The organism is Microbacterium sp. SY138, from assembly GCF_039729145.1.
In the GTDB taxonomy this organism is placed as follows: Bacteria; Actinomycetota; Actinomycetes; order Actinomycetales; family Microbacteriaceae; genus Microbacterium; species Microbacterium maritypicum_A.
In genome coordinates this window covers 2779105-2833542 of record NZ_CP155793.1, presented here as the reverse complement: position 1 = coordinate 2833542, position 54438 = coordinate 2779105, and the positions used below count along the sequence as shown (strand labels likewise).

Genomic DNA, 54438 nt, shown 5'->3' with positions numbered 1-54438 from the left:
ACCGAGTCGTCGAGAACATCGCCCGCGCGATAGAGGAGGATGAGGAGACCTAAGCGGACAGCCGCGGCCACCTGTGAAGTGATACGAGTCCACTCACGGGGAGGTAGCGCCATGACTGTTCGAACTCGCTCCGAGGAGCACGACACCGGATTGGTCTCCCTGGCGATCGCGGCTGAGAGCTTGGGTGTCTCGGTCAAGACGATCCGGCGTCGAATCTCCGACGGCACTGTCCGGGGATACCGGGTCGGACGACTCATCCGCGTCGACCCGGACGAGCTGCGGCGGAGTCTCGTCGTAGAGATCCCGACGGCGGGGTGACCGCTACAACACTCGAGTGTTCGGCGAGACGACATGAGGTGCCCCGGGGCGGATCGCATTCCGCCCGGGGGCGCTCGTGTCATCCCCGAGCATTCGCAAGACATCGGACCCGCAGGTGACGACACGGGCACGACCGTCTTGAAGGAGACGGTTCGTACCGGCGCTGGCAGCGCTCGTCACCGGTCCCGGAACGGCGCCGACGAACCGTCCGAGGACTGAAGCCTCTCTCGCCGTCTGCAATGTGTCCGAGCGGAATCCCGCTTCAACGATGACGGTCGCTCCCGACAGCGCGGCGAGGATGCGTGAACGATCGAGAAACCGCTGCCGTGTGGGAGCGGATGCAGGTGGCGCCTCAGTGAACACAAGCCCCCGGTGTGCGATGCTCTCGATCAGGTCTGCGTGACCGACGGGGTACGCGCGGTCGAGGCCAGAAGCGAGAACCGCGATTGTGTTGTCTCCGTGCATGAGTGCCGCGCGGTGTGCTGATCCCTCGATTCCGTAAGCACCACCGGCGACGAGGGCTCTGTCGCTCTCCGCGAGGTCTCCGGAGAGTTCCTCGGCGACGTGAACACCATAGCCAGTTGCCGCCCGTGCACCCGTCAGCGTAGTGCGCTGGGCGAGCGGTGCGGTGAGGAGTTCAGTACGTCCCCGCGTCCAAAGCGCGTACGGGGTCCGTGCCCCGAGATCGTTGAGGGCGGTTGGCCATTCGGAATCCTCGGGGATCAGCACCCGGTAGTCGCCTCCTGAGCCCATGCGCGATGCGACGTGATCAGGGTTCGCAGTCAATCGCAAGCGATGTCGCCATACCGCGGCCTCCACCCGATCCAGACCCGCGACCGACGAGTCACGCTCGATGAGGGAGATCAGCTCGACCGCGCCGACTCTCATGAGGAGACCACCGGTCACGGTGTCGTTGGGAGCGTCGATCAGCGCGAGCACCATACGGGCAGTCCGCTCATCCTTGGCGAGGTGCGAGAGCGTGGGCATGACAGCCTCCTGGGCGTTGAGATCTCGATAGGAAGGTGAGCAGGATCAGCCCTTTTGGTTCCTGAAGAGCAGGCGTACCCTGGAAGGCGAAGCAGGTTCACAACTCTGCAGGCCCTTCGGGGCGGCCCTCCACGGGCACTCGACACACATGCTGCTTCCTCGACGGAGAACGACGTGTGACGAGAGGCCCATCATGATTCGTTCGATCTGGACGGTCAGCATCTTCATCCATGCTGTCCTGCAGCGGTGCGCACCGACGAACATCGTTCTTGGCCGCATCCGACGTCGCTGCGGACTCAAGTGGGGCGTTCTTGCGATGTTCCTCGCAGTGCCTTACTTGATCGCGGCCAGCCTGTGTTCCGCGGCGATCAGTGACGGCGCCCCAGGGTGGCTGAACCTCATCATCCTGCTGTGCCTGTGGAACGCGATGAAGTTCATCGCGGCGGGACCCGTCGCCGTGGTGCTCCTGCTCCGTGCTCGGCGTCGCGAGGCCGTCGCGAGGCGCGTGTCCGAGCGGGCGCACGCAGCCGTCGAGCTTGTCGCGGCCTGAACGCCCGACCGATCTCAGTCAGGGATCGCGCCCGTGCGTTCGTCGATGGTGGCGAAGAACGCATCCTCTGCGGCCTGGCGCGCTTGGACCTGTTCGATGACGAACTCGACGAAGTCGGCGTCTCGGTCAGCGATGACATGCTCGACGATGTCGACGGTGCGGTCTTCCCCCGGCCAGACAGTCTGCCGCGTCGGACGGTCCCGATCGAGGCGCGTGCCACTGACCGTGACCCAATCGCGTAAACGCTGGCGAGCATCCGCGAAGTCGCGATGCCAGCCCAGCGGTGCCGATCCGTCTTGTTCGGCGTCGTAGGCGCAGAGCCAGTGCAGGTGGAGCGCTGACAGCTCCCAGATCAGCTCTGGATGGCGGTGCCAAAGCGGCGGAATCACTGCCGCCGGGATACCGTACTCCAGCCGGAGCCAGTTCACCCAGCGGTTGAGCTCGAGGAGTTCTTGCTTAAGGTCGTGCGAGGTGAGCAGGTTCCAGTTGATCGGGTGCGGTGGCTCCGCAACGAGATCGGGCTCAAACGGCTCAGCGTGCTTGCTCTCGGGGCCCTCGTTGAGGGCGTTGTCGTCGTTCATGGTTACGTTCCCGTTGGATCAGCGACCGAGGGAAGGGGCGTTGCTCACGGCTGGCTGCGCTCGGGGGCCAAACGCACGACTAGGCTCGCTGGCCGCGCGGTTCCGGTCGGCACCTCGAGGTGAACGGTCGACGTCGTACCGGGTGCGTGCGGTGTCATGACCAATGCGCTTCGCGACGAACTCTTCGCTTTCGACTGTCTGGCCTTCGCGCTCGTAGCTCACAGGCCGCTGGTATCCCTCGGCGAGGAAGTTGTCGCCCTTCGCGAACTTCGCGGATGTGCGTTCGGCCGAGCGTCCGAACATGACGAGGTGGTGGTAGCTCGTCTCCAACTGTGTGAAGGTACCGTCCTCTTCGCGACGAAAGTGCTCCTGTCCGAAGCGGAAGTAGAGGCGCGGGTTCCCGCTGGTGGAGTTCGTCAGTTGCGGCTCTGAGGCGACGAAGCCCGAGACGGACTCTTGCGTGTGGATCGACATGATCAACTCCCTATCTGGTCAGGTGGCCGGGTTTGTTCGGCCACTGCATCAGGTAGGTGCGCGTTCCTCCCCGGAGCGGTCTGATTCGTCGTGGGGCCCTCCATGAGTGCTTCCACGGCCGCGCGATCGAGTCGGAGCTTCTCGCCGTCAGCGCGCTTCGGCCATGGATGCAGGTCTGTGATGATCGGTGGAGCCGATCGGAGCAAGACGGCGCCGGTGCCGAACGGGAGGGTGCGGACGCGGTCGGGCGGCAGGATCGGGACACGGCGGACGGAGCGCTGGTTGGAGCGTGAGCCGTAGTCGCTGAGGGTCACGGAGTCGGTGAACTCGTCCCGCTCGCCGATCAACGTGGAGAGGTCCTGGAGGTCGCGTGAATTGGATGCGCCGCCGAGGATGATCTTCGCGATGCTGGCGTCCCAGATCGCAGCAGCTTGGTTGTCCGACCACTTGTCTCTCGCTTGAGCGAGCGACTGAAGCACGGGCATCGTTGTGATGCCCGTGCCGCCGCCTTCAGCCATGAGTGTGGGAAGTGACGGCAGGGGCGCGAGGTTCCCGATCTCGTCGAGTGCGAGCAGGAGCGGTGGATCAAGGCGTGCGCCAGGCGAGCGCGCAGCCATCCGACGTGCGGTCTCGACGAGGTCTTCGACGAATGCAGCGACGAGCGCGGCGCTGTTTCCGGCGCCAGCTCCGGTCGCGAGCAGGTAGAGCGTGCCGTGGTTGAGGATGAACTGCTCGGGATCGAAATATTCGTCTTCGGACGGGCTGACGGCATCCAGCACTCTGGGATCGGCGAGCGCGGCAAGAGCGAGGGATACGCCCTGCCAGATGCTGTCACGCGTGCGCGGATCGGCGTCGAGCATCGCCTCCAGCGATTCGGCCCATCCCGTCGCGGCTCTCGGCGAGCCCGTCAGAATCGCGACGGCCTCGGCTGCCGCGGCAGGGTCGAGGGTCCAGCGGAACAGTTCAGTCGGGCTTCGCTGATCGAGTGCCGCGGCGTGCAGGAGCGACTGGAGGGCGATGCGTGTCTTGCCTTCCCAGAACCCTCCGCCTTCAACACCGCCGGAAGAAAGCTCGGTCGCAGCGGCGAGGCCGGTGGCGCGGATCATCGCAGTGAGCGGATCGTCGCAACCGCGGATGGGTGACCATCTCAGCCCGGCGGGGATGCCTGCGGCCAGGTGCTGGGGGTCGAAGACCGCGACAGGACCGATCCGCTGGCGCGCTTTGAGAGTCACGGTGAGGTTGTCGGGTCTGGTTGACGTCGTGACGACCGCTCCGGGCGCATCGAGGATCGCCGGGATCACGATGTGCAGACCCTTGCCAGATCGAGGTGGCCCGATCAGCAGGATAGAGTCCTCAATGCTCGCCCAGATCTGCTTACCATGCGATTGCCCGAGCAGATAGCCGACATCCTCGGGCCTGGGATGGTCAAGGGACGGGCGCAGCGCGCCAGCACGGCTGAGGAGCGCCTTGGTGGATGCGCTGGACGCGAGCTCGTGCACGCTGGCGGTGCCCTGCAGCCGACGCGGGTCAGCATTTATGTCGTTCGAGTGGCGTCGTAGCATCACCCAGGCCGACCCGAATGCAGCGGCGGTTAGCACGAGCATGAGCGCTGCGACGGCCCAGAAGAGGACCGCATTGAGCCCCGGCGCCTCGAGCGCCGCGGCGGGATCGGTAGGGTCGAACAAGACACTGAAGCCGCCACTGATCCCGACTCGCGGTTGCTCGATTCCAGCGAGCGCGGCAGCCACGGACCCGGCGCCACGAAAGACCGCGGCGACGCCGAACAACGCGACGAGCCCGATTATCAGGGCGTTGGTGAATTCGTCTCCGAGGCCCCGGCCTGGCGAATGCGGGGTACTCATGACGAGACGAACTCCGAGATGATGACGCCCGAGACCCGGCCGATGAGGACGACCTCCGACCGGTGGTCAACCAGCTGGCTCAGATCGATGACGGCACGAGCGGTCCCATTGGCCGAGCCCTCCGCGCCGGAGATCGAGAGTGCAACGGCGACGTCCTCACCGGGGACGAACCCGGATCCGCGGACCTCGAAGAGCTGGCGCATCGGACGATGCCGCGCTCGCCGCGTTGCACCAGGCGCCGGGGAATCGACGTCTGTGTGCTCGTGTCTTGTGGCGTGGATGATGTCGGTGAAGATGGAACCGTCGTGCTCTCGTACTTCGACGCGGATGGTGCGAGTGCGGTGGTCAGAGAGCGCATCGAGTAGTTCACCGAACTGCGCCCGACTCCATTCGAAGCCTGCGCGCAGAGGCGGGAAGTCGCGTCCGTCATGAGTGACGCGCATCACACCGCCTTCGTCGACGCGGATGCTGGCGAGTGGAAAATTGACGAACGCTTCGGACAGGAATCCTCCTGTGCTGCGATTGCTCATGCCACGCAGGTGCGCGAGCGGCTCCTCGCGTCGGGTCAGCCGGTCATGCGCCCGGTTGTATCGAAGAGTTCCAGCTCGGCTGGATGGAGCTGGTGCTGGCACACGAAGGATCGGTCCTTGATGCGCCACAGTCCTTGGCCGACCCCGAGGCCCGGAAGCAGCTTCTGCTCTGTGCCCGTGAGCCCGAGTGCTCTCGCGGTGCTGCCGAGCTGGTCGGATTCCTGCCGGTAAATGATCCTCGTCTCGGCATTGGCCAACAAGCTGTTTGCGAGGGCGCGCATCGCCGAGCCTTGATCGCCGACGTTCTCCAAGTCGGTCAGTTTGTGGAAGATCAGCATGTTCGCGATCCCGTAGTGGCGTGCGAGTCGCCAGTGTGCGTCCATGCGCCGTAGCAGCGCCGGGTGGGACATGAGGCGCCAGGCTTCGTCGTAGATGCACCAGCGCTGGCCTCCGCTGGGATCGAGCAGGGCGGACTCCATCCATGCGGAGGAGCAGGTCATGAGTACCGAGGTCAGCGTCGAGTTCTCCGTCACTCGCGACAGATCGAGGGAGATCATCGGCAGGGTCGGATCGAAGGCCACGGTCGAAGGGCCGTCGAATAGCCCGGCGAGGTCACCGGCGACCAGGCGTCGGAGAGCGTGACCGACAAGTCGCCCGTCCTCGGCGAGCCGTCCGTCGGGGTCGGCATGCGAGGTCGGATTGAGGATGTGTTCGACAATCATCGGCAGGACCGGGATGCCGTTGCTGCGCATGACCTCGGTCAGCGCGGTATCGATCGCAGTGTGTTCCAGCGGCGTGAGCTGTCGAGTGAGCACCGTCTCCGCGAGCGCTCCGATCAAGTCCCGGCGACGGGAAGCAACCGTGGACGCCCAGCTCACGTCGCTCATGCCTACGGGCCGGTATCCCTCGTCGAGCGGATTGAGTCGCGCGGCGAGCCCGTGCCCGAGCACGATGGCTCTTCCGCCCACTGCCTCGGCGACAGCCGTGTGCTCGCCCTTCGGATCGCCCGGCACGTAGACGCGGCGTCCGAACGGAAGTGACCTTGTGTAGAGGCTCTTGGCCAGGCTGGACTTGCCAGATCCGACAATGCCCGCGAGAACGACGTTCGGAGCGGTGATGACGCCACGGGCGTACAGCACCCACGGGTCGTAGACGAAGGATCCACCGGAGTACAAATCCTGGCCGACGAAGACTCCGTCGGGTCCGAGCCCATGTTCGGCAAGAAAAGGATAGGCACCGGCGAGGGTCGCTGACGTGTCTTGATGCCGGGGCAAGCGGAACTTTCCCGGCGATCGGAGCCGCGCGGAACCAGCCTCACCGGCGGCAGGGAGATACTTGGTGGCCCGCCGTTCGGTCAGTTCGGCGTCGTACTTCTTCCGGGCTTCCTGGCGTTCAGCGTGCTGCTGATCAGTCTGCATTTTCGCAGCGGCTAGTCGACGCTTCTTTCGCAGGCGACGTTTCTCAGAAGCCGGAGAGATCAGTACCGAGGTGTGGAGTCGCTCGGCATCATCCCGGTTCACAGTCCCAGACCCCGTTGCTGCTTGAGGGCCGTAATGCTGGCAGGTTCGAACCACGAGGACCGTTGCTGACGTGGCGTTGCAGCGCGGGCGTCGAGCCCGTGAGAGTCTTCCGGCAGCAGGTCAATCGACTCGACATGGTGGAGTCGGTAAAGAGCGACGTGGTCGAAGCTGTGGCTGTACGCAAGGTGGTAGTCACCGTCGCGCGCCTCGCGCTCGAGCGGACCGCTCGGCGGCACGCCGTAGACGTAACCGTTCTCCATCGCGGCACTGGTGGTCTCGTCGCCGAAGTCCCAGCTCTTCAAATGGTTCAATCCCGCGGCGGCACCGCCGGCGTCGATCATGTCGAGCACCTCGTCAGCTTCTTCGCCTTGCAGGAAGACGACACTGACCCACCGCTGCACTGCCGTCTTGTCGGGCGCAGGGACATCGTGCCAGGCGACACGACTTGCCGCGGATACTGCGGCGTTGAGTCGATCTTCGGCTTGGTCGACAAGAGTCGCGGCTTGGTGAAGGTCATCGGCAGCGGCCAGCGCGTCCTTCGATCCGGCCGCGTGGTCGCCGCGGCCATCGAATGCGCGAGAGCGGAAGTTGAAATGGGCGGCTGCGAGCTGATCGAGGATTTGTCGCAGTGAGCGCACGCCGGAAAGGACATCGCCGAGTACGCCGTAGACGTCTTGCAGGTTCTCGCACGTGCGCGTCGCATGCGCGAGCCCGCGCAGCGCCTCGGCTGCTTCACCGGCATCAGCGCCGGGATCATAGAACGTGGGCACGGTGACCTCCCGGGTAGTAAGCGACTCCATGGTTAGGTGCGCCAGCGATCCCGCCATATCGGACGAGGCGAATACCCAACCCGACGACTTGCTGAGGAGTCGGGCGCCTTGGTTCCCTCCATCGCGTGAGGTCACACAACGCGGCAGAGGGGCAGCGCCGCCGCGGTGAACGCCTGCGCCTGCTGGCCGACGAGGAGCCGCGTCTCGCAGGAAGCCTGAATCGCGGCCTGTTCGATTGCGGCAACCGCGGCGTCGAGCTCGTCCGCGGTCCGCGCTGAGACCGAGATGAGCCCCGTGTAGCGGAGCACGCCGTGTCCGGCGGTGAGATCGGCTTCCTGTTGCAATACGTCCTGGAACTCCGCCGTCTGCGCTGCATCCTCGATCTGGCCGATCCGCTGGCGTTGGGCTGCGTCCGAGATGTACTCGGTCTTCTTCTTCCGGATGTCGCGTGCCGCCTGATCAGAGCGCATCGGCGTGCACAGCAGCGAGAACGACCGTTGGATCCCCGTCGACAGCAGCAGCGGCGCGAGGAAGCCCGGGTAGACCATCGACCGCGGCCATTCCGAGATCCACAACACCGCGTGGAACGCCGAGTCAGTGCGAAGCCTCGACCACGACTCGTTCACAGCCACCGGTCCCGCGGTCGCGAGCGATTGCCCGAGCTCACCGTGGCGTTCGAGTGTCGCTGCGACTGCGGGGTCGTATGCGGAGCGCAGGATCACCGCGATCCCCCCGCACGAGAGCCATGAAGACGGCGAGAGGTCGGCGGAGCGCAGCGCTGCCACCAGCGTGGACATCTCTTGGCGAAGCACGGCAGCGGCACCGCGGATGCCGCCACCGGCCGTGCGGATCTGCCGCGACGCCGCCTGCATGTCGAGCGACAGAGACAGCGTGGTGGCGTGGCGTTCTCCGGCAGGCCCGGCCCGTTCGATCAGCTCGGCATACGTGGTCGACGCCCACAATGCATCCGCTGTGCCATGCGAGGCCCACCATTCGGCGAGGCCCGTCCCGGAGTCGGGCAGGGTGCGCTCCAGCACCTGCAGCATCGAGATTCGACCGGACCGGCACACGGTCGCGAGCACACGTCCCCAAGAACTGACTCGACGTTCCTGCTCACCAGGGTCGAGGAGCACGAAAGCAGGGTGCGAGACCGAAACGATCGCCGTGAGCGTTGCGGCGGTCGGGTCATGGACCATCCCGGCACCGGTGGCGGAATCATCGTACTCACGCAATCGCGACATGTCGCCAGGAAGCGCGAGCGATCCGGCAGAGCGCGGCTTCACGACGCGTCGACGATAGAGCAGCTGCCCGCCCGTGGTCTTCCACAACCACCAGAAGACGACGGGGATCCACTCGACGATCGCGCGCCCGGCGATACGGATCCATGCCACCGAGGCAGCGGCGGCCCAGACCGGAGCGGAGAAGGCAATGAGGATGCCACCTCCTGCGTAGAACGCCCACACGAGCGTGCCGATGCCGATTCCGAGGGCGATCAGCTGTGAGAGCGACAGGCCCAAGAGGACACCCCGTCGCGTCAATCGAGAGAACTTCACCGGGACGAGGTCTCCGGCTCGTCGGTCGTCGAGATCATTCGGCATGATGCGTCATTCCTTCCGGGGAGGCTGCGGTCGCGGCCGACTGGGCGGAGCGGGATCTGCGCGCGGGGCCGACGGCTGCGGTGTGGAAGGCGACCCAGGGGTCGCGGATGCTGCGGGTGCCGGAGTCCCCCGGTCTCCCGCGCTCGCCGCAACTGTCTCGGAGGTGCCACCGATGCCCTGGCCGATCTTCGGTCCAGCAGTAGCAGCGCCCTCGACGACTTCGGCGCCAATGACGACGGCTGCAGCGGGCCCGGCCGCGGCACCAGCTCCGGCACCAGCTCCAGCGCCCGCACTCGTGCCAGCCGCAGTTCCGCTGGGGGTGGCGCCAGCCGACGCCGTCGCGCTCGGTGCAGTGCGCGCGGGGGGAGTGGTGCTTGGACCGCCACCGGACCCGCCGTCGAGGACTTTCTTGACCCCATCGCCCTGCGGCTTCGACGGCACCGGGACGGGCCGGTTGATAGCGTTCTTCGCCTCCTGCTCGCTTCCCATCGCGTGGTAGAGGTCAAAGCCGAAGAACGAGATGAACCGGTAGACCATGTATGGCGCGAAGGCTGCGATGAACAGCAGTACGATGCCCGAGATTGGCTCGGTCACGGACGCGAGGTCTGCCTCGATCGGGGTGGACACCTGGGTAATCGCGATGAGGAACACGACGACGAGCACGAGCTTCGAGATGATCAGCGCGACGACGAACGCCGCCCATTTCCCGATCCATCCGCGGGTGACGTCCCACGCCGCGCCCGCGAACGCGATGGGCGCGAGCACGATGGCCACCAATAGCAGGGCTTTGCGAATCAGGAGCGAGAACCACACGATGGCGACCGCGCAGATCATGAGTCCTGAGAGGAAGATCGTGATGATCGCGCCGACGCCGGGAGCCGCGATGTTGATCGTCGTGAGGCCTGCGGTCAGGAGCGCGATCTTGTCGCCCATGGTCGCGGTTGTTTCCCCTGCGGCCTGGACGATGCCGACGCAGAGTTGGTCGACGATCTCCAGCCCGGTCGCGGTGAGCGTGACGACAACGAAGGAACCGAGTACTGCTTTGGCAGCTCCGAGCGCGGCGCGGGAAAGCGCAGCGGGTTCGCGTCGGATGAGTCCCAGGACCAGCTGGAAGCAGAAGAACAGCAGGACGATGAAGACGCCGATGCCGAAGAGCAGGTTGTAGACGTCGAGGTAGCCGGAGGATTGGACGTCGACAAGAGTGGTGCTGTCGAAGACCGTCCACATAGCTTCGATGAGCCATGCGGCAGCTTGTCCCATTGTGGCGGCGAGCCAATCGAACGGGGCAGATACCAGCGAAGCCGCGCCTTCGCCGACGGCATCGCACACGGTTGAGATGACGGGGATATCGCAGACACTCATCGCGGGGTTCCCAACGGGTTGCGACCGAGTGGCCTCAGACCTGCTGTCCGACGTTCCAGAAGAAGTTGATCAAAGTCACGGACGCGCCACAGATGACCGCAGCACCACAGGAGATGAGCACGCCGAGCTTGCCTCGTGAGGCGAGGTGCGGGTTCGACGAGTTCGACCCGAATCCCCAGACGATCGCGGCCACGATCAGCGCGAGCACGGACAGGACGAGCCCGACCGTCATCACGGCGCCGACGATCGTTCGTAGCTGCGCGATCCCGGGTAGACCGGAGTCGTTCGGAGTGATGTCGATGTCCATCGGCAGGGCGGTGGCGACGGTCGCGATGAGTTCGAACACGGTGGCTCCTCGGCATGAACACCGCCACGGGCGGTAGGCGAAAGATGGTCGAGAGCCAGGTGCGCAGCTCCTCACCACCAGTCGCATGCCGAGTCGCACGCGGGGCGATGAGGTCAGAGCTGTTCGCCGACGCTGATGAGCCAGTTCACCCAGGACACGCCCCCGCCAGCGAGCACCGCTGCACCAAGCGCGACGAAGACCCCGGCGCGCGCTTTCGCCGCAAGCGCGGGGTTGCCGGTGGACGTAACGATCGCCCAGACGATCGCGGAGATGATGATCGTGAGCACCGCGACGATCAGGATGATCGTGAGCGCAGCACCGATGGCGACTTTGAGGTCACCGATACCGCCGAGACCACTGAAGTCGGGGAACACGTTCATCACTGACCCCCTCCCATCGCCGAGCACCCGGCGCCCGCGGCGGGCTCTGGGAGATCTGCAGCGCCGTGGTCATTGAGCCACTTTGCGGCGTCGACAGCTTCGGCGTTCGTGCCACCTGGACGGACTTCGAAGTGCAGGTGCGCGCCGGTCGAGCGCCCGGAGGAGCCGACGTCGCCGATGTGTTGACCCGCAATGACCTGCTCGCCGACGATGGCGTGGATGCCGTTCTGCCACATGTGCGCGTACGCGGTCGCGACGGTGGCGCCGTCGATGCGGTGCTCGATCACAATGAGCCCGCCGTACCTGCCAGAGAGCTGGGCGACTGTGACGACTCCGTCCGCGGCCGCGAGGATCGGCGTTCCATCTGGCGCAGCGAGGTCGGTGCCGGAGTGGAAGGCGCCCTCTCCGGTAAACGGGTCGACTCGCGGGCCGAAGTTGCCCGTGAGTACCCAGGTGCCCTCCGGCAATGGAAACACGACGCGGGCCGACTCCGCAACGCTCTCGGTCGGCGCAGGAATGCTCCCGGCAAGTTGCGAGGTGGCGCTAGTGAGAGTGGTGAGGATCTTTTCGGCGACCGGCTCGTAGTTGTTGTACCGGTCGGGGTATCCGGATACTTCAACCGCTTGCGCGGCTTCGCCCTTGCTCAAGCTCTGCCAGTCGGGGATATCGAGCAGGCCACGCGGCGAGGGATAGTTCGGTCCCGTCGATCCGCCGAAGAACGCCTCAGCCTGATATTCCGGATCCATCAACTCGGCGACCGATCCCCATCCGGATTGCGGGCGCATTTGGAACAGACCGAGCGAATCGTGATCGGATCCGTTTCCATCGTTCGGATAGTCACCGGACTCCGGGTAGGTGCTCGTGTTCGCGAGCTGCCGCAGCGTTGACTCGGTGAGCGCAGCCATGAGCGCGATCTGGACGCCATCGCGGGTGACGCTATCGATCCGCGACCCAACAGAGATGATCGTGGCCGCGTGAGTGAGCTGCTGCCGATTGAGTGTGAAAGTATCTCCGTTCGCCGTCGTCACCACAAGCGAATCCGGAATGGGGCCGACGGTGAGACCCGTCGAGGCGAGGCAAGCAATGACGGCGGGGTTTGCAACCAGACCGACCGCGACCAGTCCTAGCGTCGGCGCGAGGATCACAAGCCCGATGAGTGTGATCGCGAGCTTCTTCAGCATGAGTCGGCCGTCCTATCGGAGCGGATTGTTCAGCTCGGACAGCCGCAGAACGTAGCAACTGTCACCGGGCGGGCAAGCGATGAACACCGTGAGCGCCACCTCTTGCTGAGCAGCGATCGAATCGCCGTTCCACGTGCCAGCGCGGTGACGGATGCCCTCGATCGTGTACGCGGTCGCGCCTTCGGGGAGTTGTCCGGGCCGTGCCTGCGAGAGCGCCTCGGACCAGGCATCCGGCACGTACATTGACGTGACCTCCAGACGTTGCGTCGTCGCGTACTGACCCAGCTGCACCCACGCGTTCTGCGTCGGCAGGTAGGTGGCGATGTCGGCCGCGAGCCCTGGCTGTTCGGCAGGGGTGGGATCGGCGACGTCGAGGATGACGTCGGTGTAGTCGAGCGGAACGAAACCGACGCCGGTGTCCCACGTGAACAGCGCCGTCGCGACGCTGCCCGCGAACGTCTCTGCATCTCGAGTGGGCAGGATCGTCGGAAGTCGCGGTGCCGTCGTGGCAGGTCGACGAGAATGCTCGGTGGTCGGCGCGGCGCTCGACGAGGTCGGCTCCGGCGAGTCCTCCGGCTCGGGTGATCCGGAGATGAGTCCGTAGGTGCCGACAGCGACGACGAGGACGGCCATCACCGCGACGGCGATCAGTGCGACCAAGGTGCGGCGCGAACGGCGAGCTATCTGGTGCTTCATGCCGGGCAGGTGCGCAGCCCTGACCCCTGCTCAGATCGCGCGAAGGCTCCGCGCTGTCGTCTCGGTGTCTGAGTCGGCGTCGTTTCGAAATGCTCGGAGCTGCTTAGCGACGTCGACCGTGGCATCAACGACGTGGAGGAAGAGGTCGACCTCGGCGTCGCTGAGCTGATGAGCCAGGTCGTCGACGGTGAAGTGCCGCCACCAGCCGTCGAGCTCAGTCCACGTCACGACGAACGCGCGCACGGGCCACGGGTCATCGCCGTCCGTACGGGCAGCAGGGCTTGGCGACGGGCGTCGCTTGGGCATCCGCTTGCCTTTGATGCGAGCCAGGGCTTCCTTAGCGAGTTTCGCCACGTTATCCCCACTCCCGCCGGGCTGCGCCGCAGCGACGAGTTGGCGTGCCCGTTCGTAGCTCGGGTGCACGGCTGACCCGGATCCGATGAGCTCCAGCTCGGCTGCGACGCCCTCGCGCACGGACTCGGGCTGGGTCTCATCGTCGACGAGGTGCTGCAGGTAGTTGATCTTCTCGAGCGTGGTGTGGGAGGGGCCATCTGGGATCATCGCAGCGGCCTGCTCGCGTGTGTCGCCCACAGCCTCTGACGGTGCCGCAAGATTGGCGGCACCGTGATCTCCGGGCTGGTTCACCCTGCTGAAGCGCGACGCTTCCTGGCGGCGAGCGGCATCCTCTGCCATCAGCGTCTTGATCTCTCGGTACAGAGTCGCGTTCTCCAGTTGAGTGAGCGGCTTGTGGAGCACATTGTCGTCTTGCTCAGCAAGCAGGTACCCAAGGTCTCCCGAGATGCCCGAACGCACCCACACTTTGACGTGCAGCCACCCGAGTTGCTTGATCGCGGCCAGTCGCCGTGCACCGCAGACGAGGATCCCTTCTGGCGTGACGGTTATCGGTTGCAGCAGGCCTTCCCGCTCGATTGACGCGGCAAGCGAGGCGAGGTCGCCGAGCTCCGTTCGGTGGCGTAGCCCGACCCGAATCGAGTCGACCGACCGTTCCAGTTCGATGTGCCCGTTGTCGGTGCTCATCGCCTGCCCCCGTGCGTGGGCGTGGACATCGCGATCGTCATCACCAGGTCGTCATCACTGAGCAACGCGGGCAGCGTGTCGCCGACGAGCAGACGGAACAGGATGCCGCGACCGGCGCTGGTTGACCGGTATGCAGGATGTGGATGCCCGAGCAGCACACGCAGCAGTGCCGACCACGAGTCGGCAGGCAGATCGAGCAGCGCTCGGGCGTGCTTGTCGCGGCGGAGCAGCTCGCAGGCGCTCTGTCGAGACCCGGCCCGTGCGACCGCGGCGCAGACGTACTCGATCGCTGCGCGCGCAGTGCTCTCCGGCCATCCCAAGGTCGTGAAGAGGACGATCGACAGTTCGACCGCACGGTGGGCAGTGTCGACGTCCTCGGGTGCATAGTAGGCGTCGTCGTCTTGAGCACTCGGATAGTCGTCTTGGACGTGGAACGCCGGATGGTAATCGGCCAGCGGAGTCTCCCGATCGGCAAACCGTTCCGGATCATGGAAAGCGGAGACATGAGGTCGGCGAGCTTGGTGAGTCGCACACAACAAGCCTTGCCCGCGCTCCTCGGCGATGCAGGTGATCTGAACACCGCGAGTGACGACGGCCCACGGATCGTCTGCTTCTCGTGCGGAGCGGGTTCGCATGACGTCGAATGCTGCCGACGCTGCCTCCCAGGGGTCGAGGCCGTGCTTACGTGCCAAGGCGCCGTACTTCTCGGCCGAGAACACGGCGAGATCAGCGGCAACGCGGTCGTGCGCCCAGGCGCGGGCACCCGCGTGATGCAGGCGATTGAGCAGGGCGCGCAGCCCTTCGCTCGTTCTGTAATCCTCGCGCGATTGCAGCGGTGAACTGTGATGGGTCATGGCGAAGACACCTCCTGACATGCAGGTGCGCGCCCGCTCCCCAACGGGGGTCCTGGATGCCGGTGGGTTCCCATCAGGTTGTCTCGAGTGTGTGGTTCAGGCGGCGCCGACCACGCCGCGCTCTGTCCCGCGTCGAGAGGAGCCGTGTCCGAACGCGGAGACGGGTGGGAGTCGTCGGGCTCGCTCCGCGATGCCGCGGATGCTGGTCGTCGCGGCATCGCGAGTGCGTCGATGAAGCTCGGCTTGGAAGTTGATCCCCGCTCCGGCCACACGGGAACCGCTGCGCGCCATCAGATCCGTTGGGCGCACCCACTCGACGCCACGGCCGGGGTGCGACGCCGGGTTCACCACCGCCCACCGACGGCGACTGCGCACGCTTGTCGCTTCGACGGCCTCGGGGGCTGTCGCGAGTCCGTCGTCTTCTCGATCAACGTTGCGCGGCGTTTCATTCTCGATTTCGCTCATGCCGATGCCTCCTCGGATGTGGCGGATGCGGCGTCCGTCCGTTCCTGCTCGATAGGTGCGCTGGCGAACCAGCGGCCCACCGTCGACGGGTGAACGTCAAGCTCGCGGGCGATCCGCTTGTTCGACCATCCCTCCGCCCGAAATGCCGTTGCGCGCTCCTGCGGCGAGACCGACTCGCTCGGAACTACGGTTTCTGGCGCGCGGATCAAAAGCACCGTCAGATGAGTGATCGCAAGCAAGACCACCGGTGGCACGGCCGCGACGGCCGCGGCGAGGAAGCCGGGCATGTCTGAATCGGCGGCGACGACGGCATGAAGCGAGTTTGCGGTCACTGATACTGCCGCAGCGCCCGCGAGGAGCGTCCATGGATACCAGGCGGCTCGTGAATCGGCGAGGGCGACGACGGCGACAGTCGAGACGACGATGACCCCGTCGACGATGAGCGGCCATGCCCACGCCTGCCCGTCGCCGATTCCTGAGCGCGCAGCAAGGTCCACGAGCGAGGTGAATGACAGCCAGAACGCTCCGGCGGCGATGAACACCGTGCCCGCGACGGCTGTCATGACAGCCACTCGTCGCCCCCTGATGTTCCTCATGCCAGTGCCCGTGGCTCTATGCCGCTTGATGGCCTGTGAGGTGGCGCCGACGACGCAGGAGCTAACGGCCTGGCCGGTGCGCCCTGAACACTTCGGTAGGCAGAGCGGACGGTCGTCGTCACCTCGCGCTCAGTGAGCCCGGCCTGCGCACCGGCCGCCGTGAGTGCATCGAGCGCTTCGAACGGAGAAACACTATGCTCCGCCATCCGGCAAGCCGCCCAGAAGACCCCGTGGTTACGTTCGCCTTCCTGCCTCCGAGCGACCCACTCGGCGAGACGCTGCACATCGCCCGATCGGATCGCCGAATCGCCACCGCGGGCCTGATCGCCACCGCGGGCCTGATCGCCACCGCGGGCCTGATCGGCCCTACGGGGAGGATCGAGGAAGTCGCGAAGTCGCTCCGCGTTGAACCCATGCACGCTTTCACTGGCGAGCCGAAGGACCTCATACCGCCGCGGACGCCCGTCGATCACTCGACTTGACGGCGGAACGATGATGTAACCGCCGTCGCCGCGGAAGTCGATGCCCGCTCGTGCGCACTGCCAGGACCGCTCCTCCGACCCGCTCGCCGCGGGGTAGTACAGATGCAGACCGTCCGACGGGGTTCTCACTGCAGCAGTCCAGCCATCCACGAGACCTTCAGCCCGCGCGCGATCCAGCGTCTCGTAACCATCGACGAAGCCGTGCACATCAACGTCAACGACGACGAGGCCCGATGCGGCGCCGGTCGGGATGCCGATGTTCGCGCTGGGTATCGCCGTCCACCATCGACGCACGAGCACGTGGTTGGTGCTGGCGGCGTGAAATCCTCCAGCCACCGCGGGGCGCTTCCCGCCCGCCGCGCACGGGAACACGGGGATGCCGTGAGCTGCGTAAGCGAGCGCGCTCTCAGCGGTCGAGAGCCCACGGCCCGAGCCGTCGAGTGTCCGTATGAACGCGGCGGTGTTCATCGCAGCGTCCGCGATTCGGTCAGAGCCGCACGCTCTGCGTTCGTTGAGGTCGCCAGTGCACGACTCGCGCGGTTCGAGGTGGGCACAACGATCCGCGTCGACGATCGTTCAAGTCCTGGCGGGGTACCGTCGCCGAGCATCTCGGTGTCGAGCTGGTCCAGAATCTTCATCGCAGCGGCGCGGACCCGTTCACCTGTAGCGCGCACGATCTCGGCTGGCTCCTGCCCATCGACCTGCGCAGCCCAGGTCGACACGTACGGAATCGTGTAGCCGCTGGTGTCCATGCCGTGGGCGGCACCGATCATGAGCGCGACCGACTCGGCCTCCACCTCGCCGATACCACGATGCTGTCTCGCCACATCCTGATCAGGGCCGTGCATGAGCACATGAGCGAGTTCATGAGCGAGAGTCTTCACGCGGGCCGCGGGATCCATGTTTTCTCGGACGGTCACGGTCTTCTGGGTATAGTCGGTGACGCCATTCGCGCCGTAGATCATGCCCTCGTGCGCGACGCCGAGAACGGTGAAACCGGCCGCTTCGATCTGCCGTGCGATGCCATTCCACAGCCCCGACGGAGCCTCGTCTTTCAGCAGAGCCGGCGCCGGTGTGGTCGGAAGCGCGTCGCCGGAAGTCTGGGAGGCATCCCACACGTACGCGGGGCGAACACCGATCATCTTCGAGCGCACAATCTCACCGGGACGGGGTTTCTCGAAGCGATTGAGTCGTCGCCACGATGCCGGATCGGATGGATTGGGTGACGCGAAACGCCCCGTGACGGGGGCGAGGATCTGATAGCCGGGCTGGCCCTTCTCCACCTGGCGCCCCAGATGCTGCCACTGCTTGTACCCGGCGACGTACGACGGCGTCGGCTCCGCTACGAGTCCTGCTTCGTGCGCCAGAGAGTGCTGGATCCAGATCAGCAAGGTGTTGTTGAAAGAGCGGCTGCGGAAACGGGCCGCGAAGGTGAGCGCCTTCGCCCAGTCGTCCCCAGACAGAAGTCGATCAACGGCATCCACCAGCTTCTCGTGGACCTCGTCAAGCTTGGCTTCGCGCGCTGCCCGGCGAACTTCGGTCGCGACCATCGGATGGCCTCCTCTCTGGGACGCCACGACCGGGAGAGGCGCGGCGCCACACCAGAGAGGTGGGCGCGGGCGCCCGCGAGAGAACGATGAGGGATGCGGCCGCACGGCTCGCGCACGCTCGTCGCGCACGAGCATGGAATAGGGCGCCGTCATCGTCATGGTTCTGGGCATGGTTCGCCTCCCTTTGAGCAGGAGTGCAGTCGCGCCACATCACGAGCGTTGAGCATGCTCAAACGGTCTGAGGCTTCAGTTCTAACATCGACGGTGGGCATGCGCAACTGTTGATTTGGTCATGCTCAACGGGTAGATTGAGCATGCACAAAGGAGGTCAGCCACCATGACCGAAGACGAGAGCAAGGATGCGGCAGCGGATCTCGCGAAACGCCTGCGGCTGCTGCTTGACGTCGCGATCGCCGAGTCTGGTGCTGAACCGACGTACTCCCAGATCGCCGCCTACTTGGGTGACCGCGGCACCAATCTGTCGAGATCGCGCTGGACCTACATGGTGAACGGCCACCGATACGTGCAAGATCCGGAGGTGTTCGAGGGGCTGGCTGCATTCTTTAACGTTGACGCCGAGTTCCTTTTGGGTGCGAATGGGGCCGCGGTCCCGGCAAGAGTTAGCGCGCAGCTTGACCTCGTGCGCTCCATGCGCGCTGCGAAGGTCAAGACCTACGCAGCGCGCACGCTTGGAGACATCTCGCCGAGAGCGCTCCAAGCCATTAGCAAGTTCCTTGATGAGGAAATGGCAAACACAGTCGAGCAGTGACGACGTCCCCCGAAGTGGAGTAGACGCCGGTAGATGCCCTCGAAGAGAGTGAGCACACCGTGGACCTTGATCAGGCCGTCACGACGGCCGTGACGGAACTCGCCCTGGGTAGCGTCTTCACGTTCGAGGACTTGCTGGGCGCCGTGAGGCAGCGTCGTCGACGACGCCTCCGCGTCGTCGAGCTGAGTGCGCTGGGCGACAATGATGGCGTCTGCGCAATATGGCTGACGACCGGAGCAGAGGACGTGATCCTTCATGCGCACAGCGACTCGGTCCTGCATCAACAACAGTTCGTGCTCCATGAGTTCGCTCACATACTGCTCGGACACTGCGACGGGGACGAATGTTCCGTCACGGACGCTCTCCTGCCAGACATCCCACCGCACACCAGAACGCGTCTACTCAGACGCCAGGATTTCGACACCGAGACCGAGATTGCCGCCGAGTCACTGGCAGACCGGCTCGCGGCGGGTATTCGGGGGTCTGTTTTCGCGGAGTCTCGTTATTCGGAGATCTTCGGATGATCCAGACGCTCATCGCGACGCTCTTATGGGTGCTCGTGGCGAGCCTGCTCATTTTTCGACGCCGGCGGACGGACCGCAGTATTACTTACGCTGCCCTCACGATCGCTGTCGCCATGACACTCAACGTCGACGCCGTCTACGTCGCCGTCGATGGTTTGCTGGGATCGACGAATCACGCGATGCTGCTTTCGGATGGCCTTCTGATCATCGGGCTCTTCTTCCTCGGACGAGCGGCGATGAAGGCTGGCGAGTACCGTCCGCGGCTGGTGCGCGCAGCGGTCGGTCGCCCCGCATTGTTCAACGCACTCGTCGGAACAACAATGGCGTTTTTCCTCATCGATCGCGGGGCGACGACGGTGACCTTCATGCGCGACCTCGGTGCGCAGCCGTGGGTCGCGGCGTACTCGATCATTGTGTTCACCTATTGCGGGATCATCTTGGGTGCGATGCTCACACTGGCGATGAGGCAGTTCCGCATCGGCAAAGGGGCGCAGCTGGTTCCCGCTTTGCTACTTCTCATGGGCTCGAGCTCAGGTATCGCGCTCAGTGTCGCCGTGATCACCATGGATCTGGCGCACGTCACCGGCAATCTTCAATTCATGCGCTCCGTCGGCGCCGCGTACGGGCCGCTGTCTCTCCTCGCCTTTCTTTTTCTGTGTGCGGGCTTCGCCGTGCAGCCGATGGTCCGCAACTTGCAGGAGCGGGCTCGTCGCGCGCGAACGGCCGAGATGTTGCAGCGACTCGACTCACTGTGGCATCGGGCTGTGCGAGTGCGGCCAGGTCTCAGCAAGGCGCAGTCTTCGACAGCGCAAATCGAAGACCATGAAAGCCGCCTCCACCGTGAGATCGTCGAGATCAGAGACGCGATGATCGACCCGCGTACTGCGTTCGAGGTCACTAACGCAGAAGAGACGCTACTCGAGCAGGCGGAACGCCACCTCCTCGGAAGCAGCGGCGCAGGTGCCAACGGAAAGCCCGCGGTCGTTGCGCCGCGCTCTCTTGACGAACGAGACCGAACATGAGGCGCATCGTTGCAGCGAGCGTTGTGCTCCTCTGTGCGGGTGCGATGAGCCTCGGCTGGGTCCTCGCTCGGAAGCTAACGTCGGCGGTCGGGTCTCGAACCTTCGACCTGAGACTTCGAGATATGGAGACTGACGGGGATCGGCGTTTGCTCATTCTCGACCGCACTCGCTCCACGGCCGCGCCAGGCATATTCAGCCTGTGGTTCGAAACGGGGGAGTGGGTGCAAGTCTCCGACGAGGTGATCGATCGAGGGCCTGGCCAGATCGCTCGGGTCGTGACGCATGCCGCGTCCGGTCGCCTCCCATCTCTGGGGGCATCCTTTTCGTGGAGCGGGATCTACTTCGATGGCCCCGCGGCAGCGGGCCTCAGCGTGCGGGAGGTCTTCATCACTACGCCCGCGGGTCCGGCCCCGGCATGGCTCGCCGACGGCGAGCACCGCGCGGCGACATGGGCAATTCACGTCCATGGCATGGGCGGGCGCCGACGAGGAACGCTACGCGGTGTGCAGGTGACTGCTGAGCTTGGCTGGACGTCGCTCGTCGTCAGCTTCCGCAATGACGGTGAGGGGCCGAGCGTTGAGAAGGGTCGCTCAACGCTGGGCTACTCGGAGGCCGACGATGTCGAGGCTGCTGTCGAGTATGCCGTCAAACAGGGCGCTGAGCGGATCGTTCTCTTCGGATGGTCGTTGGGCGCTGCCATTGCTCTGCGCGTTGCGGATCGGATGCGGTCTGCGGGGGTGATTGCCGCGCTGGTACTGGATTCTCCAGTGCTCAGTTGGATCGAGGTGATCGAAGCCAATTGTGTACGAAGCGGACTGCCGGCTGTGGCGGGCCGTCTCTCGTTGCCCTGGTTGACGCTTGATCCGCTCGCTCGCGTAGCCGGGCTGCCGGGGGCCATTTCGCTTCGGGAGATGGACTGGATCGAGCGAGCCCGAGATCTCACCGTGCCGACTTTGATTCTGCACGGCAACCGAGACGATTCGGTCCCCCCTGCGGTGTCCGAAGCCCTCCGCGATCGACGTCCTGGCTTCGTCGAACTAGTTGCGTTCGCGGCGGGCCATTCCATGGCATGGAATTCTGACCCTGAGCGCTGGCGTTCGAGCGTCAGCGCCTGGCTATCGACAGTGGTCGTCGATTGAAGCACGGCGATCTCTGTTGCTACTAGTTCGCACGGCATTACACGGGCAGCGCCGCACATACACGGTGATCCTGCGCGGATCTCGGGGCGCCTCGAGCTAGCGCACTGATCAGCTGCCACGCCTCTTGCAGATCGAGGGTGAGCACGCTTTCGGCGGGCTGCTGCTCACCTCGTGAGTAGGTGGAGAGGAGCGGACGTATGACGGTGTCGATGCGTGTGATGAGCGCGGGCGACGGGTACAAGTACCTGCTGCGCACCGTCGCGGCCGGCGATGGCGACAGGTCGCTCTCTACCCCGTTGACGCGCTATTACAACGCTGAGGGTACCCCGCCGGGTCGCTGGCTTGGGGCCGGGGTGGCAGTGCTCGGTGGCGGGAGGATCGGCGTGGGCGATCAGGTCTCCGAAGCTCAGCTCCAGCTCCTGGTAGGCATGGGCCGCGACCCCATCACCGGCGAACCGCTCGGGCGTGCGTACCCCGAATATCAGAGCGTGGCCGAGCGGATTGAGGCACACACCGCGGCACTCGATCCAGCCCTCGGGCCGGCATCACGCGCTGAAGCCGCCGTCGCTATCGAGGCCGAGCAGACGGAGCGAGGGACACGGCGGGCGGTGGCGGGGTTCGACTTCACGTTCTCGATCCCGAAGTCCGCCAGCGTGCTGTGGGCGGTCGCGGATGCGGGGACGCAGGCGTTGATCGCGGGCGCGCATCATGCGGCGGTTGCGGAGGTGGTTGCATTCATGGAGCGGGAGGTTGCAGCCACCCGGACCGGTGCAACCGGTCGTGACGGTGCGGTTGCTCAGGTCGACGTCCGCGGTCTGAGTGCTACGGCGTTCGATCACTACGACTCGAGGGCGGGTGATCCGCACTTGCACACGCATGTCGTTATCAGCAACAAGGTGCAGACCGTCCTCGACAACAAGTGGCGGTCGTTGGATGGGCGGCCGATCCATACCGCCGTCGTCGCCCTCTCCGAACTGCACGAGGCGGTGTTCGCTGATCACCTGACACGGATGCTCGGGGTCTCGTGGGAGGCGCGTGACAGGGGCCGCGACCGGAACCCGGCATGGGCGATCACCGCGGTGCCGGAGGTCCTGGTCAAGGAGTTCTCCACCCGTGCCCGGCACATCGACGCCGAGACGGATCGCCTCATCGGCCAGTACGTCGAGGCGCGCGGGCGGCGGCCGTCGCCGACGACGATCATGAAGCTTCGCGCCCAGGCTACGCTGTCCACCCGGCCCGAGAAGGAGGTGCGGTCGCTGGCCGACCTCACCGCATCCTGGTGGGAGCGCGCCGGGCGGGCACTCGGGTCGGAAGCGACCGCGTGGGCGCGCACCGTGACGGTGAACGAGAAGCCGCTACTGCTGCGCGCCGACGACGTACCGTTGGATGTGATCTCCTCGCTCGGGCGGGACGTGGTGACCGCGGTCGGTGAGAAGCGCTCCACCTGGCATCGCTGGAACCTCACCGCGGAGGCGGCGCGGCAGACGATGGGCTACCGGTTCGCATCGACCGAGGATCGAGAAGCCGTCGTTGGCCTGGTCGTCGATGCCGCCGAGGCCGTGTCGCTGCGCCTGACCCCGCCCGAGCTTGCGTCGAGCCCGGCTGCGTTCCGCCGGCCGGATGGCACGAGCGTGTTCCGACCGAAGCACTCCGCGCTGTTCACGTCCGAGGTACTCCTGGCGGCCGAGGACAGCCTCCTCGCGCGCGCCCGCACCATCACCGCCCCGACTGTCCCGCTGACGACCGTCGAACGGATCACGACGCGGCCCGACAGCAAGGGGCGGATACTCGGTGACGACCAGGCGTCCGCGTTGACGAAGATCGCCGTCTCCGGGCGGGTGGTCGACGTGCTGGTCGGTCCGGCGGGGGCGGGGAAGACGACGGCGATGTCGGCGTTGCGGCGGGCGTGGGAGCACGAACATGGGCGCGGCAGCGTGATCGGACTCGCACCGTCCGCGGTCGCTGCGCAGGTACTGGCCGATGACCTCGGCATCCAGACCGAGAACACGGCCAAGTGGCTCGACACCCACGACCGCACCGGCGAGACCTTCCGCAGGGGTCAGCTCGCTATCGTCGATGAGGCGTCGCTGGCGGGTACGCTCTCCCTCGACCGCATCGCAGCCCTGGCCGCGGAAGCCGGGGCAAAGGTGCTGCTAGTCGGCGATCACTCGCAACTCCAGCCCGTCGACGCAGGCGGCGCGTTCTCCCTGCTCGTTCATGATCGCGACGACGCTCCAGAGCTGGTCGACGTGCACAGATTCGTCAACCCATGGGAGAAGACCGCCTCCCTCCGTCTGCGGCACGGGCGCACCGAGGTCATTGACACCTACGCCGAGCACCGCCGCGTGATCGGCGGTGACACCGAGGAGATGATCGACGCCGCCTACGCCGCCTGGCGCGCCGACACTCTCGCCGGGCGGGCCAGCGTCCTCGTGACCGACTCCAACGAATCCGTCCAGGCCCTCAACAACAGAGCGCGCGTCGATCTGATCCTCGACGGCACAGTGAACGTACGCCGCGAGGTCGAACTACACGACGGCACCCGCGCCGCGGCCGGGGATACCGTCGTCACCCGCCGCAACGACCGCCGCCTGCGCGCCGGCCGGTCTTGGGTTCGCAACGGCGACAGGTGGGTGATCGCCGAGGTCCGCGCTGATGGCGCCCTCACCCTCGGACGGGCAGGGCGCAGGTGGGGCGGGTCGGTGGTGGTCCCGGCCGATTACGCGGCCGAACATCTCGACCTCGGCTACGCCGTCACCTCTTACCGGGCGCAGGGCATCACCGTGGACTCCTCTCACGTAGTCGCGGATGCGTCGATGACCAGGGAGACGTTCTACGTCGCCATGACCCGCGGTCGCGAGGAGAACATCGCCTACGTCGCCGTCGACAAGCCCGACCCCGCCCACGACGGCCCGCACCCCGGCGACGATACCGAAGCGACCGCCCGGTCGGTGTTGTTCGGGGTGCTGCAGCACGTCGGTGCCGAGCTCTCCGCGCACGAGACCGTCGCCGACGAGCAGGATGCCTGGGCTTCGATCGGCCAGCTCACCGCCGAGTACGAAACCCTGGCCGCCGCCGCACAGCACGACCGCTGGGCCGCACTCATCCGATCCTCGGGCCTCACCGACAACGATGCCGAGGCCGCGATCACGTCACCCGCATTCGGAGCACTGAACGCCGAGCTTCGACGGGCAGAATCAAACCAGCACGACATCGACACCCTGCTGTCACGCCTGGTCAGAGCGCGCGGGTTCGGCGACGCCGACGACATCGCCGCCGTCCTGCACGACCGCGTAACGAAAGCGACCTCCCGCCCAGCAGGCGCCGGCCGCGCTCGCAACGCCGCGCGCCTGATCGCCGGCCTCATCCCGGAAGCCACCGGCTTCATGCCGTCCGAGATGCGGCGGGCGCTGACCGAGCGGCGTGAGCTCATCGAGAACCGCGCCGATGCCCTCCTCGACACCGCCCTCACAGACAAACACGAGTGGATCACGAAGCTCGGCACGCCACCGAAGCAGCCACGAGCGGTCCGGGCATGGCGCTACAGTGCCCGCACCATCGCCGCCTACCGCGACCGCTACGGCATCACCGGATCATCACCACTCGGGGCGCCGGCCGAGTCGGAGGCGCAGAAGATTGACGTCACCCGCGCTCGTGCCGCTCTCGACCGGGCACAGAACCTCGCCCAGGACAACCAGCCTGAACAGGAACAGGCGCGCTGCACCGCAGCGCAGCGGGTCGGGCCGTCGCTGTAGTTGCTTTCTTACGACTGGTCTATTCGATCCCGAGGCTGATCGTCTGCGCGTTCGAGACGTCACCCTTGTTCACGCAGTCGTAGGCGAGGTCGTAAACATGCCCGCGCGAGCTTGGATCGGCCGCCGTCGCGTCCACGGTGCCCTCGATATAGCAGTCGGGACCCAGCGCATGACACCGTCTGCGGTGGTGTCGCTCGCGACCGCGCCAAAAAGGTAATACCGGTGTCCGGCGCGGTTTGGTTTCGGCAGGGGGTTTCGGCGGATCAGCCTTCGGCGTGTCGCACACCTGGTGGCGTTCGGCGATCGACCCACCGTAAACGATCGTTTTCGGCGCGATCAGGTCTGGTGCCCGGGAGTCATGAGCTTGGTCGTCAACCAGGTCTAGAGGCCTTCCGCTCCGCGACGCGTCCCAGAGCTCGCTCGGCGGAAGGCTCAGAACGCGGCGCGGATCTTCCCCAGCTCAGCGACACCGCGGCTCCGCGAGCAGAGTACGCCGTTAAACGCTGGCCGTCCAGATCTAGACGCGGTCCATCAACAGGCACGCAGGGGCGCCATTGGGCAAGGTTCCTGGTGCTTCGGTCAGGGTTTCCAGACCATGAGAACGACTACGACGACGAGGCAGAGTGTGGCGATGCAGGAGCTGATTGACGCTCGCGTGTACGAGGACCGTGCCGTCGCGCGGCCGGCCTGCAGCAGTGCGGGCACCGTAACGAGGAGGGTAGCCAGCAGAGCGACGACGTAGAGGACCAGTGACGCGAGCACCCAGGGTGTGGTGATGGAGAGGTCGTACTCCGGATCGGCCATACCCATGACGCCGAATCCGGTGACCACGACGATCAGCGATAGGTAGCTGAGGAGACGGATACTCTTCCCCGACTTGAGGCTTCTTTCGTTGTCTCCGTGTCGGAGCGATCGCAACGTGGCCATCGGGATGATGGCCATCGGGCCAACGACAAATACTGCTGAGGTGACGTGGAGGATGCTGAAGAGGATATCCATGGTGTTTCCTTCTTTCTGGGGTGGCGGGTTAGGCGTTGACGAGGGTGTCGACGAGTCGACCATCGACGAGGTGCACGACCCCGTGCATACGTGGCAGGTGCACGAGGTCGTGAGTGACGAGCAGGGTTGACGTGTTCAACTCGTCGGTAAGGCGAAGGATGAGGTCGATGATGCTCGCACCTCGGTCCTGATCGAGGGCGCTGGTGGGCTCATCGACGAGGAGAACACTGGGGTCGTTCATCAGGGCCCGCGCGATGTTGATGCGTTGACGCTGACCGCCGGAAAGTTGGTGTGGCCGCTTGTCGCCTTGGCTTGAGAGGCCGACCGCGTCCAGGAGGTCGTCGGCGCGAGCAGCCGTTCTGGCGCGGTTGCGACGGCTGTGGGGAGCGCCGAGCTCGTTCATGACGCTCAGCTGTTCTCGGGCGGTGAGGGAAGGGATGAGGTTCGGCTGCTGGAAGACGATTCCGATGTTGTCCCGTCGCAGGTGTGTGGCGTCGTTGAGGCTGAGTGTGGTGACGTCGACGTCGTCGATGAGGATCGTTCCGGAATCGGGGCGGATGAGGGTTGCGGCGACGGCGAGGAGGCTGGATTTGCCGGAACCACTGGGTCCGGTGATGCCGGTGACAGTTCCAGGGTGCGCAGTGAGGGAGACGTTGTCGACGGCGGTTACCCGGGCATCGCCGTCCGGGAAGGTGAGGGTGATGTTGTTCAGGCGGATCATCGGTTGCTCCCGAGGGCGGTGAGGGGGTCGGCGGAGGTGACGGATCGAAGCGCGAATGCGGCCCCGGCGAGGCCGAGGGCAATCATGATGCCCCCGGGAAGGAGGGTCGTGATTGGGCTCAGCAGGAATGGGAGCGCGGTGCCGGCGAGGGTGCCGAGCAGTGTGACGATGCCGAGACCGATTCCGATCCCGAGGAGGAGCACGATCAGTGCCTGACCGAGTGCGTCCCGGATGAGGGACCGGGTGCTGGCTCCGAGTGCTTTGAGGACGGCGACGTCGCCTTTTCGTTGCATGGTCCAGACGGTGAAGAAGGCCCCGATGACGAGACCGGAGATGCCGAACAGCATGGCGACCATGAGAAGCAGGGACCCGATCTCCGAACGGAAAGCGCTCAGCGCTGTCAACGATCCGAGGGTTGTCTCCGAGATGGTGCTGTTCGCCGTGTCGGCGGTGTCCCAGTCCGGAGTTCCTTTAACGGCGAGGACTGTGGCGTAGGCGTCGGGGGTGCCGGTGGCGACCGAGTAGGCTTGCCAGTCCTCAAGGGTCATCTGCACGACAGGAGTGTGGCTGTACCACCCGTCTCCGTCGATCGTTTCGACCGTGTAGGCGACACCGGCGATAGTGACGTCATCGCCGATGGCTACGTCGAGGGCTTCCGCGGCAGGGTCCGACAGGCTCAGCTGCCCATCAGTGGTCGGGGCAGTGGCGGCGAATCCCGGTTCGACGCCGAACACGGCGATCGCGGCGCGGGTGGTGGCCGTCTCGCCGCGGGTCTGGCTGATTCCTATAGGACGCGCCGCGGTGACATCGTTCGTCGCCGCCCAATCGGCCGCCTGCTGTTCCGTGATGGTCGAGTCGGAGAAGCTGGCTGCGCTGTCTCCCACTGTGGGGGAGGAGAACACGATGCGGTCAGCGGGAAGCGCCAGGATGGCGGAAACGTTCTGCGTGGCAAGTCCTCCCGTCAGCCCGCTGAGGAATCCCACGAGAACGGTGATAAGAGCGACGACGGAGCCGATGAGGATGAACCGGCCGCGGGCAAAGCGGAGATCGCGTAGAGCGACGAACATGGGGCTGCCTTTCCTGTCACCGGACGGCGACTACTCCACTCTCGCCTTCCGCACACGGCGGGTCATCGGCCGCCCGAACAGCGTTTCGCGACTGGAATGCGGAGCCGCCAATCGTCCTTTCGGACGATGCTCACACTGCGCGAGCGGCGTAGAGTTCCACCCATGGTGCACACCGCGTTGACCCCCGTTTTCGTGGGTCTGCGGACCGGGCTGCACGTTCTCTTCTTTGCGTTGACTGTGCTCGTGATTGCCCGTGCCGTGTTGGACCCCACCCATTCCAGCGTCCTCGTGATCGTGTTGGCTTTGATCGTCGGTGCGACGTACGCGTTGGGCACATTCCTCCCCAGAGGCACCCAGGCGAGGGGCCTGCTGCCGCTGGGATGGTTGGCGCTTCTCACTGCCGAATGGCTGGGGTTGCTGTGGTTGATCGCGGATGCCGCGTACCTGGTCTTCCCGCTGTTTTTCCTCTTCCTTCACCTCTTGGGACGATGGTGGGGGTCAGCCGCGATTCTGGTCTCGACGATCCTCGCGATCTGCGCGTTGGGCATCCATAGCGGTTGGAGCGTGGGCGGCGTGGTCGGTCCATTCGTCGGCGCCGGTGTCGCTCTACTGATCGGGTTGGGCTATCAAGCGCTCGCGCGGGAGGCCCTCCAGCGGGAAGCACTAGTCCAAGAGCTGCTCGCCACTCGGGGACAGCTCGCCGCGACCGAACATGAATCAGGGGTTCTCGCAGAACGTGCCCGGCTCGCCCGCGAAATCCACGACACTCTTGCGCAAGGACTCTCCAGCATCCAGATGCTCCTGCACGCTACGGAACGTGCCGACCCGGGACGCCCCGGAATCGAACACATTCGCCTCGCCCGCGAAACAGCCGCGGCAAACCTCGCCGAAGCACGACGATTCATCCGCGAGCTCACCCCGCCACAGCTCGACGACCAAACCCTCGGTGGGGCGCTTCGCCGGCTCGCGCGCACCCAATGGGCGAACCAAGGACTCGACGTGCAGGTGCGTGTCTCCGATACCGTCACCCTTCCCATGCACCTGCAAACCGCTCTGCTACGAATCACGCAAGGAGCTATCGCCAACGTCATCCAGCACGCCCATGCGACGACCGCGATTGTCACCATCGCGATCGAGAATGACCAACTTCACTTCACGGTCACGGACAACGGAACCGGGTTCGACGTTCATCTCCCCGAGAGGGGGAGCGTCGAGAAGACGGATTCGTTCGGGTTGCAGGCCACCGCAGAGCGGGTCGAACAGCTTGGTGGGACGCTCACCATCAACGCCGCCCCGGGACAGGGGACAACCCTGGCGGTAGACCTCTCTCTGACGGAGTTCGCATGATCCGGCTTGTCATCGCCGACGATCACCCCATCGTCCGTGCCGGCCTGAACGCCCTTTTCAGCCTCGAACCGGACTTCGACGTCGTCGCCGAAGCGGCCACACCAGATGACGCCGTCATGCTGGCGGAACGCGAGAACCCAGACGTTGTTCTGATGGACCTGCAGTTCGGTTCCCAACAATCGGACACGGGTGCGGACGCAACCCGACGTATTCGAGCACTCGACGCGCCCCCTTATGTGCTCGTCCTGACGAACTATGACTCGGATGCAGACATCCTCAGCGCCGTGGAAGCCGGAGCCAGCGGCTACCTCCTGAAAGACGCTCCACCCCACGAACTGACCGCGGCCGTCCGCGCGGCCGCCGCCGGCGAAAGCGCCCTCGCACCCGTCATCGCCTCGCGACTCCTCAGCCGCATGCGCGCGCCCCAGGTCGCTCTCAGCAGCCGGGAAATCGAAGTACTTGAACTTGTCGCCTCAGGCCGATCGAACACCGAGGTCGCAGATGAACTCTTTGTCAGCGAAACGACCGTCAAGTCCCATCTCGCCCACATCTTCTCCAAGCTCGATGTCAGCTCCCGCACTGCAGCAGTCTCCGCCGCACGCCAGAAAGGGATCCTGCGGTAACGGTCGGCGCCCTCGTCGACGAGTAGCGATACGCGTTGAGCCCCGCAGTAGCGTCCGGCTATCCGAGCGCCAGCCAGCGAGCCGCAGCCCCCTTGAGGGCACTACCCGACGCTCGAACCGTGCGCTCGGACGTGACCTCGGAACCAGCCTGCCGTTCGTCTTTACCGGCGCTCGTGTTGCTCAGGTGATCCGGCAGCTCCGTGGTGAGGATGAGGACAACGTCGATGAGCTTCCAATCCAGCTCTTCACATCGCTGCTGCGCCGCGCGCAGATCCACCAACCTGGGCATCGCGGCGTCGACGGGGACAATGAATGCCTCCAGGTGGAAGAACTGGCCCTGGTCCCGCACGCGCACGGCCACCTCGCGAACCCACGGCAGTGTCTCGAGATACTCGAGAACAGCGTCGGACGCGGGATGTGGTTTGTGATCATCGAACGTGGTGGCGCGGGTGTCCATGAGGTCGGTGATCGCAGCGCGGGTGTTGCGCAGTCCGTCCCAGAGGATACTGCCGGCGATGAACGTCGCTGCGGCAGAGTCGGCCCACCAGTACCCCAAGCCGATGCCTCCGACGCCGACGATGGAGCCCGCCGCGGTCATCCAATCGGCTTTATTCATGAGGTCGGCTCCAACCGGAGGACCTTCGCCGCCTGCGACTCCGGTCGCCCCGTCGCCCCCGGCGGCGACGCAGCGGCAACCGTGACCCCGGAGCCGAACTTGCCGACCCACTCTTTCAGCGCACCCCGAGAGATCCCGAGATCCGATCCCCGGCGATGCCCTTGAGCGTCGAACCCGGCGTGGACTCATACAAGTCCACCGCCCGCTGCCGGAACTCGTCCGTGTAGTTCTTCCTAGCCATCCCTTGGATTCTCGCTTCCCCAGCATCGTGCTGGAATCAGCGTGTCCAAGATCAGGGGTCAAGCGCCCATGACGTCACCGGGTTCACCGTCGACCTTGGCGACCCGACCGACGCCGGGGACTGGGTGCGCAACGGCGCTGAGCAGCTCGGTGGTCTCGACGTGATGTACAACAACGCGGCGGGCTTCGGCTTCGCACCCTTCAGCCAGATGAGCTTCGACCTGTGGCGGCACGTCATTTCGGTCGAGCTCGACCTCGTCTTCCACACGACGACGGCTGCGTGGCCACTGCTCTGCGACGGCGGCGGCTCGCTCATCAACATCGGTTCGTACTCCGCGCTGCGCGGGATCGAGCCGCTCGCCCAGGTCGCGCACACCACCGCGAAGGGCGGCGTCATCGCGATGACGAAGTCGCTCGCTGCGGAGGGCGCCCGCTACGGCCTCCGCGCGAACTCGATCTCACCTGGCTTCGTCAGCACCCCGGCGACGGACAAGGCGGTGGACGCGGAGGGCAAGGCCTGGCAGGTCGGCAACGCGCTCATTCAACGCCCCGGCACGGGCGAGGACATCGCGTACATGGCGCTCTACCTGGCCTCCGACGAGTCCTCTTGGGTGACCGGACAGAACTACAGCGTCGACGGCGGCGCGACCGCCGGGTGGCGGAACGACAGCGAGACGGACCGACTGGCCGCGAAGAACGGCTGACACGCGGGTCGCGGCGCGACCGGTGACGGACGGGAGGCACGGTGCCAGCTGACACCGTGCCTACCGTCCGTCGTGGCCACCTCGTCTAAATCGCGAGGTACCCGCCGTCGACGGCGAACTGCGAGCCGGTCGCGAAGGCGGCCGCGTCGGAACCGAGCCACGCGACCATCTCGGCGACGTCGTGCGGCGTGCCGAGTCGGCCGATCGGGTGCTTCGTCAGCAGCGCGTCCTTGAAGCCGGGGTAGGTCTCCTCCAGCGCGTCTATCATTGGCGTCTGGATCACCCCGGGCAGCACTGCGTTCACGCGGATGCCTTTGTCGGAGTACTCCACCGCGGCGGCTCGGGTGAGGCCGATGACGCCGTGCTTCGACGTGACGTAGGCGGACTGGTGGGCGATGGCGGCCTGCCCGAGGGACGAGGCGGTGTTGATGATGGATCCGCCGCCCTGCGCCAGCATCTGCGGGATCTCGGCCTTCATGCTGATGAACACTCCGGTGAGGTTGACGGCGATCACCTTGTCGAACTGCTCCACCGTGACGTCGGCGAGGTCGGGGCCGGTGATCTCGATGCCGGCGTTGTTGTGCGCGATGTCGAGTCGGCCGTAGCGGTCCACCGTGGCCTGGACCAGGTGCTGCATCGACGCGAGGTCGGTCACGTCCGCCCGGACGAACGCCACGGCGTCTCCGCCGTCGACGTACTCGAGCGTCCCGTTGCCGGCATCCTCGGACAGGTCGGCGACGACGACCCGTGCGCCGTGGTCGACGAGGACCTTCGCGGTCTCGCGCCCGATCCCTCCGCCACCACCGGTGACGAGTGCGACCTTGCCATCGAGCGAGTTTGACATTGTGTGCTTCTTTCTCTCGGGGAGCGGCGTCGGTCGGCGTCGCTCGTTCAGTGCGGGAGCTGCGACGCGGTGTCGGCTGTGAGCCGGCGGACGTCGCTATCCAAGGTGGGGCGGTCGATGCCGAAGAAGGCGAATGAGATCGTACCCATGAACGCGAGCCTAGTGCCCGGTAGGCGACGAGAGGGCGGTTCACTACGGCCCGTTCCTGCCCCACGTGGGCAGCGCGACGACCTCGTTCATGAGCACGATCGAGCGCGAGCTCGAGGAATCGGGCCGATACAGGCACTGGGACGTGACGGTTGAAAGTGTGTTCATTGCAGAGGACGAATCGGACTGCGAGGTTCGCGCGACACGATAACTGGCCCGACACTGACGATGCCCCGAGCCGACCTCTCCCGGCCCGGGGCATCGCTGTGCCGGGAGAATGAACACATGCTCGGGAACTCGCACACCGCCCCCGCGATGTCGACGAGTCCACGCGCGTGGAGCTCGAGGCGCCGTCCTCCGGCGTTGCGATCGAGCAGTTGCGGTCGAGGATCCCGGCAGATGAAGTCATCCTCTTCGTGCGCCAGATCGGCTAGAACACGCGCACCAGGCCGCAATTCGGGCACCGCCAGACCCGGGGAGTCGGCGGGTTCCACGACGGTTGCAGCTGCACCAGGCAGCGCTCACAGGTAGGGAGAAGCCTGGCCATTCGTCGTCATCCATGACGCCAGGCAACCAGGATGCCGGCGGCGCCGCAGAAACCGTCCACAGGGACGTTCAGCGCCTTCCAGGAGAGGCCGGCGTGACCGCCGAGGCCCACACCCACGCCTTCATCTCCGTCTCGCCCACGCGGAACCTGATCGCGCAGGCATCCGCTGTCCACCGGCAGACCTCCGCGTCGACGAGCGCCGGCGTCGCGCCGAAGCGCACCCACGCCTTCGCAGGCTTCGGCCGCGGGTCGATCGTCACCGGTTCTACGTCTAAGCGCAGCTCGGCGCTCGAGAGCGACTGCAGGGGGCCGGCCTCCGCGGCGATCCGCTCGAGGATGCGCGTATCCATCCTGCGATCGACCGCCGACGCGTATCGCTTCGATGTACCCACTGCCGATCCTCCTTGCGGACCGCCAGGTTATCGATTTTAGAACAGATGTTCTATTTAGTGTGCTCGTCCGCCTCGTCGTCCGAGGCGTCAGCCTCGGCTTGAATCTGCTCAACCTCGGCCCGCAGCCGGCTCAGCATCTCCTTGCTGCGATCCGCGAGTGCGGCATCCCAGGCATCGACGGCGCTGGTCGGGTGTCGACTGTGGCTCTTTTGATCCGAAAAACCCCATGCCCTGAGACTGGGGGAGAGGGTTCCGCGCAGCGGGACCCGGGCACTATCCCGGCTCGATCGCTACACGTCAACTCAAGGCGAGCCCCTTGACATGTCGTTCGGCGGGGCGTTTGCTGTCTCGCGGAGGGCCAGCGTTGTCGAGGCCCTGCCAAAGAAACATCGAGCAACACAATCGGATCGGAGTGGACATGAAGGCAGTGGTGTACGAGGGACCCCGTCAGGTCAGCACGAAGGACGTCCCGGACGCGAAGATCGAGCGCCCTACCGATGTCCTGGTCAGGGTGACGACGACGAACATCTGCGGCTCGGACCTCCACATGTACGAGGGGCGGACTTCCTTCGAAGTAGGCCGGACGTTCGGTCACGAGAACATGGGGGAGGTCATCGAAGTCGGTAGTGGCGTGGAGAAGGTCAGGGTCGGAGACCGGGTTGTGCTCCCGTTCAACATCTCGTGCGGATTCTGTAAGAACTGCGAACGCGGCCTGACCAACTACTGTCTCACCACCCAGCCTGAACCATCATTCGCCGGAGCGGCCTATGGGTTCGCCGACATGGGTCCCTATGGCGGTGGCCAAGCGGAGCTTCTCCGCGTGCCTTTCGGTGACCACAACGCGCTGCGCCTGGGCGAGGATGCGGAGGAGAAGGAGAACGACTACGTCATGCTCTCTGACATCTTCCCCACCGGCTACCACGCCACCGAGATGGCCGGCGTGATCCCCGGCGACAGCGTTGTGATCGCTGGGGCGGGTCCGGTCGGATTGATGGCCGCCCTGTCCGCGATGATCAAGGGCGCAGCAAAGGTGATGGTGGTCGATCGCCACCCTGACCGGCTCGCGCTGGCCGAGCAGATCGGTGCGATTGCCATCGACGACTCCAAGGTCGACCCCGTGCAGGCTGTGCTGGACGAGACGATGGGGCTCGGAGCTGATCGTGGTTGCGAATGCGTGGGCTACCAGGCCCACGATCCGCAGGGCAACGAGGACACCGCCGCCACCTTGAACATGCTCATCAACTCGGTCCGCTTCACCGGAGGGATCGGCACCGTCGGCGTGTTCGTCCCCCAGGACCCGGGGGCCGAGGGCGAATTGGCCAAGCAGGGCAAGGCGGCCATCGACTTCGGCACACATTGGTTCAAGGGGCAGACCATGGGAAGCGGTCAGGCCCCGGTCAAGCGGTACAACCGCCGGCTACGAGACTTGATCGCGGCCGGCAAGGCGACCCCTTCCTGGATCGTCTCCCACGAGATCTCGCTGGACCAGGCTGCCGATGCCTACAAGAACTTCGACGCCAGGTCCAAGGGTTGGACCAAGGTCCTCATCAAGCCCGGCATGTCAAACGGAAAGAAGGAAAACTGAGATGGCAGCAGATCTTAAGCGCAAGAGGGTCGCGATCCTCGCCGCCGACGGGGTCGAGCGAGTGGAGCTCGAGAAGCCCCGCGATGCACTGGAACGGGCCGGTGCGAAGACCGAGGTCCTGTCGATCCATGAGGGTGAGATTCAGGCGCGTGAGAACGATTTGGATGCAGCAGGCACCTTCACCGTCGACGGGTTGGTCTCGGACGCGTCCGTGGCCCACTATGACGCCCTGCTTCTCCCCGGCGGTACGGTGAACCCCGACCAACTCCGGGTTGACCCCGACGCGGTCTCCTTCGTCCGCGAGTTCGTCGAAACTGGCAAGCCCGTTGCCGCGATCTGTCACGGGCCGTGGACGTTGATCGAGGCCGGCGTGGTCGAAGGTCGCACCTTGACGTCCTTCCCGAGCATCCGAACGGACCTGCGCAACGCCGGTGCGGACGTTGTCGACCAGGACGTCGTGGTCGACGGGAACCTGATCACCAGCCGCTCGCCCGACGACCTGCCTGCGTTCTCCGAAGCGATAGTGTCCCAACTCGCCGGTACCACGACAGAGAAAGAGGAGAAGTCATGAGTGTCACCAAGGGATTGCTGGTCAGGTTCGAGGCGTTGCCCGGGAAGGAGGACGACGTGAAGGAGTTCCTTGACAGCGGCCGTGCGCTTGTTGAGGACGAGCAGGCGACCACCGCGTGGTTCGCGATCCGTCTCGGCCCGTCCTCATTCGGGATCTTCGATGTGTTCCCCGATGACGCCGGCCGCGACGCGCACCTGTCCGGCGCAGTTGCGACCGCTCTCGGCGAGCAGACGGGCAAACTGTTCAGCGAGCCGACGATCGAGAAGCTCGACGTCCTGGGCTCCAAACTCCCCGCCTGACACCACGGACCGGGAGTACTGGCCCAGAAAGAAGGGGGTCGCTGCGCGGTGGCTTCGGGCTTGCACAGCCCGCTGACGTCGTGGCAGCGGCCCCTTTCCTTGCGTCCTACCGCTAATCACCAACAGATCGGGGAACCGCGATGACAGGAACTGACGACGGCGTTGCCACGACGCGTTCACCCGAGGTAGCAGTGATCGGGGGCGGGATCGTCGGTCTGTCGACGGCGTACGCGCTGCGGGAGCAGGGCGTACCGGTGCGCTTGTACGAGGCTGGTGTGCCCGGGACGGGTCAGTCCGCAGGCGAGTCGCGGATCTTCCGGCATGCCCACGACGACCCGCGACTCGTCGCTTTCGCGCGCGAAAGCCGCGGCGTATGGGATGAGTGGTCCGAACACTTCGACGTCGAGCTGGTCTCATCAGACGGTGTCCTGGCGATCGGAGACAGCGCACTGGCGCGGCTGCGGGTGCTCGACCAGGTCGGCGGCGTGGAAGCGCACGAGATCGATGCGGCCGAGGTCGCCCAGCGGATGCCGCTGCTTGCTGGGTACTCGGGGCCAGCGGTGCTCGACGAGTCGGGCGGCGCGATCCGCACCCGCGCCGCGATCACGGCACTCACGGGTGCCCTCGCAGATGCGGTCACCACCGGTGAGGTCATCTCCATCGATCCCCGCGCCGACGGGACGGTCGAGGTGCGCAGCATCACCGACCGGGCTGTTTACTCCAAGGTGATCGTGTGCGCCGGCCGCGAAACCGCCCGTCTAGCACGCAGCGTCGGCCTGTCGCTGCCGGTTCGCCTTGCCGCACACGTCAGGTTGACCTTCGACGTGAAAGCCGCCGCCCCGGAACGAGTCGCGTGCCTGCAGGACAGCAGCGGCGTCTTCGGCGAAGTCGGCGTCTACGCGACGCCGCTACCGGGCAACAGCAGCTATTCGGTCGGACTCAGCGAGACCGTCGGCGTCCGCGACGACGGAACTTTCATCGACCCGGCGGCGATTCGATCGCTGGACGAACGCGCACGCGAATACGTGATACGGGCGCTGCCCGGTCTCCACCCAGAGCCGCGCGACTTCCTTCACTGCTGGGTGACCGACCTCCCGTGGAGTGAGGACGGCGTAGCCGTGTGGGAGGCAGGCTCTGTCCTTTTTGTGGCCGGTCACAATCTGTTCAAACAGGCACCTGCGCTGGGTCGCGCTCTTGCCCGGGCTGCGACCGGCGGCGGTCTCCGCGCCGAGCTCACGCCCGAAGCGCGCCTCGGCGAGGCCCAGAGCTAGAGAGTGTCTCCCAATCGCGGGGGGTGACCCGCGATTCTGGCCGACACACTCGTCACCTGGGGGTCACGTCGGTGGCTGCCTGCAGTGCGGCGGTGAGGCAGCCCGCGGAAGCACCGACGCCCTTATCCGCGACGAGGGCGGGCGTACCAGCTGCAACCACGGTCCCGCTGGTGTCGCCCGCGGCGGGTTCAAGATCGATCACACGTGATCGGCCACCCAACCGGAGGTAATCGGGTCCAACGTGCCGACGGGAGAACAGGGAGCAATGAATAGAGCGCCTTGCTCCGCCGAAGCCTTCTCGTCCCGGCTATGCATGGCGTGACATTCGCAGAACTCGACCAGGTGAGCCCGACGCTTGCCCCTCGCGGAGGGTTCAGCACGGCGGAGGCACCGGTGCGAGACATCATCGTGAAGATCGCGGAACCTGTAGGGCCGTCGCTGAAGAAGAGGCAGTGAGGTCTTAGCGTGCGCAGCCCGACACGAAGGCAGCAATGCCGGCGGGAACTGAGGGCCGGATGTGATTGGAGATCTGCTGCAGAGCGGAACCTTCAGCGAGGGAGACTTCGCACCTAGGTAGGCCGTGGCAGTTTCTGCCAGGCAGCTGTAGCATCACCCCCATGATGGAGTGCGAAATCGAGCCGCGAGAGGGCGCGCGCCTTCGCGCATCTGAACAGTGCTGCGCACTGTTCAGCGCCCGCGGCACCACCGACCTGACGATCACAGAGATCGCGAGCGAGATCGGCATTTCGCAGCGAACGTTTTATCGGTACTTTCCGGTCAAGGCTGAGTCGGTTGGGCCAGTGTTCGACTGGTCCATTCGACGTTTCAACGCGGTGATCGTCGAAACGGATCCAGACATCGCCTTGACGGAGGTGCTGCGCCTGGCGTTCCGGGCAAGCTTGCTGGGCGAATCGGCCGAGCGCACTTTGCAGCTGTTTCCGCTCGTGTTCCGCAACTCGGAGATGTGGTCGGTGTTCATGAGAAGGGTACATGACGGTGAGCTGTCGGTCGCGCCCGTGTTGGCGCCCCGGCTCGGGTTGGCGGCGGACTCTGTCGCCGCCCGCGCGGCTGCCGCAGCCGTGGCGAGTTCGATTCGGATCGCCCTCGAGGACATGGTCACAGCGGGCGCTGATCCGGAGATCGCTTACGTGCGGACCCTCGCACAATTCACGTCGGGACCTCTCATTGCCACCCCACGCCGTCTCCTCGAGGTGGGCAGCCCGCCGCGCCACGCGAACCTGACGTCGATGGGAGGTGCGAACTCAACGCCCTGATCGAACAACACTGGCGCTTCGACGAGTCGCCTCCTGCGACCGCAGGGCAACCAGGCGACCGCAAACCACCATCCCCAACAAGGCCCGCTAATGGCGTATCTGTGAACAGAAAAGGAAGCACATCATGAAAGCAGCACGACTGAACGAAGTAAGGTCGGATTTCGTCATCGAGGACATCCCGACTCCAGAACCTGGGCCTGGGGAGGTCCTGATACGAATCGGCGGATCCGGGGCTTGCCACTCCGACCTGCACGTCAAGTCCGGCGAGATTCCGGGTGTCGCTTTCCCCCACACCTTGGGTCATGAGAATGCAGGCTGGATCGAATCCTTCGGTCCCGGCGCAGAAGGCAACGGGTTCGAGGTCGGCGACGCGGTCGTCGTGTTCGGCGGCTGGGGCTGCGGTCACTGCCGTTTCTGCCTGGGAGGCAAGGAACAGCTCTGCAACACATTCCTGTGGGGCGGCATGGGCCCAGCAGGCGGGTATGCGGAGTACATGGTCGTGCCGTCCGTGCGGCATTTGCTTCCGGCAGACGGACTCGACCCTGTAGAAGCAGCCGCTCTCACCGATGCAGCCCTTACGCCTTACTCGGCGGTCAAGAAGGCACTGCCACACCTCGTGCCCGGCACTAGCGCGGTCTTGATCGGCGCTGGAGGGCTCGGCCAGTACGGAGTCCAATTCCTGAAGCTGCTCTCCCCTGCAAAGGTGATTGTCGTCGACACCGACGAGAAGAAGCGTCAGACCGCACGCGAGCTCGGCGCCGACGTCACCGTCGACCCCCGAGATGCTGATGCCGCGGAACAGATTCGCACTGCCGCCGGCCGGGACGGGGTAGCGGCTGTTCTCGACTTTGTCGGAATCGACACGACCATGGCCCTTGGCGCTGGAGCGGTGGACCGGCTCGGTGTCTTTGTGCTCGTCGGGCTCGCGGGCGGCAGCTTCCCGTTCTCGTTCTTCCGCTTCGCCGCCGAAGCAGCGATGATGACGAGCAACTGGGGTACCCGGAATGAACTCGAGGAGGTACTCGCGCTAGCCCGCTCTGGGCGCCTGGTATCGGCGATTGAACGACACCCACTTTCGGAAATCAACGAAGTGTTCGAACGCCTCGCCACCGGTCAGATCCCCGGACGGGCCGTGCTGGTCCCGGGAGCACCCTCCTCGAAGGGCTGAGCGCCGAACGGCCAGGACGATGCCCCTCCCACGAGAGAACAGCAGGCTGGGGCATCGTCCTCGCCACCACGATCGGGAATCGTTGACGCAAGCGGAACTGATGATTTCCCGCGGACGTGCACTGTATCGCTCGACTTGTCGAGAACTTGAGCCGATGAGTTGCGAGCGGGCCGCGATTACGTCTGCCGAAAAGGTGGTGCGAAACCGGGTTCCGGCCGGGGTTTTCGGCTGATTCGCTCTCTGTGCGTGTGGGTGGCAAGACCTAGGTCGTCAGACGATGGCTGCACGGAGTTCCGCGGCGGCAGCACCGACATCGGGAGCGCCGTAGATCGCGCCTCCCGCCACAGCCACCTCCGCACCAGATTCCTGCACCGAAGCGATCGTCGAGCTATTGATGCCGCCTGCGACTGAGAACGGCACGCCCGAAGCTTTGCCGTCCTCGAGCAGGGTGGCAAAGGCGAAACCCTCTTCGGCCTGCTCGTCGAGGCCCGCGTGCATCTCGACGAACTCTGCTCCGAGTGCAACGACCTCTTTCGCACGCTTCGCCTTGTCGCTCACGCCGATGAGATCGACGACAACGCCCTTACCGTGCTTCTTCGCCGCCTTCACGGCACCGGCAATCGTGCTGTCACCGGCGCTACCGAGGACCGTCACGAGATCGGCACCCGCAGTGAAGGCCATATCAGCCTCGAGCTCGCCGGCATCCATCGTCTTGAGGTCGGCGAAGACGACCTTGTCGGGGTGGGCCTTCTTGATCGCCGTGATCGCCGAAAGGCCAGCACTCTTGATAAGCGGGGTACCGAGCTCGAGGATGTCGACGTGCGGCGCGGCGGCAGCAGCGAGTTCGAGGGCGGCCTCGGTGGAGAGGGTGTCCATGGCAAACTGCAGTTTCATTTGGATTCCTTTCGTGCAGTGGTTTGAGTCATTCGAGATTTGCGTGGCGAGGCCAGAGATCATCAGCGGTCAAGCCGGAGCGGCGCCAGAGTGTGTGGAAAAGCGCGTCGCCGAGGACAACGACCAATTGCTCGAAGAGACTGCCGGCATACTGCTCAGATGCCGCTTCAGAGCGATCAAGCTTGCCGGCAGCCGGCACGACTATCGTGACGGCTGCCAGCGTTGCGAGCGGAGATTCTGGGACTGTTGTAACAGCCGCCACCCGGGCGCCAGCATCGACGGCAGTCTGTGCCGCGCGCACGATGCCGCCCGTCGTTCCGGAACCGCTGGCAGCGAGGAGCAAGTCACCTGGTTCGATCGCAGGAGCGGTGACCTCCCCGACGACGTGGACGGCCAGGCCAAGATGCATGAGTCGCATCGCGGTCATTCGCAGCGCGAGCCCCGATCGGCCTGCACCCAGCACGAAGACTCGCGGAGCAGCGCCGACGATATCCGCGAGCTCCGCCAATCCCGCCGGGTCGCGAGCTATCAGTCTGTGGGTGGCGAGTTCGAGTTCGCGGGCGATGCAGCTGAGCGAGTCACCCACACCGATTTCGAGGACATCCATCGCTCTATCATCACGGCCGTCGGTCGCGTTGGCTCCCCCGCAAAGGAGCAGGCCCACCTACCCGTAGGCATAGGCCTACCTGAGTGGGTAGGTTGCCACCATGGACCTCACCGAACTGGCGTCGCCCGCGTCACGTCAGCATGTCGCCGACCACGCGCGAATCGTCGCCGAACATGCTGACCGGCACGCGATCACGCTCGAATCTATGCTCGCGCTTCTGCGATCGCCCCGCCTCGATGACCGCGCAGCACGCAACATGGCGATCGAGGCGGCAACGAGCGCCTTGATCGGGCTGCGCGCTGTTACCGATCAGGAACGCAGCAGCATCCTCGAACCCGTCGTCGGTGCGTTCGCCCGGCTGCAGAGCGACCTGCTCCCCCTCGTCCGGTTCGGCGATCTCGACGTGCAGTTCGTTGAGCCGCCCGCGACCGGTCGGGCACTCCCAGGAGAGGTCGCGCACGCGGCGCGCGCCATCGTCCGCAGCTCGGTGCTCGCATTCGCGGATCACAGCGAGGCTCGGCGGGTGCGCATCCAGTGGGACTGCGACGGCCTGAATCTCCTGATCGGCATCCGAGATGACGGGGCCGGCGAACTTTCCGCACACGACGACTCGATCCGCCCAATCGTCGAACGCGTCACAGCCCTCGACGGCGCGATTTCGGTCTCCTCAACACCCGGCTGGGGGTCCTCAGTAGACATCCGGCTCCCCCTCGATCCGCCGGCGGAACCCGAGCCACTTCCGGAATTCTCACAACTCTCCATGCGCGAACGAGATGTGCTACGGCTTCTCGCATCGGGAGCGCGCAATGCCGAAATCGCGGAAGAGCTCCTCATCTCCGTCAACACGGTGAAGTTCCATGTGTCGAACCTTCTCCGGAAGGTCGGCGCGCGCAATCGGGCGCAGCTTATTGCAACGTCGATCTGATTTTCACCAGCGGTCACCCGTGGTCTAACCCGACACCGATCGCAGCGAAAACGACGACACAAAGCGAAGCTGCTCACAGGTCAGTACGATCTGGTCATGACTTCGTCTGATTCTTCACTCGCCGCCGACGCGCAGGTTCGGGTCTTGGGTGCTCGGGAGCACAACCTGCGGAATGTGGACCTCTCCGTTCCGCGGGACTCGTTAGTGGTGTTCACGGGTGTGTCGGGTTCCGGGAAGTCATCGTTGGCGTTTGGGACGCTGTACGCGGAGTCGCAGCGACGGTATTTGGAGTCGGTGGCGCCGTACGCTCGCCGTCTGATCGACCAGGCGGGTGTTCCCAATGTTGACTCCATCACCGGGATGCCGCCGGCCGTGGCGTTGCAGCAGCAGCGTGGAGGACGCAGTGCCCGGTCCACGGTGGGAAGCATCACCACGGTGTCCAGTCTCGTGCGGATGCTGTACTCCCGCGCCGGGGACTATCCGGATGGGCAGCCGATGCTCTACGCGGAGGACTTTTCTGCGAACACGGTGCAGGGGGCCTGCCCGGAGTGTCACGGCATTGGTCGTGTCTACGCGGTGCCCGAGGAGCGGATGGTGCCGGATCCGTCGCTCACGATCCGGGAGCGCGCGATCGCGTCCTGGCCGACGGCATGGCACGGACACCAGCTCCGCGACGTGTTGGTGGCCCTCGGCTATGACGTTGACGTGCCATGGAAAGATCTGCCACGAAAAGACCGGGACTGGATCCTTTACACGGATGAGACTCCGTTCGTTCCGGTCCACTCCCGGTTGACGCTTGCTGAGGCTCGCGCCGCGACCAAGGCCGGGGTCGAGCCGAGCTACTCGGGCACCTTCGTCGGAGCCCGCCGGTATGTGTTGGACACATTCGCGAACTCGAAGAGCGCGTCGATGAAGCGTCGCGTCGCGCAGTACCTCGACGCTGCCCTGTGCCCGGTCTGTCACGGGAAGCGGCTGAAGCCTGAAGCGCTCTCGGTCACGTTCGAGGGCCTGGACATCGCGGAGTTCTCGCAGTTGCCGCTTCGAGAGCTTGCTGACATGCTCTCCGACGTTGTCGCGGGAGCGCGACAGGCCGAGACCGTTCCGAATGGTGCTGTGCTGCATGCCAATTCCCGTCGCGCAGCCACGGAGCAGCGCATCGCCGCCGGAGGGTCCGCGCACGCCGCCGCACCCGATGTGCGCCGCACCGCGAACCGTTCGCCGGAGAAGCGCGCCGCTGCGTCCCGGCTCGCTTCCGGGGTGATCGAGCGACTCCGCCCACTGACCGATCTTGGCCTCGGGTATCTGTCGTTAAGTCGAACCACCCCGACCCTGTCGGGTGGCGAGTTGCAACGAATCAGGCTCGCCACACAGCTCAGCTCCGACCTGTTCGGCGTCGTCTATGTCCTCGATGAACCATCCGCAGGCCTTCACCCACAAGACGTGACAGCGCTCTTGAAGATCCTCGACGGGCTCAAGAGAAGCGGAAACAGCCTGTTCGTCGTCGAACACTCCGTCGATGTCATGCGGCACGCGGACTGGCTCGTGGACATCGGCCCCGGCGCGGGCGAGCATGGCGGCCGCGTTCTCTACAGCGGCCCTACCGATGGGCTTGCCGACGTCAAGGACTCAGTGACACGCGGCTACCTCTTCGGTGGCAGTGGACTGCCCCCGCACACCCCTCGCGACCCGCGCGGGTGGCTCCACTTGAAGGACGTGACTCGTAACAACCTGCACGGCGTCTCCATCGACATTCCCATGGGTGTTTTCACCGCGGTCACCGGAGTCTCGGGTTCCGGCAAGTCGAGCTTGGTCAGCCAGGCCCTCCCGGCTCTCGTCGGTGACCGCCTCGGTCACAGCATTCCGGCGGAGGACGAACCGACCGGCGACGAGCTGCTCCTTGCCGATACCCCAGAGCGGCTCGATGGTGTCCTCGACGGCTCTCTCGAGGGGGTCCGGCGGGTTGTCAACATCGATCAACGACCCATCGGCCGAACCCCCCGATCGAACGTTGCAACATATACGGGCTTGTTCGACCACGTCCGTCGACGCTTCGCTGAGACGCCCGAAGCTCGCTCGCGTGGGTACAAGCCCGGCCGTTTCTCCTTCAATGTCTCCGGCGGCCGCTGCCCCACCTGTGAGGGCGAAGGGTCCGTGATGGTCGAGCTACTCTTCCTCCCATCCGTGTACACCGAATGCCCCGACTGTCACGGGACCCGGTACAAAGCCTCGACCCTCGAGATCACTTGGCGGGAGCGCACCATCGCTGACGTGCTCGCGATGAGCGTTGAGGAAGCCCACCCGTTCTTTGACGGTGAAGACGACATCACCCGCTCACTAGCTGCACTGTCAGACGTGGGTCTCGGATACTTGCGACTCGGACAACCGGCAACCGAGCTCTCTGGAGGTGAGGCACAACGCGTGAAGCTCGCAAGCGAGCTACAGCGCGCACAACGAGGGGACACCTTGTATGTTCTCGACGAACCAACTTCGGGCCTGCACTGCGCTGACGCTGACCGGCTCGTGACGCATCTGCAAACCCTCGTCGACGCAGGAAACACCGTCGTCGCGGTGGAACTTGACATGCGGGTGGTGGCAGCAGCCGACTACGTCATCGACCTCGGACCCGGCGCCGGCGATGATGGCGGCGCAGTCGTCGCCGCTGGAACTCCTGCACAAGTTGCCGAGAACGGCGTCGGCGCGTCCGCGGAATACCTTGCCGCCGCGATCAAACTGATCGTTGCGGCTACCTGAGCAGAAGAGCCGACGCTTGACAACCGATGACCCGGTACGCAGTCACAAGAGCACTGAGCAGCCAAACTTTCCACAGGCGAATCAAGTGTGTACACACCTCAGGGATCGGCTACCGGTCGTGCGCCGATGAACGCCCAAGGTCAGTGGAGGGCGACTTTCCACGCCTCTGTTCGGTTCTGGTGGTCGCGCGATGCGCTGGCCTCACGGCTCTGCCCGACACCGACGTCGCTCTCCTGTGCGACGGACCCCTCGCCGGCTGAGCGCTCGCGGCCGGCATCCTGTCCGTGTGCCGATAGGCCTCGCACCGCTCGGCAACGCAGCATGGCGTTGCGTCGCGACCTGGCGACGGCTCGGCGGGGCGCGATCGTCTCGTGCGTTGGCGGACTACGGGAGCTTGGACGCGAGGACGTCGGCCGCCAGGATCTCGGGTGCTGCGCCGAGGAGGTGCTGGTTGGCCATCAGGGCTGCGACGATGGCGCCGTTGGCGTGGGCGTCGCGAGCGGCTTCGTCGGGGAATGCATCGAAGATCCAGAAGGTGTCGGCGTGGGTCCTGACCGCGAACCAGACAATCGTTCCTACTTCTTCGTTGGCGAGTGCGACAGCGCCGGCGAGCAGATCGGCGACCGCGTCGTGCTGTCCATCGGCCGCGACGATCTTGGCGACGAAGGCATACGGAAGTGATGCGGGTGTGGACATGAGGGACTCTCCTTGACGTCGGGGTTCTTCGTGGGACGAGTTCAGCGTATGACGAGCGAGGGCCGGTGGGGAGTGGCGTATACGGCAGTATTGCTATTGTTTACGTCATGCGTATCGGACTGATCGTGATCGACGGCTGCTTCGGTTCGGCTATCGCGTCGATCATCGACATCGTGCGGGTGGCCGACGGAGCCCGCGGCGATGTCGACCCGCGGATCGACCCGATCGAACTCGCCATCCTCGGACCGAAACGGCGAGTGACCACGACGGCATCGATGACCCTGTCGGTGGACCACCCGCTGCCGGAGTCCGGAGAGTTCGACGTGGTCGTCGTCCCTGCGCTTGGAACCCTTACGGCCGCCGCTACCAACGACGCCCTCCAGAGCCGAGATGCTCGTTCGGTCATCGCCTCGCTCGGGCGCCTCGACGAGGCGACCACCCGGATCGCCGCGGCGTGCACCGGCGTGTTCGCTGTCGCCGAGACCGGACGGATGCATCATCGGCGGGCGACGACCAGCTGGTTCCTGGGGCCGGAGTTCCTGAAGCGCTATCCGACCGTCGCCCTCGATCTCGACACCATGGTCGTGGCCGACGGGAACCTCGTCACCGCCGGCGCCGCGTTCGCCCACATCGACCTCGCGCTCTCACTCGTGCGATCGATCAGCCCCGACCTGGCCCAACATGTCGCCAAGCTCCTCATCATCGACGAGCGCCCGTCGCAGGCGGCCTTCGTCGCCTACGAACATCTCCGGCACGAGGACCCGATCGTCGTCGAGTTCGAACGCTTCGTGCGCGCCCGCCTGGACGAACCGTTCAACGTCGCGTTCGTCGCGCAGTCACTTGGCACCAGCCGGCGCACCCTCGAACGACGAGTCCGTGCGGCGCTCAACCTCACTCCGCTCGGCTTCGTCCAACGGCTTCGCATCGAACGAGCTCGGCACCTCTCAGCAACCACGGACCTCACCTCCGCCGAGATCGCGCTACGAGTCGGCTACGCGAACGCCGAGACTCTGCGCTCCCTCCTGCGTAGGGAGCGACGCCGTTCCTGACCTATCGCCATGCCTGTAGCCGGTGTGCTAGTGCTCGACTGGAACCACCTCTCAGCACGTCGCGTCGACGCTCCTGCGTCGCCTCTGGACGACCCACTCGACACGCCCGCCGCACAGGCTATGTGACGTGTCCCGGCTTCCCGGACGGTCGGGGTTGGGTGGCTGTGATGTCGCTGCGTTCTCGTCGAGAGGATCAGCAGACCCGATCAGAGTCGATTGGGATAAGACGCGAAGGCGGTCAGGTCAGGGCGGCCAAAGCCGGCCGGCGGGGTAGCGTCGGTCACGTCGAGGTCTTTCGGATGGATGGCGTAGGAACCTCCATCGTCGGGAGATCTCGACGTCTATCTGCGGATCGACGCGCCCAGCCGACCTACACCCTCATCTGGGAAGAGCCAATGGCCCAAGCATCCGCAAACGACTTCATCTGAAAGGAAAGGCCTTTTCCTACACCGCGACTGCGCGGCGGATTGCAAAGTTGACTTCCCTTGGAAGACGGCTATGGTCAGAGGTTCATCCGCCAGCCAAATAGGGGAAGCGAGTTCTGATGCCCGGTAAGTCACCAACCACACGTGGAGCGAAAAAGATCGCTCAGCTGTCAATCAAGGAAAAACGAGCGGCCAAGCGCGAAAAGCGCGAACCCGACGTCTTCCTCAAGCCGCGCAAGGGAGCGAGCCGCTGATCGGCTGACCGGGGGACCCCTTGGGTGCGAGGAGTTCCCCGGTCGCAACCGACCGCTCGCAACCGTTCAGGAGCAGGATGCAACCCCCGACAGTGTTCACCATCGGTCACTCCACACACCCGATCGAGGAGTTCATAGCGCTGCTCGAAAACAACGGCGTGCAACAACTCATCGATGTGCGGACGGTTCCCGGCTCCCGACATAACCCGCAATTCGGCGCGCAGGCGCTTGAGGAAAGCCTGACGGACGCAGGCCTGCACTATGCGCGGATGGAAGAACTCGGCGGTCTCCGCCACACCCCAGTGAATGTGGAGAGCATCAACGGCGCCTGGCGCAACAAAAGCTTCCGCAGCTACGCCGACTACATGCAAACCGAGCCCTTCGCGCGTGGAATAGACCGTCTGATCGATCGAGCAAAAGAGAAGACTGTGGCGATCATGTGCGCGGAAGCGGTCCCGTGGCGCTGCCACCGGTCTCTCATCGCGGATGCGCTGGTCGTTCGCCACATTTCTGTGGAGGACATCATGAGCGCCACCTCCACCAAACCCCACACACTCACGTCGTTCGCATCGGTGGAGGGCAATCGGGTCTGGTACCCGCCCACTAACCTGAAAGAGCAAGGGGAGACATAGCGAGCCTCCCGCCGATGTGACCGAATTGTCATTCCGAGAATGGATGTCGTCCACCATGGGCACACTGCACTACGGCGGTTCCGAAGCACCGATCCACATCGAGGAACGGGCCCTCGCTCACCTCAAAGTTATCGTCGCCACCAAGCTCCGCCGCAACGAGTCCTTCACCCTGTCCTGGCGCCATCCGGAAGGGGACCCTGAAGGGCGCAGCACCATCTGGTTACACCCGTCGATCCCACTGCAATTCACCTTCGATGAGCTCGAACCTCCGCAACTCAACCTGCAATGGATCCACGCGCTGATGGAGTCAGCCAACAGCTCCGGAGGAATCACGTTCCTCGAGGAAGTCCTGGAAACACCCACAGGATGACCCCGCTCGAGCGGGAACGACACTACGTGGGCCCGCCTTGAGTATTGCGAGTCGAAGACTCTCGAGCCGAGGGGGCAGCCCTCTCGAAACGATGAGTTCCCCAGAACCGAGGCTCCGAGAGGGCTCGTCACAGAAACGTGACATAGCCTCGTTGCGTGTGGCGTAGCGCCCCAGACGCTCCGCAAGTAGCCCCAGCTACTAACCAAACGTTACCATCCATGTCCCCCAAAGGGGGGACATGGCGGCCAAGCTGCAGCGGCTCGGCGTTCACTACAGGACTTACCGCAGTGCCTTCTCGACATGCCGACGAAGGTCCTCCACGACATCCGTCGCAAACCACGGGTTCCTGGCATGCCGGCGAAAGTTCAGCGGCGAGGGGTGCACCAGCGGGAATCGTTCGGGAAGGAACTGCTCGTAGTTCCGCACGGTGTCGGTCAGAGTCTGTGTGGTGGCGATCGGTAGATATGCCTGCTGGGCATATCTACCGATGAGAAGGGTCAATCGGATACTCGGCATCAACGAGAACAAAGGTGGGTGCCACCGAGCGGCGACGCCTGGTCGCGGAGGTGCATCGCCCGATCCGTTCCGACCGGGTCCCGGGTAGTAAAAGTCCATCGGCAGGAGAGCAAACTGTTCCGGGTCACGGAACTGTCTTTCCGTGACCCCCAGCCATTCCATGAGCGTGGCGCCACTCGCGTCGTCCCAGGGCACCCCGCTGGCTTGTGCACGCCGACCCGGCGCCTGACCGATGACAGCGACACGGGCGCTCGCGCCCGCCGTATATACGGGATCCATGCCCTGCTCTCGGAAACCGCTGTTGGCGACATCGTGGATCAGCTCATGGCGAAGCAGAGCGAAAGGATCAGGAGCTTCGACGTTGCTCAAGAGATCTCCTGACATCGACTCGTTCACCACACATCGGTGTCTCCTCCTCCCGAAGAAGAGTACGAGCGGCACCATCATGACAGGTCGCCGGAGACCCATCGCTGTACACCACTCTCCACCAAGGACTGTCATCTTCGAGCCGTGCCACCAGCCGGCCTGCCTGCCTGCCTGGGATGAACCCCCACCAGCGAAGCAATCTCGCCGTACGTGATCACCTGCCCCGAGGGAACTGCGTCGACGATTCGCCGAACCTCTTCCAGAAGACTCAAGGCTGCCTCCAAGTGCGGGGTCTGAGGAGTGCGTCTTCTACGTTAGCGAACGGCCCGACCACGAAGATCAGACGCAGATGCGCCTGCCGTACAACTATGTGGTCAGCCGTCGATCATGGACGCAACGTCTCACGCGGGTATCGGCCACACTGTGACTAGCACCGTAAGTAGGGTAGGTCGCATGGCGATCCTGTTTTACGGTCCAGGCACCGAGCCGATTCACATTGAAGATCGCGCGCTCGCTCATCTCAAACTGGTGATTGCGACGAAGCTCCGCCGCAATGAGAGTTTCACGCTCTCCTGGAAGCACCCCGTCGGCGAACCCGGCGGGCGTTCAACGATCTGGATTCATCCCTCGATTCCGTTGCGGTTCGTGTTCGAAGAACCGGAACCACCTCAGATCAACATGAAATGGGTGGAGCAGCTCATGCAGACGGCGAACTCCAGCGGCGGGATTGCGCTCGTCGATGAAGTGCTGGACACGCCCGAACTCGAGCAGGCCTAGAGCAGATCCCAGCTCCCCGACCCATTCAGCGAAAGCACGGCGTCGTCGGAATCGACATGCACGTCCTCTTCAGAGATCACAACCCGGCTGCTCGGGGTGATCAGCGCTCTCACCCGTCGCTCATCCGCGGTTACGAAGAGCACTACCCTCCCCGTCCCCGTGACGGCAGCTTCCAGCCGATCACACAGCTGCTCGATGTCCTGCGAGGGAGCAAGGACAAAACTGGAGCCGTCGATGCTGACACGAGTCTGCACCACCGAACGCTCACGCATGCCAGAACCCTACATACGAGTGATACGCGCTCGACGGGGGTTGCAATCACGCGCGGATTGAGGCAGTCTCCGAGTCGCGCTCCAACCGTGTTCCTTCTACCGGTTCAGGCGTGAGGTACAGCCCCGTGGGGGAGTTCGCGCCAAGAGCGAGAGCATCCACCCAGGCACGGTTGATCGCTGGCGCTCGACTACCGAAGAATTTGAACACCATCGAACTGCCCGGGTGGATCCAGACGCTTGTACGGCCCCCACCAGTGCTCACGTCTTCCTTCCACGTGAAAGTGAAAGGTTCACCGCGCCGCAACTTCGCAGTCATCACGAGCTGAAGATGCGTGAGAGCACGGTCTTCGATCTCAACCTTCGGCCCACCCTCGTAAATAAACTTGCCCATGACGGATCCTTTTCTTGTCTCCACGGATACCCGACTTGGAGCCACGACGATAGTCGCTAGCCCCCGTCCTTCAGTCTGTGATGTCCGAACACCACATTACTTCGGTGCGTCCACGAGACCTTTTGTCATCCGAGCAAAGGTGCGACCATGGATCTACCGCGCGGTGGGTCGGTCGGTACTGGGGAGCGGGCGCAACGCACTGTTCGAGCCGGCGTTTGAGCCGGGCTGGGCTGCCCCTAACGACACCCTGGTTCAGGGACAGCCCAGCAGTGACAGCCGGGGACTACTCTCGTCGCCCCCCGAAACGACAAATCTATGGCGTGGACGAGCTGCTGTAACTTCCGCCGATTGAACCGGGCTTGGACGTAGGGCAACGCTCTCGTCTGTTGCGGATTGCTGATAGTGACCCGCGTCACTGCAACGAATTATCACGGCGGCTGCTTAAGCAAGCCCCTCTGAACACCGGGGAGGCCCCGGCTACGTTGTTTGTGGCCGCGCTACGTAGGCGGTCTGGGTCGGCGGAGTCCCCAGCGAAGCCGACCGGCGGTCCCGACCAGTTCCCCAGACTGAACCGGGACCGCTGCTGTGCCCCGCCACACTCTCAGCGGCTCATTCTTTTCCCCGCGGCCTCCTCAAGCAGTTTCACGGCGAGCAATTCGCCCGCGACAGATCCGAGCCGGTCGTTCGGCAGCGAGGTTCAGGAGCTGCCGAAATCGATCGTTTTTGGCGGGCGAGCATGACTCAAGCTGTGGGGAACATCCAGCGGGAATGCGGGGCGCCGTACAGTCTTCAGCTGCGGCGAACAGGCTGCTGCAACTCCGTCACCCAATCGGATTGGTTCTGCGAGACCGCCCGAACATGCAGTTCACGACACGGTCCCGAGTGAACAAGCCCTCGAGCAAATATCTCAGCGTGGATCGCTTGCCAGCTTTCGGCGATGTAATCCATGGAACCGAGATGGATGCCGCAGATGGCTGCTTCAACAGCGGGCAGGTCGACAACTTCGAAGCCACCCCGGACGGGTCCGTTAAGACTGAGATCGAAGACCCTGCCCTTACTCACTTGCAACTTGTGATGACCGCGAAGCTGCGGCGGGGAGAGCCGTTTAGCTTCGCCTGGCGGGAGGATTTGAGCGTCGGTGGCGGTCGCACGACTTGTGGATCCACGCTGGTAGCTCGCTCGTCTTCAAGTATCACGGTAGTCGTCAACCGTCGATCAACCGTGAATGGGTCGACGCGCTCGCCTATATGGCGAGTTCCCCGAGCGGTCTTTACCTCGTTGCGGAGCCGACGGACGGAGCATCGGCGGAAAAGCTCGGCACATCCGACCCCGCGTAGTGCGTCCTACGTTTCACATAGGCGGTCGGTGGGCGTGAGTCGACGGACAGTAGAGTTCTGAACATGGCCACTCTGTCATATGGCAATGAGGATGCTCCGATCCACATTGAAGATCGCGCGCTCGCGCACCTCAAGGTCGTCATCGCCACCAAGCTCCGCCGGAACGAGAGCTTCACACTGTCGTGGAAGCACCCCGACGATGAATCCGGGGGCCGCTCCACGATCTGGCTACACCCCTCGATTCCGTTGCGCTTCACCTTCGAAGAGCCCGAGGCGCCGCAACTGAACCTGAGGTGGATCGAGGACTTGATGCACTCGGCGAGCTCCTCCGGCGGCATCCAGTTGGTGGACGAGGTTCTCGAGACTCCCGAACCGACGCAGTAGCGGGTAACCGGCGGACGGACGTCCCCTTCCGCGAATGGCGGTCCCCTTCCGTGTCTAGCGGGCGGGTCGTACATTTGTGGCGTGTTCATCGCGTAGGAAGGGTTGATTTCGTGGCGAGTAGTGGCGAATCTTCAGGTCGGGGCGTCTTCTGGACGTGGATCGTCATCATCGGCGCGGGGCTCGCGGTGATGATCGTGCTGCCGATCGCGGGACGGTGAGGTTATGCGTCGGCGGATTCGGGACAACGGGCTGAGTCTGGCCTTCCTGGCGATTTTCCTCCTCGCCCTGGTGGGTCAGTCCCTCGCAGGTCACGCGTATGCGAACGAGCAACTGCTGCAGCACCGTGAGCCGGCGGTGGGGTACCTGGACTTCATCACCTCGTCGGATTTTCTAGTTGATGTCGCGGAGAACTGGCAGTCGGAGTTCCTGCAGTTCTTTCTCTTCATCCTGGCCACGGTGTGGCTGATACAACGAGGCTCTCCGGAGTCCAAGAGACCTGGAGACGAGGGTGTGGGCACCGACGAGGAGCAATTCGTCGATGAGCACGCGAAAGCCGATTCACCGGCGTGGGCACGCGTCCGCGGCATCCGATTGTGGGCTTACTCCAACTCTCTGCTGATCCTGATGGGGTCGATCTTCCTCTTGTCCTGGTTCGCGCAATCGCTTGCCGGCCAGATCGTCGCGAATGAAGAGAACGCGCAGCACGGGATGCCTCCCGTGTCGTGGGCGGGCTACGTCGCGTCGTCTGACTTCTGGAACCGGACGTTGCAGAACTGGCAGTCGGAGTTCCTCGCCGTCGGGGCCATGGTGGTCTTCAGTATCTACCTGCGACAACGCGGCTCCAGCGAGTCGAAACCTGTCGGAACGCCGCACGCGACGAGCAGCACGGAATCCGAATGAGCCTATTCCGGGTCTGCGCGGTCGAGTGACGCCCGCAGCTCGGCATTCTCATCCTGAAGGCCCATCACTTTGCCGATGCCAGCGAGGTTGACGCCGTCGGTTTGTAGGTCCGCGATGCGGCGCATCCGCTCTATGTCGTTCGCGCTGTAGCGGCGCGTTCCGCCGTCCGTGCGTGCGGGTTTGATCAGGGCCTTGCGCTCGTAGAGTCGCAGTGTCGCCGGAGGGAGATCGAGGAGCTCGGCCGCGATCCCCATCGTGTAGACGGGTCGCTCTTGAGGAGTCGATTCCATGCAGAAATTTTGCTCGAAGCGCTTGCATCAGGTCAAGTAGCCGGGTTATAAAATATGCATCAAGTGATCCAGATCTCTCGGGGTTGCAGGTGTTGGAATCTCCGACGCCCGCAGCAGTTGGCGATGACAGGTATGGAGGTGATTTACCGTGGCGGTACCGAGCCGGGTCGATGACACGCGGGTCGTGTTCGCGGACATCGTTTGCGCGGATCCCGAGTGGGTCCGTACCGAGTTCGATCGGATGGTGGCCGGCATCCGCGCCCTGTCGACCATGACAGCCGCGATGCCACCTCGCGCAAAAGCTCCCGCAGGTCCGCGGCAATTTGTGACGCCGCCTGCTGGGATCCTCCGGGCAGACGAGCTTCCCGAGCGGGTGCGCGCGCCTCCGTGTGATGTGGCCGCGCGCGGCCTCCACCGTTGATCATCATTCGTCGAACGGCGTCACGCCGTTCATCTTCGGAAGGAGATTTTTCGCCATGTCGATGTCATTTGATCCTTTCAGCCAGCTGGACCGGATCGCGCAGAGCGTGTTCGACACCAGCAGGCAGCCGCGTCTGATGCCCGTGGATCTGTTCCGCGAAGGCGACCGCTACGTCCTCAACGCTGACCTCCCGGGGGTTGACCCCGGTTCGGTCGACGTGGATGTCGACGGTCACCTCCTCACGATCCGTGCCGAACGCACGGAGGCGAGCCGCGACAACTCTCGCTGGCTGGCACAGGAGCGCCCCTTCGGCTCGTACGTCCGCCGATTCACCATCGGCGACGACGTCGATGCCCAGGGCATCAGCGCCACCTACAACAACGGTGTGCTCAGCGTGATTATCCCTATCGCTGAACG

59 protein-coding genes and 3 pseudogenes (2 of these 62 cut by a window edge) are annotated in these 54438 nt (G+C 64.9%); 28 read left to right on the top strand and 34 right to left on the bottom strand.

Annotation, left to right across the window (positions count from 1 at the left end):
• Positions 1-53 carry the final stretch of a site-specific integrase gene (locus tag ABDC25_RS13495; protein WP_167255799.1) on the top strand. Its footprint begins 1219 nt before the window's first position, so the window shows 53 of its 1272 coding nt (coding positions 1220-1272); the start codon falls outside the window, past its left edge; the stop codon is at positions 51-53.
• 58 nt (positions 54-111) lie between these two features.
• Positions 112-318: a helix-turn-helix domain-containing protein gene (locus ABDC25_RS13490; protein WP_167255801.1), complete on the top strand. Its 207-nt coding sequence runs from the start codon at positions 112-114 to the stop codon at positions 316-318.
• A gap of 3 nt (positions 319-321) precedes the next feature.
• On the opposite strand, the gene ABDC25_RS13485 is transcribed toward ABDC25_RS13490, so the two are convergent.
• On the bottom strand, positions 322-1305 hold the full coding sequence (locus tag ABDC25_RS13485) for a DNA-processing protein DprA (RefSeq protein WP_167255803.1): 984 nt from the start codon (positions 1303-1305) through the stop codon (positions 322-324).
• A gap of 193 nt (positions 1306-1498) precedes the next feature.
• Here ABDC25_RS13485 and ABDC25_RS13480 point away from each other — a divergent pair, with 193 nt between their 5' ends.
• Positions 1499-1855 carry a sulfate permease gene (locus ABDC25_RS13480; protein ID WP_167255805.1) on the top strand — a complete coding sequence of 119 codons (357 nt, stop codon included), beginning with the start codon at positions 1499-1501 and terminating at the stop codon, positions 1853-1855.
• Positions 1856-1869: 14 nt separating this feature from the next.
• On the opposite strand, the gene ABDC25_RS13475 is transcribed toward ABDC25_RS13480, so the two are convergent.
• The 18 genes and pseudogenes from ABDC25_RS13475 to ABDC25_RS13390 all read right to left on the bottom strand — a co-directional run bounded on the left by ABDC25_RS13475 (position 1870) and on the right by ABDC25_RS13390 (position 18140).
• Positions 1870-2436: a hypothetical protein gene (locus tag ABDC25_RS13475; RefSeq protein ID WP_167255807.1), complete on the bottom strand. Its 567-nt coding sequence runs from the start codon at positions 2434-2436 to the stop codon at positions 1870-1872.
• 18 nt (positions 2437-2454) lie between these two features.
• Entirely contained in the window at positions 2455-2910 is a 456-nt protein-coding gene (locus ABDC25_RS13470) for a single-stranded DNA-binding protein (RefSeq protein WP_347123175.1), read from the bottom strand.
• Positions 2911-2912: 2 nt separating this feature from the next.
• Positions 2913-4772 (bottom strand): type IV secretory system conjugative DNA transfer family protein, encoded by a 1860-nt coding sequence (locus ABDC25_RS13465; protein ID WP_167255809.1) that lies wholly within the window; start codon positions 4770-4772, stop codon positions 2913-2915.
• Complete coding sequence (locus ABDC25_RS13460) at positions 4769-5302, bottom strand: hypothetical protein (RefSeq protein WP_167255811.1); 534 nt, start codon at positions 5300-5302, stop codon at positions 4769-4771. The genes ABDC25_RS13465 and ABDC25_RS13460 overlap by 4 nt, the downstream gene beginning before the upstream one ends.
• 35 nt (positions 5303-5337) lie before the next feature.
• Positions 5338-6822, bottom strand: coding sequence for an ATP-binding protein (locus ABDC25_RS13455; RefSeq protein WP_167255813.1), 1485 nt, complete (start codon positions 6820-6822; stop codon positions 5338-5340).
• Positions 6819-7592: a hypothetical protein gene (locus ABDC25_RS13450; protein ID WP_347123173.1), complete on the bottom strand. Its 774-nt coding sequence runs from the start codon at positions 7590-7592 to the stop codon at positions 6819-6821. Before ABDC25_RS13450 ends, ABDC25_RS13455 begins: the two co-directional genes overlap by 4 nt.
• Before the next feature lie 131 nt (positions 7593-7723).
• Complete coding sequence (locus tag ABDC25_RS13445; protein ID WP_167255817.1) at positions 7724-9190, bottom strand: SCO6880 family protein; 1467 nt, start codon at positions 9188-9190, stop codon at positions 7724-7726.
• Between the two features lie 6 nt (positions 9191-9196).
• Complete coding sequence (locus ABDC25_RS13440; protein WP_167255819.1) at positions 9197-10552, bottom strand: conjugal transfer protein TrbL; 1356 nt, start codon at positions 10550-10552, stop codon at positions 9197-9199.
• A gap of 34 nt (positions 10553-10586) precedes the next feature.
• Positions 10587-10898 (bottom strand): DUF6112 family protein, encoded by a 312-nt coding sequence (locus ABDC25_RS13435; protein WP_167255821.1) that lies wholly within the window; start codon positions 10896-10898, stop codon positions 10587-10589.
• Positions 10899-11011: 113 nt separating this feature from the next.
• Entirely contained in the window at positions 11012-11278 is a 267-nt protein-coding gene (locus ABDC25_RS13430) for a DUF6112 family protein (protein WP_167255822.1), read from the bottom strand.
• A gap of 29 nt (positions 11279-11307) precedes the next feature.
• Positions 11308-12459: pseudogene (locus ABDC25_RS13425) on the bottom strand (M23 family metallopeptidase); the annotation flags it as partial.
• Between the two features lie 12 nt (positions 12460-12471).
• Positions 12472-13155: a hypothetical protein gene (locus tag ABDC25_RS13420; RefSeq protein WP_167255826.1), complete on the bottom strand. Its 684-nt coding sequence runs from the start codon at positions 13153-13155 to the stop codon at positions 12472-12474.
• 30 nt (positions 13156-13185) lie between these two features.
• On the bottom strand, positions 13186-14193 hold the full coding sequence (locus ABDC25_RS13415; RefSeq protein WP_167255828.1) for a ParB N-terminal domain-containing protein: 1008 nt from the start codon (positions 14191-14193) through the stop codon (positions 13186-13188).
• On the bottom strand, positions 14190-15047 hold the full coding sequence (locus ABDC25_RS13410) for a hypothetical protein (RefSeq protein ID WP_167255830.1): 858 nt from the start codon (positions 15045-15047) through the stop codon (positions 14190-14192). Before ABDC25_RS13410 ends, ABDC25_RS13415 begins: the two co-directional genes overlap by 4 nt.
• A 96-nt stretch (positions 15048-15143) precedes the next feature.
• Entirely contained in the window at positions 15144-15512 is a 369-nt protein-coding gene (locus tag ABDC25_RS13405) for a hypothetical protein (RefSeq protein ID WP_167255832.1), read from the bottom strand.
• Entirely contained in the window at positions 15509-16075 is a 567-nt protein-coding gene (locus tag ABDC25_RS13400; protein ID WP_243844849.1) for a helix-turn-helix domain-containing protein, read from the bottom strand. The genes ABDC25_RS13405 and ABDC25_RS13400 overlap by 4 nt, the downstream gene beginning before the upstream one ends.
• A gap of 29 nt (positions 16076-16104) precedes the next feature.
• Positions 16105-17058, bottom strand: coding sequence for a bifunctional DNA primase/polymerase (locus ABDC25_RS13395; protein WP_167255836.1), 954 nt, complete (start codon positions 17056-17058; stop codon positions 16105-16107).
• Positions 17055-18140: an ArdC-like ssDNA-binding domain-containing protein gene (locus tag ABDC25_RS13390; RefSeq protein ID WP_315072268.1), complete on the bottom strand. Its 1086-nt coding sequence runs from the start codon at positions 18138-18140 to the stop codon at positions 17055-17057. The genes ABDC25_RS13395 and ABDC25_RS13390 overlap by 4 nt, the downstream gene beginning before the upstream one ends.
• 337 nt (positions 18141-18477) lie before the next feature.
• On the opposite strand from ABDC25_RS13390, the gene ABDC25_RS13385 reads away from it, so the two are divergent.
• The 5 genes from ABDC25_RS13385 to mobF all read left to right on the top strand — a co-directional run bounded on the left by ABDC25_RS13385 (position 18478) and on the right by mobF (position 25349).
• A complete protein-coding gene (locus tag ABDC25_RS13385) occupies positions 18478-18909 on the top strand; it encodes a hypothetical protein (protein ID WP_167255840.1) in 432 nt (143 codons plus the stop codon).
• A 59-nt stretch (positions 18910-18968) separates the two neighbouring features.
• On the top strand, positions 18969-19433 hold the full coding sequence (locus tag ABDC25_RS13380; RefSeq protein WP_167255842.1) for a hypothetical protein: 465 nt from the start codon (positions 18969-18971) through the stop codon (positions 19431-19433).
• Positions 19430-20455 (top strand): DUF6545 domain-containing protein, encoded by a 1026-nt coding sequence (locus ABDC25_RS13375; protein WP_208323811.1) that lies wholly within the window; start codon positions 19430-19432, stop codon positions 20453-20455. The genes ABDC25_RS13380 and ABDC25_RS13375 overlap by 4 nt, the downstream gene beginning before the upstream one ends.
• Positions 20456-20577: 122 nt before the next feature.
• Positions 20578-21594 (top strand): alpha/beta fold hydrolase, encoded by a 1017-nt coding sequence (locus tag ABDC25_RS13370; RefSeq protein WP_243844850.1) that lies wholly within the window; start codon positions 20578-20580, stop codon positions 21592-21594.
• 197 nt (positions 21595-21791) lie between these two features.
• Positions 21792-25349 (top strand): MobF family relaxase, encoded by a 3558-nt coding sequence (mobF, locus tag ABDC25_RS13365; protein WP_167255844.1) that lies wholly within the window; start codon positions 21792-21794, stop codon positions 25347-25349.
• A 579-nt stretch (positions 25350-25928) separates the two neighbouring features.
• On the opposite strand, the gene ABDC25_RS13360 is transcribed toward mobF, so the two are convergent.
• The 3 genes from ABDC25_RS13360 to ABDC25_RS13350 are packed head-to-tail and all read right to left on the bottom strand — an operon-like array spanning position 25929 to position 28136.
• A complete protein-coding gene (locus ABDC25_RS13360) occupies positions 25929-26348 on the bottom strand; it encodes a DUF2269 family protein (protein ID WP_315072280.1) in 420 nt (139 codons plus the stop codon).
• A gap of 28 nt (positions 26349-26376) precedes the next feature.
• Positions 26377-27069 carry an ABC transporter ATP-binding protein gene (locus ABDC25_RS13355; protein ID WP_167255848.1) on the bottom strand — a complete coding sequence of 231 codons (693 nt, stop codon included), beginning with the start codon at positions 27067-27069 and terminating at the stop codon, positions 26377-26379.
• On the bottom strand, positions 27066-28136 hold the full coding sequence (locus ABDC25_RS13350) for an FtsX-like permease family protein (RefSeq protein ID WP_167255850.1): 1071 nt from the start codon (positions 28134-28136) through the stop codon (positions 27066-27068). The genes ABDC25_RS13355 and ABDC25_RS13350 overlap by 4 nt, the downstream gene beginning before the upstream one ends.
• Before the next feature lie 162 nt (positions 28137-28298).
• Between ABDC25_RS13350 and ABDC25_RS13345 the strand changes: the two genes are divergently transcribed.
• Together ABDC25_RS13345 and ABDC25_RS13340 are read left to right on the top strand one after the other, a co-directional pair.
• Complete coding sequence (locus ABDC25_RS13345) at positions 28299-29483, top strand: sensor histidine kinase (RefSeq protein ID WP_167255852.1); 1185 nt, start codon at positions 28299-28301, stop codon at positions 29481-29483.
• Positions 29480-30106: a response regulator transcription factor gene (locus ABDC25_RS13340; RefSeq protein ID WP_167255854.1), complete on the top strand. Its 627-nt coding sequence runs from the start codon at positions 29480-29482 to the stop codon at positions 30104-30106. The genes ABDC25_RS13345 and ABDC25_RS13340 overlap by 4 nt, the downstream gene beginning before the upstream one ends.
• 58 nt (positions 30107-30164) lie before the next feature.
• Here ABDC25_RS13340 and ABDC25_RS13335 read toward each other — a convergent pair whose 3' ends face one another.
• Both ABDC25_RS13335 and ABDC25_RS13330 read right to left on the bottom strand, forming a co-directional pair.
• A complete protein-coding gene (locus ABDC25_RS13335) occupies positions 30165-30722 on the bottom strand; it encodes a hypothetical protein (protein ID WP_167255856.1) in 558 nt (185 codons plus the stop codon).
• A gap of 86 nt (positions 30723-30808) precedes the next feature.
• Positions 30809-30963 (bottom strand): annotated as a pseudogene (locus ABDC25_RS13330) (transposase); the annotation flags it as partial.
• On the opposite strand from ABDC25_RS13330, the gene ABDC25_RS13325 reads away from it, so the two are divergent.
• The gene (locus tag ABDC25_RS13325) at positions 30962-31666 is read left to right on the top strand and encodes an SDR family oxidoreductase (protein WP_347126008.1); all 705 of its coding nucleotides are present in this window, start codon (positions 30962-30964) and stop codon (positions 31664-31666) included. The pseudogene ABDC25_RS13330 and the gene ABDC25_RS13325 overlap by 2 nt on opposite strands.
• Before the next feature lie 85 nt (positions 31667-31751).
• Here the strand turns inward: ABDC25_RS13325 and ABDC25_RS13320 are convergent, their stop codons facing one another.
• Positions 31752-32510 (bottom strand): glucose 1-dehydrogenase, encoded by a 759-nt coding sequence (locus ABDC25_RS13320; RefSeq protein WP_167255860.1) that lies wholly within the window; start codon positions 32508-32510, stop codon positions 31752-31754.
• Between the two features lie 762 nt (positions 32511-33272).
• A complete protein-coding gene (locus ABDC25_RS13315; RefSeq protein WP_108320579.1) occupies positions 33273-33596 on the bottom strand; it encodes a hypothetical protein in 324 nt (107 codons plus the stop codon).
• 418 nt (positions 33597-34014) lie between these two features.
• On the opposite strand from ABDC25_RS13315, the gene ABDC25_RS13310 reads away from it, so the two are divergent.
• The 6 genes from ABDC25_RS13310 to ABDC25_RS13285 all read left to right on the top strand — a co-directional run bounded on the left by ABDC25_RS13310 (position 34015) and on the right by ABDC25_RS13285 (position 39764).
• Positions 34015-35181: a glutathione-independent formaldehyde dehydrogenase gene (locus tag ABDC25_RS13310; RefSeq protein WP_167255862.1), complete on the top strand. Its 1167-nt coding sequence runs from the start codon at positions 34015-34017 to the stop codon at positions 35179-35181.
• 1 nt (position 35182) lies between these two features.
• Positions 35183-35752, top strand: a complete 570-nt coding sequence (locus tag ABDC25_RS13305; RefSeq protein WP_167255864.1) for a type 1 glutamine amidotransferase domain-containing protein — start codon at positions 35183-35185, stop codon at positions 35750-35752.
• Positions 35749-36051, top strand: coding sequence for an antibiotic biosynthesis monooxygenase (locus ABDC25_RS13300; protein ID WP_167255866.1), 303 nt, complete (start codon positions 35749-35751; stop codon positions 36049-36051). The genes ABDC25_RS13305 and ABDC25_RS13300 overlap by 4 nt, the downstream gene beginning before the upstream one ends.
• A 191-nt stretch (positions 36052-36242) precedes the next feature.
• Positions 36243-37322, top strand: a complete 1080-nt coding sequence (locus ABDC25_RS13295; RefSeq protein ID WP_167255868.1) for an FAD-dependent oxidoreductase — start codon at positions 36243-36245, stop codon at positions 37320-37322.
• A gap of 617 nt (positions 37323-37939) precedes the next feature.
• Entirely contained in the window at positions 37940-38596 is a 657-nt protein-coding gene (locus ABDC25_RS13290) for a TetR family transcriptional regulator (protein ID WP_167255870.1), read from the top strand.
• A gap of 124 nt (positions 38597-38720) precedes the next feature.
• Entirely contained in the window at positions 38721-39764 is a 1044-nt protein-coding gene (locus ABDC25_RS13285) for an NAD(P)-dependent alcohol dehydrogenase (RefSeq protein ID WP_167255872.1), read from the top strand.
• 270 nt (positions 39765-40034) lie between these two features.
• On the opposite strand, the gene hxlA is transcribed toward ABDC25_RS13285, so the two are convergent.
• Positions 40035-40658, bottom strand: coding sequence for a 3-hexulose-6-phosphate synthase (gene hxlA / locus ABDC25_RS13280; RefSeq protein WP_167256230.1), 624 nt, complete (start codon positions 40656-40658; stop codon positions 40035-40037).
• 28 nt (positions 40659-40686) lie between these two features.
• Positions 40687-41265 carry a 6-phospho-3-hexuloisomerase gene (hxlB, locus tag ABDC25_RS13275; protein WP_315072304.1) on the bottom strand — a complete coding sequence of 193 codons (579 nt, stop codon included), beginning with the start codon at positions 41263-41265 and terminating at the stop codon, positions 40687-40689.
• A gap of 100 nt (positions 41266-41365) precedes the next feature.
• Between hxlB and ABDC25_RS13270 the strand changes: the two genes are divergently transcribed.
• Together ABDC25_RS13270 and ABDC25_RS13265 are read left to right on the top strand one after the other, a co-directional pair.
• On the top strand, positions 41366-42190 hold the full coding sequence (locus ABDC25_RS13270) for a LuxR C-terminal-related transcriptional regulator (protein ID WP_243844851.1): 825 nt from the start codon (positions 41366-41368) through the stop codon (positions 42188-42190).
• Between the two features lie 96 nt (positions 42191-42286).
• Entirely contained in the window at positions 42287-44941 is a 2655-nt protein-coding gene (locus ABDC25_RS13265; protein WP_167255877.1) for an excinuclease ABC subunit UvrA, read from the top strand.
• A 384-nt stretch (positions 44942-45325) separates the two neighbouring features.
• On the opposite strand, the gene ABDC25_RS13260 is transcribed toward ABDC25_RS13265, so the two are convergent.
• Complete coding sequence (locus ABDC25_RS13260; RefSeq protein WP_033107114.1) at positions 45326-45637, bottom strand: antibiotic biosynthesis monooxygenase; 312 nt, start codon at positions 45635-45637, stop codon at positions 45326-45328.
• Positions 45638-45744: 107 nt separating this feature from the next.
• Here ABDC25_RS13260 and ABDC25_RS13255 point away from each other — a divergent pair, with 107 nt between their 5' ends.
• From ABDC25_RS13255 to ABDC25_RS13240, 4 genes are all read left to right on the top strand, one after another.
• Positions 45745-46686: a helix-turn-helix domain-containing protein gene (locus ABDC25_RS13255; protein WP_347123160.1), complete on the top strand. Its 942-nt coding sequence runs from the start codon at positions 45745-45747 to the stop codon at positions 46684-46686.
• Positions 46687-47230: 544 nt separating this feature from the next.
• Positions 47231-47365: a hypothetical protein gene (locus tag ABDC25_RS13250; protein ID WP_315072317.1), complete on the top strand. Its 135-nt coding sequence runs from the start codon at positions 47231-47233 to the stop codon at positions 47363-47365.
• A gap of 77 nt (positions 47366-47442) precedes the next feature.
• On the top strand, positions 47443-47997 hold the full coding sequence (locus ABDC25_RS13245; protein WP_315072320.1) for a DUF488 domain-containing protein: 555 nt from the start codon (positions 47443-47445) through the stop codon (positions 47995-47997).
• A gap of 55 nt (positions 47998-48052) precedes the next feature.
• Positions 48053-48367: a hypothetical protein gene (locus ABDC25_RS13240; RefSeq protein WP_167255881.1), complete on the top strand. Its 315-nt coding sequence runs from the start codon at positions 48053-48055 to the stop codon at positions 48365-48367.
• 279 nt (positions 48368-48646) lie between these two features.
• On the opposite strand, the gene ABDC25_RS13235 is transcribed toward ABDC25_RS13240, so the two are convergent.
• Both ABDC25_RS13235 and ABDC25_RS13230 read right to left on the bottom strand, forming a co-directional pair.
• Positions 48647-49252, bottom strand: a complete 606-nt coding sequence (locus tag ABDC25_RS13235; protein ID WP_243844852.1) for a uracil-DNA glycosylase family protein — start codon at positions 49250-49252, stop codon at positions 48647-48649.
• 128 nt (positions 49253-49380) lie between these two features.
• Positions 49381-49467: a hypothetical protein gene (locus ABDC25_RS13230; RefSeq protein WP_292776176.1), complete on the bottom strand. Its 87-nt coding sequence runs from the start codon at positions 49465-49467 to the stop codon at positions 49381-49383.
• Positions 49468-49702: 235 nt separating this feature from the next.
• On the opposite strand from ABDC25_RS13230, the gene ABDC25_RS13225 reads away from it, so the two are divergent.
• Positions 49703-50026: a hypothetical protein gene (locus ABDC25_RS13225; RefSeq protein WP_153244297.1), complete on the top strand. Its 324-nt coding sequence runs from the start codon at positions 49703-49705 to the stop codon at positions 50024-50026.
• Here the strand turns inward: ABDC25_RS13225 and ABDC25_RS13220 are convergent.
• A complete protein-coding gene (locus ABDC25_RS13220) occupies positions 50023-50298 on the bottom strand; it encodes a hypothetical protein (RefSeq protein WP_167255885.1) in 276 nt (91 codons plus the stop codon). The two genes, ABDC25_RS13225 and ABDC25_RS13220, sit on opposite strands and share 4 nt — an antisense overlap.
• Positions 50299-50344: 46 nt before the next feature.
• Complete coding sequence (locus tag ABDC25_RS13215; RefSeq protein WP_315072328.1) at positions 50345-50689, bottom strand: ATP-dependent DNA ligase; 345 nt, start codon at positions 50687-50689, stop codon at positions 50345-50347.
• Between the two features lie 957 nt (positions 50690-51646).
• Between ABDC25_RS13215 and ABDC25_RS13210 the strand changes: the two are divergent.
• From ABDC25_RS13210 to ABDC25_RS13200, 3 genes and pseudogenes are all read left to right on the top strand, one after another.
• Positions 51647-52026, top strand: a pseudogene (locus tag ABDC25_RS13210) (ATP-dependent DNA ligase).
• 63 nt (positions 52027-52089) lie between these two features.
• Positions 52090-52410: a hypothetical protein gene (locus tag ABDC25_RS13205; protein WP_167255889.1), complete on the top strand. Its 321-nt coding sequence runs from the start codon at positions 52090-52092 to the stop codon at positions 52408-52410.
• Positions 52411-52632: 222 nt separating this feature from the next.
• Positions 52633-53310: a DUF6766 family protein gene (locus tag ABDC25_RS13200; protein WP_167255891.1), complete on the top strand. Its 678-nt coding sequence runs from the start codon at positions 52633-52635 to the stop codon at positions 53308-53310.
• Positions 53311-53312: 2 nt separating this feature from the next.
• Here the strand turns inward: ABDC25_RS13200 and ABDC25_RS13195 are convergent, their stop codons facing one another.
• A complete protein-coding gene (locus tag ABDC25_RS13195) occupies positions 53313-53600 on the bottom strand; it encodes a MerR family transcriptional regulator (protein ID WP_315072334.1) in 288 nt (95 codons plus the stop codon).
• A 476-nt stretch (positions 53601-54076) separates the two neighbouring features.
• Here ABDC25_RS13195 and ABDC25_RS13190 point away from each other — a divergent pair, with 476 nt between their 5' ends.
• On the top strand, positions 54077-54438 hold the 5' portion of the coding sequence (locus tag ABDC25_RS13190) for an Hsp20/alpha crystallin family protein (protein ID WP_167256234.1). The gene runs 67 nt beyond the window's last position; the window shows 362 of its 429 coding nt (coding positions 1-362); its start codon is at positions 54077-54079; its stop codon lies off the right edge, out of view.

What these genes read in the sequence shown, in the direction of transcription:
- ABDC25_RS13490 (WP_167255801.1), top strand. Translation starts at nt 112, where the DNA reads ATGACTGTTCGAACTCGCTCCGAGGAGCACGACACCGGATTGGTCTCC.
- ABDC25_RS13485 (WP_167255803.1), bottom strand. Translation starts at nt 1,305, where the DNA reads ATGCCCACGCTCTCGCACCTCGCCAAGGATGAGCGGACTGCCCGTATG.
- ABDC25_RS13480 (WP_167255805.1), top strand. Translation starts at nt 1,499, where the DNA reads ATGATTCGTTCGATCTGGACGGTCAGCATCTTCATCCATGCTGTCCTG.
- ABDC25_RS13475 (WP_167255807.1), bottom strand. Translation starts at nt 2,436, where the DNA reads ATGAACGACGACAACGCCCTCAACGAGGGCCCCGAGAGCAAGCACGCT.
- ABDC25_RS13470 (WP_347123175.1), bottom strand. Translation starts at nt 2,910, where the DNA reads ATGTCGATCCACACGCAAGAGTCCGTCTCGGGCTTCGTCGCCTCAGAG.
- ABDC25_RS13465 (WP_167255809.1), bottom strand. Translation starts at nt 4,772, where the DNA reads ATGAGTACCCCGCATTCGCCAGGCCGGGGCCTCGGAGACGAATTCACC.
- ABDC25_RS13460 (WP_167255811.1), bottom strand. Translation starts at nt 5,302, where the DNA reads ATGAGCAATCGCAGCACAGGAGGATTCCTGTCCGAAGCGTTCGTCAAT.
- ABDC25_RS13445 (WP_167255817.1), bottom strand. Translation starts at nt 9,190, where the DNA reads ATGCCGAATGATCTCGACGACCGACGAGCCGGAGACCTCGTCCCGGTG.
- ABDC25_RS13440 (WP_167255819.1), bottom strand. Translation starts at nt 10,552, where the DNA reads ATGAGTGTCTGCGATATCCCCGTCATCTCAACCGTGTGCGATGCCGTC.
- ABDC25_RS13430 (WP_167255822.1), bottom strand. Translation starts at nt 11,278, where the DNA reads ATGAACGTGTTCCCCGACTTCAGTGGTCTCGGCGGTATCGGTGACCTC.
- ABDC25_RS13420 (WP_167255826.1), bottom strand. Translation starts at nt 13,155, where the DNA reads ATGAAGCACCAGATAGCTCGCCGTTCGCGCCGCACCTTGGTCGCACTG.
- ABDC25_RS13415 (WP_167255828.1), bottom strand. Translation starts at nt 14,193, where the DNA reads ATGAGCACCGACAACGGGCACATCGAACTGGAACGGTCGGTCGACTCG.
- ABDC25_RS13410 (WP_167255830.1), bottom strand. Translation starts at nt 15,047, where the DNA reads ATGACCCATCACAGTTCACCGCTGCAATCGCGCGAGGATTACAGAACG.
- ABDC25_RS13405 (WP_167255832.1), bottom strand. Translation starts at nt 15,512, where the DNA reads ATGAGCGAAATCGAGAATGAAACGCCGCGCAACGTTGATCGAGAAGAC.
- ABDC25_RS13400 (WP_243844849.1), bottom strand. Translation starts at nt 16,075, where the DNA reads ATGACAGCCGTCGCGGGCACGGTGTTCATCGCCGCCGGAGCGTTCTGG.
- ABDC25_RS13395 (WP_167255836.1), bottom strand. Translation starts at nt 17,058, where the DNA reads ATGAACACCGCCGCGTTCATACGGACACTCGACGGCTCGGGCCGTGGG.
- ABDC25_RS13390 (WP_315072268.1), bottom strand. Translation starts at nt 18,140, where the DNA reads ATGGTCGCGACCGAAGTTCGCCGGGCAGCGCGCGAAGCCAAGCTTGAC.
- ABDC25_RS13385 (WP_167255840.1), top strand. Translation starts at nt 18,478, where the DNA reads ATGACCGAAGACGAGAGCAAGGATGCGGCAGCGGATCTCGCGAAACGC.
- ABDC25_RS13375 (WP_208323811.1), top strand. Translation starts at nt 19,430, where the DNA reads ATGATCCAGACGCTCATCGCGACGCTCTTATGGGTGCTCGTGGCGAGC.
- ABDC25_RS13370 (WP_243844850.1), top strand. Translation starts at nt 20,578, where the DNA reads ATGGAGACTGACGGGGATCGGCGTTTGCTCATTCTCGACCGCACTCGC.
- mobF (WP_167255844.1), top strand. Translation starts at nt 21,792, where the DNA reads ATGACGGTGTCGATGCGTGTGATGAGCGCGGGCGACGGGTACAAGTAC.
- ABDC25_RS13360 (WP_315072280.1), bottom strand. Translation starts at nt 26,348, where the DNA reads ATGGATATCCTCTTCAGCATCCTCCACGTCACCTCAGCAGTATTTGTC.
- ABDC25_RS13355 (WP_167255848.1), bottom strand. Translation starts at nt 27,069, where the DNA reads ATGATCCGCCTGAACAACATCACCCTCACCTTCCCGGACGGCGATGCC.
- ABDC25_RS13350 (WP_167255850.1), bottom strand. Translation starts at nt 28,136, where the DNA reads ATGTTCGTCGCTCTACGCGATCTCCGCTTTGCCCGCGGCCGGTTCATC.
- ABDC25_RS13345 (WP_167255852.1), top strand. Translation starts at nt 28,299, where the DNA reads ATGGTGCACACCGCGTTGACCCCCGTTTTCGTGGGTCTGCGGACCGGG.
- ABDC25_RS13340 (WP_167255854.1), top strand. Translation starts at nt 29,480, where the DNA reads ATGATCCGGCTTGTCATCGCCGACGATCACCCCATCGTCCGTGCCGGC.
- ABDC25_RS13335 (WP_167255856.1), bottom strand. Translation starts at nt 30,722, where the DNA reads ATGAATAAAGCCGATTGGATGACCGCGGCGGGCTCCATCGTCGGCGTC.
- ABDC25_RS13320 (WP_167255860.1), bottom strand. Translation starts at nt 32,510, where the DNA reads ATGTCAAACTCGCTCGATGGCAAGGTCGCACTCGTCACCGGTGGTGGC.
- ABDC25_RS13310 (WP_167255862.1), top strand. Translation starts at nt 34,015, where the DNA reads ATGAAGGCAGTGGTGTACGAGGGACCCCGTCAGGTCAGCACGAAGGAC.
- ABDC25_RS13305 (WP_167255864.1), top strand. Translation starts at nt 35,183, where the DNA reads ATGGCAGCAGATCTTAAGCGCAAGAGGGTCGCGATCCTCGCCGCCGAC.
- ABDC25_RS13300 (WP_167255866.1), top strand. Translation starts at nt 35,749, where the DNA reads ATGAGTGTCACCAAGGGATTGCTGGTCAGGTTCGAGGCGTTGCCCGGG.
- ABDC25_RS13290 (WP_167255870.1), top strand. Translation starts at nt 37,940, where the DNA reads ATGATGGAGTGCGAAATCGAGCCGCGAGAGGGCGCGCGCCTTCGCGCA.
- ABDC25_RS13285 (WP_167255872.1), top strand. Translation starts at nt 38,721, where the DNA reads ATGAAAGCAGCACGACTGAACGAAGTAAGGTCGGATTTCGTCATCGAG.
- hxlA (WP_167256230.1), bottom strand. Translation starts at nt 40,658, where the DNA reads ATGAAACTGCAGTTTGCCATGGACACCCTCTCCACCGAGGCCGCCCTC.
- hxlB (WP_315072304.1), bottom strand. Translation starts at nt 41,265, where the DNA reads ATGGATGTCCTCGAAATCGGTGTGGGTGACTCGCTCAGCTGCATCGCC.
- ABDC25_RS13270 (WP_243844851.1), top strand. Translation starts at nt 41,366, where the DNA reads ATGGACCTCACCGAACTGGCGTCGCCCGCGTCACGTCAGCATGTCGCC.
- ABDC25_RS13265 (WP_167255877.1), top strand. Translation starts at nt 42,287, where the DNA reads ATGACTTCGTCTGATTCTTCACTCGCCGCCGACGCGCAGGTTCGGGTC.
- ABDC25_RS13260 (WP_033107114.1), bottom strand. Translation starts at nt 45,637, where the DNA reads ATGTCCACACCCGCATCACTTCCGTATGCCTTCGTCGCCAAGATCGTC.
- ABDC25_RS13255 (WP_347123160.1), top strand. Translation starts at nt 45,745, where the DNA reads ATGCGTATCGGACTGATCGTGATCGACGGCTGCTTCGGTTCGGCTATC.
- ABDC25_RS13250 (WP_315072317.1), top strand. Translation starts at nt 47,231, where the DNA reads ATGCCCGGTAAGTCACCAACCACACGTGGAGCGAAAAAGATCGCTCAG.
- ABDC25_RS13245 (WP_315072320.1), top strand. Translation starts at nt 47,443, where the DNA reads ATGCAACCCCCGACAGTGTTCACCATCGGTCACTCCACACACCCGATC.
- ABDC25_RS13240 (WP_167255881.1), top strand. Translation starts at nt 48,053, where the DNA reads ATGGGCACACTGCACTACGGCGGTTCCGAAGCACCGATCCACATCGAG.
- ABDC25_RS13225 (WP_153244297.1), top strand. Translation starts at nt 49,703, where the DNA reads ATGGCGATCCTGTTTTACGGTCCAGGCACCGAGCCGATTCACATTGAA.
- ABDC25_RS13220 (WP_167255885.1), bottom strand. Translation starts at nt 50,298, where the DNA reads ATGCGTGAGCGTTCGGTGGTGCAGACTCGTGTCAGCATCGACGGCTCC.
- ABDC25_RS13215 (WP_315072328.1), bottom strand. Translation starts at nt 50,689, where the DNA reads ATGGGCAAGTTTATTTACGAGGGTGGGCCGAAGGTTGAGATCGAAGAC.
- ABDC25_RS13205 (WP_167255889.1), top strand. Translation starts at nt 52,090, where the DNA reads ATGGCCACTCTGTCATATGGCAATGAGGATGCTCCGATCCACATTGAA.
- ABDC25_RS13200 (WP_167255891.1), top strand. Translation starts at nt 52,633, where the DNA reads ATGCGTCGGCGGATTCGGGACAACGGGCTGAGTCTGGCCTTCCTGGCG.
- ABDC25_RS13195 (WP_315072334.1), bottom strand. Translation starts at nt 53,600, where the DNA reads ATGGAATCGACTCCTCAAGAGCGACCCGTCTACACGATGGGGATCGCG.